53 protein-coding genes and 3 pseudogenes (2 of these 56 running past the window's edge) are annotated in these 55,658 nt (G+C 73.1%); 33 read left to right on the top strand and 23 right to left on the bottom strand.

Features of this window, described 5'->3' with window-relative positions; translation table 11 throughout:
• The 8 genes from alc to OG286_RS19300 form a co-directional block, all read left to right on the top strand.
• Positions 1–503, top strand: the final stretch of a protein-coding gene (alc, locus tag OG286_RS19335; protein WP_396322813.1) for an allantoicase. Its footprint begins 586 nt before the window's first position; only the last 503 of its 1,089 coding nucleotides appear in the window; its start codon lies off the left edge, out of view; it ends in the stop codon at positions 501–503.
• Between the two features lie 165 nt (positions 504–668).
• Positions 669–899, top strand: coding sequence for a hypothetical protein (locus OG286_RS19330; RefSeq protein ID WP_396322812.1), 231 nt, complete (start codon positions 669–671; stop codon positions 897–899).
• A 38-nt stretch (positions 900–937) separates the two neighbouring features.
• The gene (locus OG286_RS19325; protein ID WP_405365608.1) at positions 938–2,257 is read left to right on the top strand and encodes an amidase; all 1,320 of its coding nucleotides are present in this window, start codon (positions 938–940) and stop codon (positions 2,255–2,257) included.
• A gap of 168 nt (positions 2,258–2,425) precedes the next feature.
• Complete coding sequence (locus OG286_RS19320) at positions 2,426–4,957, top strand: ABC transporter permease (protein ID WP_405365607.1); 2,532 nt, start codon at positions 2,426–2,428, stop codon at positions 4,955–4,957.
• A gap of 242 nt (positions 4,958–5,199) precedes the next feature.
• Positions 5,200–5,784: a TetR/AcrR family transcriptional regulator gene (locus tag OG286_RS19315; RefSeq protein WP_396322995.1), complete on the top strand. Its 585-nt coding sequence runs from the start codon at positions 5,200–5,202 to the stop codon at positions 5,782–5,784.
• 226 nt (positions 5,785–6,010) lie between these two features.
• Positions 6,011–6,961, top strand: a complete 951-nt coding sequence (locus OG286_RS19310) for an alpha/beta hydrolase (RefSeq protein WP_405365606.1) — start codon at positions 6,011–6,013, stop codon at positions 6,959–6,961.
• The gene (locus tag OG286_RS19305) at positions 6,958–7,680 is read left to right on the top strand and encodes a TIGR03086 family metal-binding protein (RefSeq protein WP_405365605.1); all 723 of its coding nucleotides are present in this window, start codon (positions 6,958–6,960) and stop codon (positions 7,678–7,680) included. The genes OG286_RS19310 and OG286_RS19305 overlap by 4 nt, the downstream gene beginning before the upstream one ends.
• Positions 7,681–7,912: 232 nt before the next feature.
• Entirely contained in the window at positions 7,913–8,734 is an 822-nt protein-coding gene (locus OG286_RS19300) for an integrase (RefSeq protein ID WP_396322807.1), read from the top strand.
• Positions 8,735–8,878: 144 nt separating this feature from the next.
• On the opposite strand, the gene OG286_RS19295 is transcribed toward OG286_RS19300, so the two are convergent.
• Complete coding sequence (locus OG286_RS19295; protein ID WP_396322806.1) at positions 8,879–9,910, bottom strand: LuxR C-terminal-related transcriptional regulator; 1,032 nt, start codon at positions 9,908–9,910, stop codon at positions 8,879–8,881.
• A gap of 199 nt (positions 9,911–10,109) precedes the next feature.
• Between OG286_RS19295 and OG286_RS19290 the strand changes: the two genes are divergently transcribed.
• From OG286_RS19290 to OG286_RS19220, 15 genes are all read left to right on the top strand, one after another.
• Positions 10,110–10,505: a hypothetical protein gene (locus tag OG286_RS19290; protein ID WP_405365604.1), complete on the top strand. Its 396-nt coding sequence runs from the start codon at positions 10,110–10,112 to the stop codon at positions 10,503–10,505.
• Positions 10,506–10,652: 147 nt separating this feature from the next.
• The gene (locus OG286_RS19285) at positions 10,653–12,437 is read left to right on the top strand and encodes a hypothetical protein (RefSeq protein WP_396322804.1); all 1,785 of its coding nucleotides are present in this window, start codon (positions 10,653–10,655) and stop codon (positions 12,435–12,437) included.
• On the top strand, positions 12,425–14,308 hold the full coding sequence (locus tag OG286_RS19280) for a YcaO-like family protein (protein ID WP_405365603.1): 1,884 nt from the start codon (positions 12,425–12,427) through the stop codon (positions 14,306–14,308). Before OG286_RS19285 ends, OG286_RS19280 begins: the two co-directional genes overlap by 13 nt.
• 11 nt (positions 14,309–14,319) lie before the next feature.
• A complete protein-coding gene (locus OG286_RS19275; RefSeq protein WP_396322802.1) occupies positions 14,320–15,903 on the top strand; it encodes a hypothetical protein in 1,584 nt (527 codons plus the stop codon).
• Positions 15,900–16,883 carry a thiopeptide-type bacteriocin biosynthesis protein gene (locus OG286_RS19270; RefSeq protein ID WP_396322801.1) on the top strand — a complete coding sequence of 328 codons (984 nt, stop codon included), beginning with the start codon at positions 15,900–15,902 and terminating at the stop codon, positions 16,881–16,883. The genes OG286_RS19275 and OG286_RS19270 overlap by 4 nt, the downstream gene beginning before the upstream one ends.
• Positions 16,880–17,353 (top strand): hypothetical protein, encoded by a 474-nt coding sequence (locus OG286_RS19265; protein WP_396322800.1) that lies wholly within the window; start codon positions 16,880–16,882, stop codon positions 17,351–17,353. The genes OG286_RS19270 and OG286_RS19265 overlap by 4 nt, the downstream gene beginning before the upstream one ends.
• Positions 17,354–17,612: 259 nt before the next feature.
• On the top strand, positions 17,613–17,786 hold the full coding sequence (locus tag OG286_RS19260) for a thiazolylpeptide-type bacteriocin (RefSeq protein ID WP_396322799.1): 174 nt from the start codon (positions 17,613–17,615) through the stop codon (positions 17,784–17,786).
• Between the two features lie 39 nt (positions 17,787–17,825).
• A complete protein-coding gene (locus tag OG286_RS19255) occupies positions 17,826–17,999 on the top strand; it encodes a thiazolylpeptide-type bacteriocin (protein WP_396322799.1) in 174 nt (57 codons plus the stop codon).
• A gap of 39 nt (positions 18,000–18,038) precedes the next feature.
• Positions 18,039–18,212 (top strand): thiazolylpeptide-type bacteriocin, encoded by a 174-nt coding sequence (locus OG286_RS19250; protein ID WP_405365602.1) that lies wholly within the window; start codon positions 18,039–18,041, stop codon positions 18,210–18,212.
• Between the two features lie 187 nt (positions 18,213–18,399).
• Positions 18,400–18,579, top strand: coding sequence for a thiazolylpeptide-type bacteriocin (locus OG286_RS19245; RefSeq protein WP_148643629.1), 180 nt, complete (start codon positions 18,400–18,402; stop codon positions 18,577–18,579).
• Positions 18,580–18,628: 49 nt separating this feature from the next.
• Positions 18,629–19,714 carry a hypothetical protein gene (locus OG286_RS19240; RefSeq protein WP_396324744.1) on the top strand — a complete coding sequence of 362 codons (1,086 nt, stop codon included), beginning with the start codon at positions 18,629–18,631 and terminating at the stop codon, positions 19,712–19,714.
• A gap of 5 nt (positions 19,715–19,719) precedes the next feature.
• Positions 19,720–20,784 (top strand): LLM class flavin-dependent oxidoreductase, encoded by a 1,065-nt coding sequence (locus tag OG286_RS19235; protein ID WP_396324742.1) that lies wholly within the window; start codon positions 19,720–19,722, stop codon positions 20,782–20,784.
• Between the two features lie 124 nt (positions 20,785–20,908).
• Positions 20,909–21,760 carry an ABC transporter ATP-binding protein gene (locus tag OG286_RS19230; RefSeq protein WP_396324740.1) on the top strand — a complete coding sequence of 284 codons (852 nt, stop codon included), beginning with the start codon at positions 20,909–20,911 and terminating at the stop codon, positions 21,758–21,760.
• Positions 21,757–22,662 carry an ABC transporter permease gene (locus tag OG286_RS19225; protein ID WP_405365601.1) on the top strand — a complete coding sequence of 302 codons (906 nt, stop codon included), beginning with the start codon at positions 21,757–21,759 and terminating at the stop codon, positions 22,660–22,662. Before OG286_RS19230 ends, OG286_RS19225 begins: the two co-directional genes overlap by 4 nt.
• Positions 22,663–22,727: 65 nt before the next feature.
• Positions 22,728–25,319: a lantibiotic dehydratase gene (locus OG286_RS19220; protein WP_396324737.1), complete on the top strand. Its 2,592-nt coding sequence runs from the start codon at positions 22,728–22,730 to the stop codon at positions 25,317–25,319.
• 138 nt (positions 25,320–25,457) lie between these two features.
• On the opposite strand, the gene OG286_RS19215 is transcribed toward OG286_RS19220, so the two are convergent.
• Together OG286_RS19215 and OG286_RS19210 are read right to left on the bottom strand one after the other, a co-directional pair.
• A complete protein-coding gene (locus OG286_RS19215) occupies positions 25,458–26,408 on the bottom strand; it encodes a pirin family protein (protein WP_396324736.1) in 951 nt (316 codons plus the stop codon).
• Positions 26,409–26,598: 190 nt separating this feature from the next.
• Positions 26,599–27,102: an SseB family protein gene (locus OG286_RS19210; RefSeq protein ID WP_374106062.1), complete on the bottom strand. Its 504-nt coding sequence runs from the start codon at positions 27,100–27,102 to the stop codon at positions 26,599–26,601.
• A gap of 215 nt (positions 27,103–27,317) precedes the next feature.
• On the opposite strand from OG286_RS19210, the gene OG286_RS19205 reads away from it, so the two are divergent.
• Positions 27,318–29,147: an acyl-CoA dehydrogenase gene (locus tag OG286_RS19205; protein ID WP_396324734.1), complete on the top strand. Its 1,830-nt coding sequence runs from the start codon at positions 27,318–27,320 to the stop codon at positions 29,145–29,147.
• A 369-nt stretch (positions 29,148–29,516) separates the two neighbouring features.
• Entirely contained in the window at positions 29,517–30,830 is a 1,314-nt protein-coding gene (locus OG286_RS19200; protein WP_396324733.1) for a M18 family aminopeptidase, read from the top strand.
• Between the two features lie 62 nt (positions 30,831–30,892).
• Here the strand turns inward: OG286_RS19200 and OG286_RS19195 are convergent, their stop codons facing one another.
• On the bottom strand, positions 30,893–32,722 hold the full coding sequence (locus tag OG286_RS19195; protein ID WP_405360807.1) for an NHL domain-containing thioredoxin family protein: 1,830 nt from the start codon (positions 32,720–32,722) through the stop codon (positions 30,893–30,895).
• Positions 32,723–32,872: 150 nt separating this feature from the next.
• Positions 32,873–34,060 (bottom strand): methyltransferase domain-containing protein, encoded by a 1,188-nt coding sequence (locus OG286_RS19190; RefSeq protein ID WP_405360809.1) that lies wholly within the window; start codon positions 34,058–34,060, stop codon positions 32,873–32,875.
• A 945-nt stretch (positions 34,061–35,005) separates the two neighbouring features.
• Between OG286_RS19190 and OG286_RS19185 the strand changes: the two genes are divergently transcribed.
• Complete coding sequence (locus OG286_RS19185) at positions 35,006–35,749, top strand: XRE family transcriptional regulator (RefSeq protein ID WP_405360811.1); 744 nt, start codon at positions 35,006–35,008, stop codon at positions 35,747–35,749.
• A 3-nt stretch (positions 35,750–35,752) separates the two neighbouring features.
• Positions 35,753–36,223: an NUDIX domain-containing protein gene (locus OG286_RS19180; RefSeq protein ID WP_405365600.1), complete on the top strand. Its 471-nt coding sequence runs from the start codon at positions 35,753–35,755 to the stop codon at positions 36,221–36,223.
• Positions 36,224–36,386: 163 nt separating this feature from the next.
• On the opposite strand, the gene OG286_RS19175 is transcribed toward OG286_RS19180, so the two are convergent.
• The 3 genes and pseudogenes from OG286_RS19175 to OG286_RS19165 form a co-directional block, all read right to left on the bottom strand.
• Positions 36,387–38,312, bottom strand: coding sequence for a protein kinase domain-containing protein (locus tag OG286_RS19175; RefSeq protein WP_405360815.1), 1,926 nt, complete (start codon positions 38,310–38,312; stop codon positions 36,387–36,389).
• A gap of 120 nt (positions 38,313–38,432) precedes the next feature.
• Positions 38,433–39,089: pseudogene (locus OG286_RS19170) on the bottom strand (glutathionylspermidine synthase family protein); the annotation flags it as partial.
• Positions 39,090–39,092: 3 nt separating this feature from the next.
• Entirely contained in the window at positions 39,093–39,335 is a 243-nt protein-coding gene (locus OG286_RS19165; protein ID WP_405360817.1) for a hypothetical protein, read from the bottom strand.
• Between the two features lie 155 nt (positions 39,336–39,490).
• On the opposite strand from OG286_RS19165, the gene OG286_RS19160 reads away from it, so the two are divergent.
• A complete protein-coding gene (locus OG286_RS19160) occupies positions 39,491–39,913 on the top strand; it encodes a DUF350 domain-containing protein (protein WP_405360819.1) in 423 nt (140 codons plus the stop codon).
• Between the two features lie 91 nt (positions 39,914–40,004).
• Here the strand turns inward: OG286_RS19160 and OG286_RS19155 are convergent, their stop codons facing one another.
• Complete coding sequence (locus OG286_RS19155) at positions 40,005–40,370, bottom strand: winged helix-turn-helix transcriptional regulator (protein ID WP_396324725.1); 366 nt, start codon at positions 40,368–40,370, stop codon at positions 40,005–40,007.
• Positions 40,371–40,476: 106 nt separating this feature from the next.
• On the opposite strand from OG286_RS19155, the gene OG286_RS19150 reads away from it, so the two are divergent.
• On the top strand, positions 40,477–41,367 hold the full coding sequence (locus OG286_RS19150) for an NAD(P)-dependent oxidoreductase (protein ID WP_405365599.1): 891 nt from the start codon (positions 40,477–40,479) through the stop codon (positions 41,365–41,367).
• Positions 41,368–41,382: 15 nt separating this feature from the next.
• Here OG286_RS19150 and OG286_RS19145 read toward each other — a convergent pair whose 3' ends face one another.
• The gene (locus OG286_RS19145; RefSeq protein ID WP_396324722.1) at positions 41,383–42,438 is read right to left on the bottom strand and encodes an aldo/keto reductase; all 1,056 of its coding nucleotides are present in this window, start codon (positions 42,436–42,438) and stop codon (positions 41,383–41,385) included.
• Positions 42,439–42,816: 378 nt separating this feature from the next.
• Between OG286_RS19145 and OG286_RS19140 the strand changes: the two genes are divergently transcribed.
• Together OG286_RS19140 and OG286_RS19135 are read left to right on the top strand one after the other, a co-directional pair.
• On the top strand, positions 42,817–43,734 hold the full coding sequence (locus OG286_RS19140; protein WP_396324720.1) for a hypothetical protein: 918 nt from the start codon (positions 42,817–42,819) through the stop codon (positions 43,732–43,734).
• A gap of 254 nt (positions 43,735–43,988) precedes the next feature.
• A complete protein-coding gene (locus OG286_RS19135; RefSeq protein WP_396324719.1) occupies positions 43,989–44,903 on the top strand; it encodes a class I SAM-dependent methyltransferase in 915 nt (304 codons plus the stop codon).
• A gap of 55 nt (positions 44,904–44,958) precedes the next feature.
• Here OG286_RS19135 and OG286_RS19130 read toward each other — a convergent pair.
• From OG286_RS19130 to OG286_RS19120, 3 genes and pseudogenes are all read right to left on the bottom strand, one after another.
• Positions 44,959–45,168: pseudogene (locus OG286_RS19130) on the bottom strand (DUF6087 family protein); the annotation flags it as partial.
• Between the two features lie 198 nt (positions 45,169–45,366).
• Positions 45,367–45,687, bottom strand: coding sequence for a DMT family transporter (locus tag OG286_RS19125; RefSeq protein WP_405360825.1), 321 nt, complete (start codon positions 45,685–45,687; stop codon positions 45,367–45,369).
• 44 nt (positions 45,688–45,731) lie between these two features.
• A complete protein-coding gene (locus OG286_RS19120; RefSeq protein WP_405365598.1) occupies positions 45,732–46,079 on the bottom strand; it encodes a DMT family transporter in 348 nt (115 codons plus the stop codon).
• A gap of 126 nt (positions 46,080–46,205) precedes the next feature.
• Here OG286_RS19120 and OG286_RS19115 point away from each other — a divergent pair, with 126 nt between their 5' ends.
• Together OG286_RS19115 and cutA are read left to right on the top strand one after the other, a co-directional pair.
• The gene (locus OG286_RS19115) at positions 46,206–46,688 is read left to right on the top strand and encodes a MarR family winged helix-turn-helix transcriptional regulator (protein WP_405365597.1); all 483 of its coding nucleotides are present in this window, start codon (positions 46,206–46,208) and stop codon (positions 46,686–46,688) included.
• Between the two features lie 178 nt (positions 46,689–46,866).
• The gene (cutA, locus tag OG286_RS19110) at positions 46,867–47,196 is read left to right on the top strand and encodes a divalent-cation tolerance protein CutA (RefSeq protein ID WP_405360829.1); all 330 of its coding nucleotides are present in this window, start codon (positions 46,867–46,869) and stop codon (positions 47,194–47,196) included.
• A gap of 107 nt (positions 47,197–47,303) precedes the next feature.
• On the opposite strand, the gene metG is transcribed toward cutA, so the two are convergent.
• The 10 genes and pseudogenes from metG to OG286_RS19060 all read right to left on the bottom strand — a co-directional run.
• Positions 47,304–49,031 carry a methionine--tRNA ligase gene (gene metG / locus OG286_RS19105; protein WP_396324712.1) on the bottom strand — a complete coding sequence of 576 codons (1,728 nt, stop codon included), beginning with the start codon at positions 49,029–49,031 and terminating at the stop codon, positions 47,304–47,306.
• A gap of 181 nt (positions 49,032–49,212) precedes the next feature.
• Positions 49,213–50,319, bottom strand: coding sequence for a damage-control phosphatase ARMT1 family protein (locus tag OG286_RS19100; RefSeq protein ID WP_405360831.1), 1,107 nt, complete (start codon positions 50,317–50,319; stop codon positions 49,213–49,215).
• A gap of 152 nt (positions 50,320–50,471) precedes the next feature.
• Positions 50,472–51,578 (bottom strand): methyltransferase domain-containing protein, encoded by a 1,107-nt coding sequence (locus tag OG286_RS19095; RefSeq protein ID WP_405365596.1) that lies wholly within the window; start codon positions 51,576–51,578, stop codon positions 50,472–50,474.
• Positions 51,575–52,543, bottom strand: a complete 969-nt coding sequence (gene tgmB / locus OG286_RS19090; protein WP_405365595.1) for an ATP-grasp ribosomal peptide maturase — start codon at positions 52,541–52,543, stop codon at positions 51,575–51,577. Before tgmB ends, OG286_RS19095 begins: the two co-directional genes overlap by 4 nt.
• Position 52,544: 1 nt before the next feature.
• Positions 52,545–52,886: a hypothetical protein gene (locus tag OG286_RS19085; protein ID WP_405360837.1), complete on the bottom strand. Its 342-nt coding sequence runs from the start codon at positions 52,884–52,886 to the stop codon at positions 52,545–52,547.
• Between the two features lie 46 nt (positions 52,887–52,932).
• Positions 52,933–53,139: a hypothetical protein gene (locus OG286_RS19080; RefSeq protein WP_405360839.1), complete on the bottom strand. Its 207-nt coding sequence runs from the start codon at positions 53,137–53,139 to the stop codon at positions 52,933–52,935.
• Positions 53,140–53,524: 385 nt separating this feature from the next.
• Entirely contained in the window at positions 53,525–54,343 is an 819-nt protein-coding gene (locus OG286_RS19075; protein ID WP_405360841.1) for a helix-turn-helix domain-containing protein, read from the bottom strand.
• Positions 54,340–54,867, bottom strand: coding sequence for a DUF6879 family protein (locus OG286_RS19070; protein WP_405360843.1), 528 nt, complete (start codon positions 54,865–54,867; stop codon positions 54,340–54,342). Before OG286_RS19070 ends, OG286_RS19075 begins: the two co-directional genes overlap by 4 nt.
• Entirely contained in the window at positions 54,827–55,042 is a 216-nt protein-coding gene (locus OG286_RS19065) for a hypothetical protein (protein WP_405360845.1), read from the bottom strand. Before OG286_RS19065 ends, OG286_RS19070 begins: the two co-directional genes overlap by 41 nt.
• 407 nt (positions 55,043–55,449) lie before the next feature.
• A pseudogene (locus tag OG286_RS19060) lies at positions 55,450–55,658 on the bottom strand (NUDIX hydrolase); its annotated part runs 325 nt beyond the window's last position; the annotation flags it as partial.

Genomic DNA, 55,658 nt, shown 5'->3' with positions numbered 1-55,658 from the left:
GCGGCATCGCCCGGCTGCGGGTGCACGGCGAGGCCCGGCCGGACGCCGCCTGGCTGGCCGCGCTCGGCACCTTCGACCTGGCCGCGATCGAGCACGGCGGCACCGTCGAGGACGCCTCGGACCGCTTCTTCTCGCCCCCGTCCAACCTCGCGCTGCCCGGCAGGTCCCGTGCGATGGGCGACGGTTGGGAGAACCGCCGGCGCCGGGACGACGGCCACGACTGGGTCCGGCTCCGGCTGGCCGGGCGCGGCGCGATCCGCGCGGTGGAGATCGACACCGGCTGCTACGTCGGCAACGCGGCCGGCTGGGCCGCGCTGTACGGGCGGGACGAGCAGGCCGCGGACCCACAGGAGTGGTTCGGGCTGGTGCCGCGGACCAGGCTCCAGCCGGACTCCGTCCACCGCTTGGTGCTGGACGCGCCCCGGCCCGCCACCCACGTCCGGCTCGACGTCTTCCCCGACGGCGGCATCGCCCGGCTGCGGCTGCACGGCAGCCTGGTCTGACCCCGTCCCGCGCGCGGCCGGCCTCGTCCGCCGCCACCCGGTCCGGTCCCGCTGCCACCCGGTCCGGTCCCGCCGCTGCCGGGGGTCGGCCTCGTCCGCGGACACCCGGTCCGGCCGGCGGACTCCCCGGTTGCCGGTGCCGGACCGCCGCCGGACGATGGGGAGATGATGCACCAGATGCGCGCCGAGTACGGCGACGGCGGCCCGGCCGCCGGGGTGAGGCTGTGGCACATGGTCCGCGGCTCCGACACCGTGGCCATGTGCGGCCGGGAACTGGACCAGGACGCGCCGTTGCGGGAGCCGGTGGAGTGGGGGAGGACGCCCGAACTCTGCTGCCACACCTGCGGCGCGTACTACCTGCGTGAGACGCCGTACCTGGCGCCGGAGCACCAGTAGCGACCCTGGGGCCGTCAGGCTGGTCTACCGTGGTCGGTATGGAGGAATCCCTGGTCCGGCCGCGGTCGTTGGTACGCGAGGCCGCCGAGCTGCGGGCCGGCCGCCCCGGCCTGGCCGTCCATGTCGACCGGCTCTGCGGCCGGATCGAGCAGGTGGACCCGCTGATCCACGCCTTCGTGCCCGAGCCCGGCCGTCCCGAGCGGCTGCACGCCGAGGCCCGCGCGCTGGCCGCGCGGTACCCCGACCCGGCCGCCGCGCCGCCGCTGTACGGGGTGGCGGTCGGGATCAAGGACATCGTGCACGTCGACGGTCTGCCGACGCACGCCGGATCCGCCCTGCCGCCGGGTGTGCTGGCCGGGCCGCAGGCCGTCGTGGTGGACCGGCTGCGGGCCGCGGGCGCGCTGGTCGCGGGCAAGACGGTGACCGCCGAGTTCGCGGGAACCGCCCCCGGCCCGACCCGGAACCCGCACCACTCCGGGCACACCCCGGGCGGCTCCAGCAGCGGCTCGGCGGCCGCCGTCGCGGCCGGGCTGGTACCGCTGGCGATCGGCACCCAGACCGTCGGCTCGGTGATCCGGCCCGCCGCCTACTGCGCCGTGGTGGGGTTCCGGCCGACCTACGGGCGGATCCCGGTGGACGGGGTGATCCCGAACGCGCCGAGCTTCGACACCCTGGGCCTGTTCACCGCCGACCTGGCGGGCGCGGCGCTGGCGGCGCCCCTGCTCTGCGACGACTGGCGCGCCGAGGAGGCCCGCCCGGCCGGACGGCCGACCGTCCTCGGGGTGCCGGCCGGCCCCTATCTGGAGCGGGCCCTGCCGGAGGCGCGGAAGGCCTTCGACGAGCAGCTGGAGCTGCTGGCGGAAGCGGGCCTGACGGTGCGTCGGATCGATCTGCTGCCCGACTTCACCGACCTGGTAAGGCAGTTGCAGACGATCAATCGGTTCGAGCAGGCCCGTACCCACGCCGACTGGTTCGCCCGCTTCGGCGGCCTCTACCGGCCGGAGACGGTGGCCGGCATCCGGCACGGCCAGGCCGTCCAGCCGGAGGACTACGCGGCCGCGCTGCACGCCCGCGCACACCTCCGCGGCCGGCTCGCCGAGGCCTGGGCGGCCTCGGGGGCCGACCTCGTGGTGGCGCCCGCCGCGACCGGTCCGGCCCCGTCCGGGCTGGGCAGCACCGGTGAGGCGGTGATGTCGCTGCCGTGGAGCTACGCCGGGCTCCCCGCGCTCAGCCTGCCGGCCGGTACGACGGCGGACGGACTGCCGCTGGGCCTCCAGGTGGTCGGCCCGGCCGGCGCCGACGAACGGCTGCTGGCACAGGCGGCCGTGCTGGAACGGGTGTTGGGGGCCTGCGGGTAGCGCGGACAGGGGGTTAACCCCCGCCCGGATCCGCCGGACCGCCGCACTGCGCCGGCACCCGGGTGCGCGGGAGGGTGAGTCCATGCCGAAGCCGCCCCGTCACCCCAGCCCGCAGCGCCGTTCCCGCCGGGCCGTCCTCGCCCCGACCCGCCCGGGAGCGTGGGTCTGATGCTGTTCTCCTACGCACTCCAGAGCCTGAATGCCCGCCGGTCCAGCTTCGTGGGCGCCTTCTGCGCGCTGCTCTTCGCCGCCCTGACCGTCACCGCCTGCGGCACCCTGCTGGAGACTGGCCTGCGCGGCGAGATCCGCACCGAGCGGTACGCGGGCGCTCCCCTGGTGGTGGCCGGCGACCAGCAGGTGCACCAGACGACCGTCAAGGACAAGGGCAACGGGAAGACCAAGACCAAGGAGAAGGCCAAGCCGCTCGCCGAACGGGCCTGGCTGCCCGCCGGGCTGGCCGACCGGATCGCCGCCGTGCCGGGTGTCCGCGCCGCCGTACCCGAACTCACCTTCCCCGCCCAGCCGGTGGCCTCCGACCGGCTCCCCGGCTACGGCCACTCCTGGGCCTCCGCCGAGCTGACCCCGTTCACCCTCACCGAGGGCCGGGCGCCGTACGCGGCGGACGAGTTGGTGGTCGACGCGGGCCTCGCCTCGCGGGCCCGGCTGCACGTCGGCGACCGGCTGACCGTCCGCTCCACACAGACGCCCGTCGCCTACCGGATCTCCGGCATCGCCGCCGCCCGGGTCGTCGAACTCACCGAGCAGAGCGCGCTGTTCTTCAGCCCGGCCGAGGCCGAGCGGCTGGCCGGCCGGCCCGGCCAGGTCGCCGCGGTCGCCGTCCTGCCCGCGCCCGGCACCGATCCGGCGAAGCTCGCCCGTGACCTCGCCCCGGCGCTGGCCGGCAGCAACGCCGTCGTCCACCGCGGCGCCGACCGCGGACAGGCCGAGTTCCCGGACGCCGCCGGTGCCCGGGTGAAGCTGGTCAGCATGGGCGCGGCGATCGGCGGCACCGCGCTGCTGGTGGCCGTCCTGGTGGTCAGCGGGACCTTCGCCCTGATGATCCAGCAGCGCGGCCGGGAGATCGCCCTGCTGCGCGCGGTGGCGGCCACGCCCGGCCAGGTGCGGAGGATGATCGGCGGCGAGGCGCTGCTGCTGGGCCTGGCCGCCGGCGCGCTGGGCTCGCTGGCAGGGCTGCCCGCCGGCGGGTGGCTGTACGACGGCTTCGTCGACCTCGGTGCCGTGCCGGACACCCTGCACCACACGCTGAGCGTCTTCCCGATGTTCGCCGCGGTGGTCGCGACCCTGCTGGCCGGCTGGGCCGCCGCCCGGATCTCGGCCCGCCGGACGTCCCGGATCCGCCCCGGCCAGGCCCTGTCCGAGGCCGCGGTCGAGGTGCCGGGCGCCGGCTGGGCGCGGGCGCTGGCGGGGGCTCTGGTGCTGGTCGGCGGCATCGTCCTGGTCGCCGTCCTCGCCGTGCTGGACACCGAGAAGGCGGCCACCCCGGTGACCTTCGCCGCCGTGGTGGTGCTGGCCATCGCGGTCTCGCTGCTCGGCCCGGTGCTGGCCCGGGTCGCGTCCGCCGCCATCGGCGGGGCCCTGCGGGTCTTCCCGGTCAGCGGCCACCTGGCCGCCGCCAACCTGCGGGCCGAGTCCCGCCGGCTCGGCGCCGCCGCCGCGCCGCTGGCCCTGCTGACCGCGATGGTCTGCACGGTGCTGTTCACGCAGTCCACCCTCGGAGGCGCGGCCGCCCGGCAGGCCGAGGACGGCGTCCGCGCCCCGTGGACGCTGGCCGCGAGCGCGCCGGGCGTGCCCGGCCAGGCGGCGCAGGCGGTGCGGGCGCTGCCCGGCGTCACCGCGGTCACCGAGGTGCTCCGCAGCTCGGCCCGGATCGACCTGGAGAAGTACACCGTGCAGGGCGTGACCACCGAGGGCCTGGCGGCGAGCTGGGACCCGGAGGTGACGGCGGGCACGCTGGCCGGATTCGGCGACGGCGACCTCGCGGTCAGCGCGACGGCGGCCGGCAGCCTCGGGGTCGGCCCCGGTTCCACCGTGCGGCTGGTCCTCGGCGACGGCGCCCCCGCCACCCTGACCGTCCGGGCCGTCTACGCCCGCGGTCTCGGCTTCGGCGACCTCACGCTCTCGCACGCCCTGCTGGCCCGGCACGTCGACAATCCGCTCGCCTCCGCCGTCCTGGTGGCCGCCGACGGCCAGGTCACCCGGGAGCGGCTGGGCGCGGCGGTGGCGGGATTCCCCGGGGTCCGGGTCCTCGACCGGGCGCAGAGCGGCGAGATCGCGGCCGAGGCCCGGCAGAGCGGCGCCGAGGCCAACTACCTCGGGATGGCCCTGGTGCTCGGCTTCACCGCGATCTCGGTGGTGAACACCCTGGCCATGGCCACCGCCGACCGCCGCCGGGAGTTCGCCCTGCTCCGGCTGACGGGCACGACCCGGCGCCAGATCCTCGGGATGCTGCGGCTGGAGTCGGTCGCCGTGGTGGTCACCGGTGTCACCGTCGGCTCGGCGATCGCCTTCGCGGTGCTCACCGCCTTCAGCCTCGGCATGACCGGCACGGCCGACGTGGCCTGGGGCTGGACCGGCTACGCCGGGGTGCTGGCGCTGGCCGCGGTGCTGGCCCTGGCCGCCACCACCCTCCCGGCCCGGCCGGCCCTGCGGGCGCCGGCCCTGGGAGTCCCGGCCAAGTGAACGGGGGCGTCCACCGCTATACCCTGGCGGGACGCAGGCGCACCGGGCGGCTCACGACTGTGGGCCGCCCGGCGGCGCTCCCGCTATGACGGGTCTCCCGTCCCGACGGACAGCAGAGGTGGACTGTGAGCGGCTCTGTCACGGACCGGCACACGGACCCGCGAACCGACGGACGCGCGGCCGTCCGTGCCGACGGGCGGGCCGACGGACGGGTCCAGCGCGGTGAGGAGACCCGCCGGGCGGTGCTGCGTCGTGCGGTCGAGATCGCCTCCGTCGAGGGGCTGGACGCGCTGTCGATCGGCCGGCTGGCCACCGACCTCGGGCTGAGCAAGAGCGGGGTGTTCGCGGGCTTCGGCTCCAAGGAGGAGCTGCAACTGGCCACCGTCCGGGCCGCCCGGCGGATCTTCGCGGACGCGGTGGTCACCCCCGTCCAGGACACCGCCCCCGGCCTCGGCCGGGCCCGGCGGCTCTGCGAGAGCTGGCTGGCGTACTCGCGGGCCAGGGTCTTCCCCGGCGGCTGCTTCTTCTACGAGGTGAGCGCCGAGTTCGACGCCCGCCCCGGCCCGCTGCGCGACGCGCTGGCCGGCTGCGCCCGGGAGTGGCGCGACCTGCTGCTCGACACGCTGGCGCAGGCCCGGGCGACGGGCGGGCTGCGAGCCGACGCCGACCTGGAGGACCTGGCGTTCGCGCTGATCGCGGTGCTGGAGACGGCCAATTCGCAGGCCCTGCTCTTCGGCGAGGACACCCCGTACGACCGGGCGGGGCGTGTGGCGCTGCGGCTGCTGCGGGCGGAGGCGGCCGACCCGCGGGCGCCCGAGCTGGCCTGATCCCGCGCGCCTGATTCGGCGCCTGATCCCGCGCCTGATCCCCCTGCCCGGCCCCCTGTCTGATCCCGCGTGCGTGATTCCCGCGCGCCTGATCCCGCGCCTGATTCCCACGTGGTCCCGGTGGCCGGCTCTCGGCCATAAAACTGCACGAACGGTCGTGCTAATATCTTCCGCAGTTCGGCCCCCGCACCCAGGCAGACCCGTCAACACCGACAGGGAGTCCCCGATGGACCCGGCCGTCGCACTGATCCGCACCACCCTCAACGCCACCTCGCTGATCGCCCCCGGCCTGGCCGGCCGGGCCGCGTTCCGGCTCTTCCGCCACCCCCTGCGGCGCGGCCGGGTACGCACCCTCGAACGCGAGGTCCACGCACAGGCCGTCACCGAACGGCTCTCCGTCCGCGGCGAGCCCGTGGTGGTCTACCGCTGGGGCGACGGCAGCCGGCCCGTCCTGCTGCTGCACGGGTGGCAGTCCCGCGCCTCGCGGTTCGCCGCCTTCGTGCCCCGGCTGAGGGCGCTCGGCCTGAGCCCGGTCGCCTTCGACGCCCCCGGTCACGGCGACTCCGGCGGCCGCACCAGCACCGTGCTCGACCTCCGCGAGCTGGCCGGCCGGCTCCAGGAGCGGTACGGCGACTTCGAGGCGGTGGTGGCGCACTCGCTCGGCGTCAACGCCGCCTTCCTGGCCCTGCGGGGCGGCCTGCGGGCCGGGCGGCTGGTCGCGATAGCCGGGGTCAGTGAGGTCTCCTTCATGCCGGCCGCCTTCTGTGCCCAGGCCGGGCTGAACGGCGTGGTCGAGCGGCGGCTGCGGCGGCTGATGGAGCGCGAGATGTTCCCCGGCGTCGGCAACGTCGCCGAGTACTTCGACGCCGCCCGCCGCCCCGAGGAGATCGGCCTGCCGATCCTGGTGCTGCACGACGAGGGCGACGACGTGGTCGCGGTCGGCCACGCCCGCCGGCTCAAGGCCGCGTACGGCGGCCGGCTCGACCTGGTAGTCACCCGGGGCCTCGGCCACCGCCGGATCCTCACCGAACCCGCCGTCATCGACAACGCCGTCGGCTTCCTGGCGGCCGGCCGTCCTGGCGGCCCGGACCTCGTGCGGGACGTCGCGCGGGACGTCGCGCGGGACGTCGCGCGGGAGGTCGCGCGGGACGTCGCGCGGGAGGTCGGCGCCGCATGAGCCTGCTCGAACTGCACACCCGGTCCCTGGCGTTGGCCGCCGAGGTGATCACCACGGTCCAGCCCGAACAGCTGGTGCTGGCGACGCCCTGTGCCGGCTGGACGCTCCGCCGCCTGCTGGAGCACGTGGTCGGCCAGCACCGGGGGTTCGCCGCGGCCGCCCGGGGTGCCGGGTCCGACCGGGCACTCTGGCGGGACGTCCCGGTCGACGGCGATCCGGCGGGCGCGTTCCGGCGCTCGGCCGAGGAGCTGACGGCGGCCTTCACCGAGGCGCACGCCACGGCCGGACGTGAACTCTGGCTGCCCGAGATCCGCGACGGCGGCCCCTTCCCGTTGCGCCAGGCCGTCGGCTTCCACCTGCTGGACACCCTGGTGCACGCCTGGGACGTCGCGGCGGCGCTGGGCGTGCCGAAGGGGATCGCCGAGGTGGTGGACGGCGAGGAGCGGCTCGCGGCCGCCCTGCTGTCGGTGGCCGGGCTGGTGCCGGCCGCGCCCGCGGACCGGGCGCCGGGGCGGGCGTTCCGGGAGCGCCGTCAGCAGGCCGACGGCGCCGGGCCGTTCGACCGCGCGCTGGCGCTGCTCGGCCGCGACCCGGCGTGGACGCCGCCCGCCGGCCCGGGGCCGGGCTCAGCGCCCGTCGCGCTGCTCGTCGGGGAAGCGCGGTCCGCCGATCAGGAAGAGCAGCGCGGCGATCGGAAAGCCGATCGAGGCGGCCAGTAGCACGAAGAACTGCCAGACCATTTCTCGCTCCTCGCCAGTCCTGGGGAGGCCTGTCAGCGCCGGAAGGCCGGGCCCCCCGAAGGAGATCCCAAACCCCGCAGGCCCTGATTGGCCGAATTGTCCACTCGATATCCGACGGTATGGCCGAATTACTCCCGTTGCCACCGGGACGAACCCGTGCGCCGCGTGCACGGGTCTGGGCCTGCGCGCCGTCGGCGGCCACACTGTCGGGATGCAGGTACAGCTCGCAGGGGAAGCACGGCGGCCGGACCGCGAGAGCGAGGATTTCGCGGCGGCCTCGCCGGAGGCGCTCGTACTGCTCGACGGTTCGAGCTCGCCGACCGGCCTGGAGTCCGGGTGCCGCCACGGCACCCCCTGGTACGTAAGGCGGTTGGGGGTGCATCTGCTGGCCCGGCTCACCGACCGCGCGGACCGCTCGATCGGGGAGTGCCTGGCCGACGCCATCGCGGAGACGGCCGCGCTGCACGGCGGCCGCTGCGACCTCGGCCACCCCAACACGCCGGCGGCCATGGTGGTCGCCGCCCGTCGGCACGGCGCCGCGCTGGAGTACCTGGTGCTCGGAGACTCGCTGCTGGTGCTCCAGTTCAAGGACGGCCCGCCCAAGGTGATCGGCGACAACCAGCGCTTCCCCGGCGGCGAGGAGCTGCGCCGGCAGGTCTGGTCGACGGTGCCCGGCTCGGCCGAGCGCGCCGCGCTGCACCTGGAGTACGCGCTGGCCGTGCGCGCCGCCCGGAACACCGGCAACGGCCCGTGGATCGCCGCCGCCAGCCCGAAGGCGGCCCAGCACGCCGAGACCGGCTTCGTCGGCGTGGACCGGCTGCACGCGGTGGCCGCGCTGACGGACGGCGCCTCGCGCTACACCGAGCGCTTCGGTCTGGGCAGCTGGGCCGACGCGCTGCGGCTGCTCGCCGAGTCGGGGCCGGGTGAGCTGATCGCCCAGGTGCGGGCTGTCGAGCGGGCGGACGCCGCCTGCGAGCGCTGGCCGCGCGGCAAGGCGCACGACGACGCCTCGGCCCTCTACGCGTTGCTGTGACGGTGGCCGTGGCTCTGCTCACGGCCGGGAGCCCCGGTCGTCCGGGCGGGCCCGTCGCACCCGCCGGAGCGGTGCGGCGGTCCGGGAGTCCGGGGCGGTCCCGGAAGCCGGGGCGGCGGTCCCGTTCGGCGGGCGGCGGTCCGCTCAGGCGGCCGCGGCGGTGACGACGCCCGCCCGTTCGGCGAGGACGCCGGCCTGGAAGCGGCTGTCCGCGCCCAGGCTGTCCATGAGCTCGGCGATGTGCCGGCGGCAGGTGCGGACGGACATGCCCAGGCGCCGGGCGGCCTGCTCGTCGGTGCTGCCCTCGGCGAGCATCCGGGCGATGGAGCTCTTGATCGCCGCGCCGGCCTCGCCGTAGCCCGCGACCACGCTGCGGGTCTCCTCCTGGCCGAACGGCAGGGCCCGGCCCCAGCACTGTTCCAGCGAACGGTAGAGGTAGTCGACGAGGGCGGGCTCGCGCACCATGACGGCGCCGCTGGGTGCGCCGATCCCCGTCCGGGGAATGAAAGCGACCTCGCGGTCCACGATGACGACGCGGTCGACGATCTCGTTGTCGGTGCGCAACTCGCAGCCGGAGGCGGTCAGTTGGCTGGCGTAGTGCTGCATGGCCGGGTTGACGCGGACGGTGTGCTGGTACAGCGCCCGCATCCGTACGCCGCGGTCGAGCAGTTCGAGGTTGCGCTCGAGCGCGTCCGCCATGCCCTCGGCCGAGCCGATGCCCGGGTGTGCGCTGAACACCTCCGTACGGCAGTTCCCGGCCAGCTCCTGGAACATGGCGCGGACGTCGTCGGGGTTCTCCATCACGTCGATCGCCTCGGAGCTGCTGCGCTCGCGCCTCATCTCGTAGTAGAAGGGCACCAGTCCGAGCAGCTCGGTCCGCACCTGGGCGGCCTGCTGCTGGCGCGCCTGCAGCGCGGCGTTGATGGGGCCGATCAGTTCGGCCGCGGCGAGCTCGGGGTTGGTGGCGATCAGCGCCGACGAACCGTCGGGGGCGGGGCGCAGCAGGCGGAGCTCGGAGAGGGCGCCGGTCGCCTGCTCCAGCTGGCCGGAGGTCAGGCCGAGCTCGTCAGCCGCCCGTTCATCCAGCCGGCCGTGTCTGACGGCCCAGGTGAACACCCTCGCGGCCGTCTCGTCGAGGCGGCCTGAAAGTGACGGAAGGATGTCCGGACTGACCATGATTGCCCCCGTTTGATCATAGAGATTTCGCTGCGCTGCAACTTTATGACAGGGGCGTGCGGTGGAGATCCCCCCAACCGGCGGGCCACTGTGGAGCTGCACCGGAAAGCAGGTGCGGCTCCCGGCCGGAAACGGTGGAGGAGTCCGAGGGAACGTACGACGCCGTGATCCGGCGATCGACACAACGGGGGAAAACACCATGGGCAAGCGCCTTGCTTCCTGCTTCGTTCTGACCGCTCTCGCCACCGCGGTCATGGCCGGCCCGGCGTCCGCCGCGACCGCCGGCACCGCCACCGCCGCGACCGCCACCGCCGCCAGCACCGCCGGCACCGCCGGCACCGCCGGCACCGCCGGCACCGCCGGCACCGCCGGCACCGCCGGCACCGCCGGCACCGCCGGCACCGCCGGCACCGCCGGCACCGCCGGCACCGCCGGCACCGCCGGCACCGCCGCCACCGCCAGCACCGCCGCCACCGCCGGCACCGCCACCGCGTCGGCGGCGGGGCCGGACGCCGACCCGCTGCACCTCGTCCCGAAGCCGGTCGGGCACAAGCCGGGCAAGGACGGCGGCCACGGAGACCTCCGCTGGGAGTGACCGCGGGAGCCCCGCCGGAGCCCGACCCGGCCGCGCCCACCCGACCTGATCCGACCTGACCCGAACTGACCCGACCTGATCTGCGCTGATCCGACCCGCGATCGAGGACCCATGTCTGCCGCACCTTCTCCGCTGCCGCTCCGCGGCGTGCGATCCCGCCCCGGCGTGCACTACGCACCGGTCAGCAAGGGCGTGTACGTCTCCGCCGCCAAGGGGGCGTTCCTGCTGGCCGGCCCGGCGAGCCTGTTCCAGCTGGTCGACCGGCTGACCCCGCTGCTGGACCGCGGCGCCACCGAGGACGAACTGGTCGCGGCGGCCGGCGCCGAGAAGACCCGCGGTGTCGTGCGCTGGGTGGCCGGACAGCTCCTCCTGCGCGAGCTGCTGTTCGACCTCGACCGGCTGGACACCCCGGAGCCCGGGCCGGACGAGCGCGCCGCGTACGGCGACACGCTCGCCTACCTGGAGACCCGCAGCGACGACCCGTACACCGCCTTCCGCCGGGTGCGCGAGGGGCGGGCGGCCGTCCTCGGCCGGGGGCCCGCCGCCGAGTCGGCGGCCCGCGGCCTGGCCGCGGCCGGCTTCGGCAGCGTCGTCCTGGCCGGTACGGACGGGAGCGCCCCGGACCCGTCCGGGCTGCTGCTGCTCGACCCGGAGCTCGACCGCGTCGTGCTGCCCGCGTCCGCCGCCGAGGCCGCCGGACTGCTGTCCGGTGCCTGCGTGGCGGTGGTCGTGGACGCCGCGCCGTCGGTCGACGCGACCGCCGAACTCGCGCCCGGTGCCGCGATCGTCCCGGTCACCACCTCCGACGCGACGCGGGCCGGTGGCCCCCAGGTCGTCGGCCCGCTGCGGACGGCGGGCGAGGCGCCCGGTCTGCACGGCAGGCTGGTCGAGCGTGCGGTGATCCGGCAGGGTGACCAGGCGCGGACCGTACCTTCGCCCACCGGCGCCATCATGGCCGGCGCGCTCGCCGCCCACCGGGCCTTCCAGCACATCGGCCTCGGCACGCCGGAGAGCTCCGTCTCGGTGGTGCACGGTCCCGCGCTGGAGTCCGACGAGGCCGTGCTGGCCGGGTCGGGTCAGGCCGAGTGGAGCGGCATCCGCAGCCTCGGCGACGCCGACCCGTCGGGGCTCGCGCCGGTCGTGACCGAGGAGGTGCTCACCGACTCGCTGCCGCTGTTCGCGCCCTGGACCGGCCCGTTCCGGTGGATCGCCCCCGACGACCTGCCGCAGCTCCCGTCCGCCTTGGCCGTCCTCGAAGGCCTCACCCCCGACTTCGGCAGGCCCCTCGTCCGCCGCGGCATCGACCACGGCTCCGCCGCCGTCCAGGCGATCCTCGCCGGGCTGCGCGTCCTGGCCGCCGTGCCGTACCCGCCCGGGATCCGTGTCCTGGAGCGTTCGGTGTCGGCCGCCGGAACCACCGAGGCGCGCTGGCTGCTGGACGGTGTCCTGCGGATCCTGGCACGCTCCGCCGCGACGCCGGCCACCGTCCTGGGCTGGGACGACATCACCGACCACGACACCCTGCGGTTCTGGCGCACCCTGGAGGAGTACGAGGACCAGCCGGTCGCGCTCACGCTCGGCCGCCCCGCCGGACTCGCCGGCCCCTGGTGCACCGTCACCGTGGCCGACGCCCGTACCGGCGCGGTGCTGGGCTCCGCCTGGGGCGACAGCACCGACCGGGCCGCCGGCCTGGCGCTGGCCGCGGCCCACGGCGCCCGTCGGGCCGGACAGGCCGGTCACCCCGGCACCGTCGACCCGGCGCCCGGAACCGAACTGATCGACCTGATGACCGAGCCGGAGCTGAACGCGCTGGCCGGGGACATCGAGGCGTACTGCCACGCCCACGGGGTGCGTCCGCTCGGGGTCCGCGTCGTCGCCGACCCGCTGGCCGGGGAGCAGAAGCTGTGCTGGGGGCCGGTATGGCTGTCCTGACGATCACCGAACCGTCCACCCCCTGGGCGGAGTTCGCCGAGCTGCACGGTGCCCGCCTCAGCATGAGCGAGGGCTGGGACACCGAGGTGGAGCGCGCCGCCTGGACGGCGGCCCGCGAGGCCGGGGTGCCGCTGCTCTCCGTGCGGGTCCTCCCGGACGAGGTGCAGATCGGCCCGCTGTGGGACGCGGCCGCGCCCGCGCCCTCCTGCGCGGGCTGCGCCGAGGCGCGGGAGCGGCTCGCCGCCCCGATCGCCGGCGGCCACCCGATCGCCCGCGAGTGGGGTGCCCGGCGCTCCGGCACCGGCGCGTCGCCGCTGCTCCCGCTGCTGGCCCGGGCCGCGCTGGCCGCCGGAACCCCCCTGGCCCCGGGCGAGCTGCTGTCCGTCCGCCCGGGCGGACTGCGCCGGCACCGGATCGCCCGGTACCACGCCTGCCCGGTCTGCGGGGACGCGGGCATGCCCCACGACCGCACCGCCGCGCCGCCCGTCCGGACGCCGGAGCCCCTGGTGCTCGCCGACCGCCCGTCGCCGCAGCGACTGCCGCTGCGCGAGCGCCCCGGCCTGCCGATGCCCGCCGACGAGCTGCACCGGCGGACGGTCGACGCCCGCTTCGGCCCGTTCGTCGGGGTGCAGCGGGAGACCCAGGCCCCGTTCGCGATGAGCAACGCCGTGATGCCCGGCGGACCGGTCGGCGCGGGGCACGGCCGCGGCGCCACCTACCGGGAGAGCGATCCCGTCGCCATCCTGGAGATGTACGAGCGGATCGGCGGGTTCCCGTACGGCACGGGACGGGTCGTCAGGAACCTCGCCCACCAGGGCATCGACCTGCCCGCGCTGGATCCGGCCACGCTGGGCGGGCACACCGCGCGACAGCTCGCCCACCCCTACTGCCGGGTGCTGCCGTACGCGCCGGACACCCCGACCGACTGGGTCTGGGGCCACCGCATCCCCACCGGGGAGCCGGTGCTGGTGCCGGCCGAAGTCGGCTTCTACCAGTACAAGCTGCAGCGGGAAGGCGACCGGAAGATCCACTTCCTGGAGTCCTCCAGCGGCTGTGCGCTCGGCGCGAGCCTGGAGGAGGCGGCGCTGCACGCCCTCTTCGAGGTCACCGAGCGCGACGCGTTCCTGCTCGCCTGGCACCGGCGGCGCCCGCTGCCGGCCGTCGACCCCGCGTCGGTGCGCCGGGAGCGCAGCCGGGAGCTGATCGGCCTGATCCGCTCGCGCGGCTACGACGTGCACCTGCTGGCGGCGAGCCAGGACATCCCGCTGCCCTCGGTGTGGGTGCTGGCCGTCCACCGGGACGGGCTGTTCCCCGCCAGCTACTCCGCGGCCGGCACCCACCCGGACCCGGAGGCCGCGGTCGAGGCCGGCCTGTGGGAACTGGCACAACTGGTCCACGAGCGGGTGCCGTTCGACCCGGCGGCGGTGGAGCGGATGATCGCCGACCCGTTCGAGGTGCGCGTGCTCGACGACCACTACCAGCTCTACAAGCGGCCCGAGCTGCTGCCCCGCGTCACCGAGGTGCTGGGCGGTCCGGTCGTGCGGCTGGACGAGGCCTTCCCCGGCTGGCCCGACGCCCTGCGCCCGGCGGCCGGCGCGCGTCCCGACGTACGGGCCTCGCTGGAGACCGTGCTCGGCCTGTACGCCGACGCCGGAATGGACACCGCCGTCGTCGTCGACCAGTCCACCCGGGACCACCGTGACCTGGGACTGGCCGCCGCCAAGGTGATCGTCCCCGGCACGCTGCCGATGACCTTCGGCCACGCCAACCAGCGGCTGCTCGGCCTCACCAGGCTGACCGACGGCCTCCTGGTCGACGGCCGCCCGGTCACCGCCGACGACCTTCCGCTCGACCCCCACCCGTTCCCGTGAGAGGAGGACCGATGAGCCAGACACTCGAACGCGGCGCTCTGCCCGGCACCGCCGAACCGCGGCGCACCGCCGAACCGCAGGGCACCGCCGAACGGCGGCGCACCGACGCCCCGAACGGCACCGACGCCCCGAACGACACCGACGACCTGCGGGAACTGCGCCGCTTCGCCTTCGAACAGGGCGCCGGCAAGGCCTTCGTCGCTCCGGGCCCGCAGATCGACCCCTCGATCGGCACCACCAGCGGGCAGCTCCCCGCAGCGGTCCGCCCCGACGCCGGCCGCCCGCTCGCCCTCGGCACCTCCCGGCTGCTGCGCCGCACCCCCTTCCCCGCCGGCCTCCGGCCGGAGGACGGGCCGGCGGCCGGTGAGGAGACACTGGACCACCTGCTGGTCACCGCGTTCGGCCTGCAGCGAAGGGAGCCGTCGAACTCCTTCAACGACCACCGCGTCGTGCCGTCGGTCCGCAGCAAGTTCCCGGTCCGTCCCTACCTGCTGCAGGACGGCGCCACCCGCTACCTGGACGTCCAGCGCCACGCGCTCCTGGACGTCGAGGGCACCCCCGCCGCCCCCGGCGAGCACGGCACCACCGTGGTGCTGGCCGGGCGGCACACCGACCTGCCGCCGCAGTACGCGCTGCTGCGCGGCCCGTTGGTGGACCTCGAAATCGGTCACAACCTGCGCAGCCTGTACCTCGCGGCCCAGCTGTTCGGGGTGCGGGCGGAGCTGGAACTGCCGACCCCCGACCCCGAGGGCCTGGCCGAGCGGATCGGCATCCGGCCCGCCGAGGGCTGGGCCTACCCGGTCGCGGTCCGGCTGGACGGCGCGACCCCGCGCTGGCGTCCCGGCAGCGACCGGCCGGCGCCCACCGGAGACCAGGCACTGGACCGGGTGCTGCGGATCGACCGGATGACCCGGCCGTCCGGCGCGCCCGCCCCGGCGGCCGAGGCCACCGGCACCGGCCCGTACCCGGTCGAGGGCAACGGCCTGAGCTGGGCCGAGGTGCTCTGGAACCGTACGGCCGGGCGCACCCCCGAGGGGATCGGAGGCTTCTCCGGCGTCCGGGCGCCCCAGCCGTACGCGGCCGTCGCCGACAGCCTGGCGCTGGCCTGCGCGCCGCCGCCGTCCCCGCTGCTCGCCGCCGTCGCCGGACACGTCCGGCTCACCCTCTGCGCCCAGGACGTCGAGGGGCTGCCGGACGGCATCCACCGCGTCGAGGACAACCGGCTCACCGGGCACCTCGCCCGGCCCGGCGTGCACGCCGCGCTGGACTCCCAGTTCGGGTACCCGCTGAGCGGCGGCAACGACTGCTCGGTGCGGCACGCCACCTTCGTCTGGACCTTCACCGCCGACCTGCGCGCGCTGTTCGCCGAGTTCGGGCCCAGCGCGTGGAAGCTGCTGCAGTACGCGTGCGGCTGGTCGGCACAGGGCCTGGTGCTCGGCGCCGCGGCGTACGGCATGTACGCCCGGCCGGCCCGCGCCTTCGACGAGGTGCGGATCGCCCGCACGCTGGAGCTGGACCGCGACCAGACCGCCGTCTTCCAGGTGGTCTGCGGCACCGGCCGGTTCCGCGAGCCGATGCTGGACCTGCGGTCATGACCGGCACCCTGGACGGCAGACCCCGCTGGAGCTGCTGGCACCTCCACCTCGACTCCGCCGCACCGGCGCTGGTGGACACCGTCCTGCTGGACGTGGTCGAACCTGTGGTGCGCGAGCTGCGGGCCGACGGCGCGATCACCGGCTGGTTCTTCATCCGGTACTGGCAGCACGGGCCGCACCTGCGGCTGCGGCTCGCCGGTCTGGACGAGTCGGCCGAGCCCGGCGTCACGGCGGCGCTCGCCGAACGGCTTGCCCCGGTCAACGCGGGCGTCCCGGACGGCGAACGGATGAGCACCGAGCAGTACCACCGGAGCACCGGCCCGATCGCCAAGGCCGGCGAGGGCGGCGCGGACGGCTTCGCCGCGTTGCCGCTGGCCGAGCTGCGACCGGGCGGGGTGCACCGCGAGCCGTACGCCCCGGAGACCGACCGCTACGGCGGGCCGGCCCTGCTGGGGCTCAGCGAGTCGCTGTTCGGCGACAGCAGCGAGCTGGTGACGGCCGTTCTGCGGGCCCGTCCGACCTGGAACGGCCGGGTGACCTTCGCCCTGCTCACGATCGCGGCGGCGGTCCGCGCGGCCGACCCGGACCACGTTTCCCAGGAGCGGTTCCTGCGCGGACTGCGCACCTCCTGGCTGACCTGGGCCGGGCGCGCCGAGCACCCGGGCATGAACCCGCTCGCCGCCCGCGAGGCGTCGCTGCGCTCCGCGGAACTGCTCGCCGAGCGCTTCCCGGGCGGGCCGGGCGCCCTGCCCGGTGCCGGCCGGGCCGCCGACCGGTGGGCGGAGCGGCTGGGCGCCGCCATGGACGTCTGGCGGGACGCCGCCCTGGCCGGGGCGCTGAGCTCCGGCCCGCCGGAGATCCTCGCCTCGCACCTGCACATGACGCTCAACCGGCTGGGCTTCGGCCCCGAGCAGGAGGTCTTCCTGCTCAGCGTGCTGATCGAGCTCTGGGCGGGCCACCGTACGGCGGCCGCGGCGTGACCGTCACCGGGACGACGGCCGGGACGACGGCCGTCCCGGCCGGCGGGTACGAGCGCGCCTGCGCCACCCTGCTGCCGGAGCTCGCCGAGCGGGTCGGGCCGCCGCCGGCCGAGGGCCGCTGGTTCGCGCTGGAGCGGGCGGCGGGCCGGTACGGCCGGGTCCTCCTCCCGCTCGGCGACCGGGTGTACCACGGTCACGCCTTCGCCGAGGCCTTCGCGGCCGCCCTCGGCACGCCGGCCGGACAGCCGGACGGATCCTTCTGGTGCGTGCTCGCCGGCGAGCCGCGGACCGACCCGGCGGTGTTGGACGGCCTGCGCTGCGGTCTGGCGCGCGCCGCGGCCGCCCACGGCTTCGCGGTGCGCTGGCCGCGGGTGCACGACCAGGAACTGCTCGACATGGCCGCGCAGTTGGACGGCCTGGACACCGGCGTCCTGCTGGTCGCCGAACTGTCCGACCAGGCGCCCGCGTAGCCGACCGGGTACCCGCGCCGCAGGCCGGGGCGCCCGCGTGGCCGACCAGGCGCCCGCGCCGCAGGCCGAACGACCGGCCGACCGCGCGGCCCTTTCCCCGGGATCGGCTGATCCCCCCACAGACCTCCCCCGTCAGGGGTGAGCGCCGGCCCTCCCGGGCCGGCCCCGCCGCGCCGGCATCCGCCGCGCGGAGCCCGGAATGCGGCCCGAACGGGCCCGCTCCCGGAGCGAACCGATGAGATCCCATGGAGATCCACAGATGAGCGAGTCCGTGAACACCCCGCAGGCCGAGCAGGCGGCCGAGGTCCCGACGGTCGACGTCGAGGAGCTGTCGGTGCTGGAGGTCGGCGATGCCGCCGCCCTGCCGGAGATGGGTGCCTCCAGCGGCGGCACCATGTGCTGCTCCTCCTCCTCGTCCACCTGCTGCTGCTGATCCAGCGTCAACAAGCCAACTGAGAAACGGAGTTCCATCATGAGCGAGTCCGTGAACACCCCGCAGGCCGAGCAGGCGGCCGAGGTCCCGACGGTCGACGTCGAGGAGCTGTCGGTGCTGGAGGTCGGCGATGCCGCCGCCCTGCCGGAGATGGGTGCCTCCAGCGGCGGCACCATGTGCTGCTCCTCCTCCTCGTCCACCTGCTGCTGCTGATCCAGCGTCAACAAGCCAACTGAGAAACGGAGTTCCATCATGAGCGAGTCCGTGAACACCCCGCAGGCCGAGCAGGTGGCCGAGGTCCCGACGGTCGACGTCGAGGAGCTGTCGGTGCTGGAGGTCGGCGATGCCGCCGCCCTGCCGGAGATGGGTGCCTCCAGCGGCGGCACCATGTGCTGCTCCTCCTCCTCGTCCACCTGCTGCTGCTGACCGAGCGGCACGCACACCGGCGCGCGGCCGCGACCGCGGAGCGGCGCGCCAGGCACTGTCCCGCGGGTGTTCCGGACCACCGGGCACCCGCGGGGCCCCGCACCACCCCGCACCACCCCGAGCGGCCCCGAGCCGGCCTCGGACCCCACCCCCACACCCCCCAGTCGCCGAACCTTCGCGAGGAGCCATGACCGAGCACCACCGGGCCGGACGTACCGAATCGCCGGCCGATCCCACCGAGCTGGAGATCGAGGAGCTGTCCGTGCTGGAACTGGGCGACGCGATCGCCCTGCCCGAGATGGGCGCCTCCAACTGGGGCGGCTGGTTCTGCTGCTCCTCGTCCTCCTCCGCCACCTGCTGCTGCTGACACCGGACCATCCGCCGTGCCGAACCCGACGCCCGCCAAGGAGATCCGCATGACCGCCGCCACCGACCCGCTGGTGATCCGGATCCACGGCCGCCCCGAGCAACCCCGTGCCTACGTCGCCGACGTCCTGGGCCCGCTCGCCACCGGACTGCGCCGCGACCACCGGCTGCGCGCCGTCCACCTGCGCCGCGGCTGGCGTGGCGGGCCCCACTACGAGGTCGTCGTGCGGCCCGAGAACGGCCGCCCGCTGGACGTCTCCGGATGGTCCGCCCGGGCCGACTCCGCCCTGGCCGGCACCGCGCTCGACGGCCCCACCGAGGCGGACTACCTCAGCCAGGCCCGCCGGATGGAGCAGTGGGAGCAGACCGGCCGCTCCGCGCCGCCGCTCCGTTCCCCCGGCACCGTGCTGATCGCCTCCGACGAGGCCGGCGCCGACTGGCTGCCCGACCTGCGCGAGGCCCGCACCGCCGTCCAGGCCGCCCTGCTCGACCCGCTGCTCGCCGCCCTGCGCGAGCACCGCGACGAGGACGCGCTGCTCACCCACCTCGCCGACGTGATGGCGACCCTGGCCGGCACCCACCCCGGCCGGCTGCCCTTCGGCACCATGTCCTTCCGCTCGCACGCCGAGGCCTTCCTCGCCTCGCCGCTCGCCGGGCAGGACCACCGCCCCGACTTCCGGCGCCGCTTCGAGCGGGACGCCGACCGCCTCACCGCCCTGGTGCGCCGCCACCTCGCCGACGGGCCGGGCCCGGAGACCGCCGGCTGGCACGCCGCCTTCCGCTACGGCTGGGGCTACCTGGACTCGCTGGTCCGCTCCGGCCGGCTCGGCAACACCTACCTGGACGGCTTCGCGCCCGCCGCCCCCGACGGCAGCACCCGGCCGCCGACCCGCTTCCACGCGCTGACCGAGCAGTACGGGATCACCACCGACCCCGACGACTCCTTCGCCTCCTACCGCAGCCTCCTGAACTTCTTCTACGAGCTGCTGCCGCTGCTGGACGTCACCCCGCTGCACCGCTACTACCTCTGCTTCGCCCTCGCCGAGGCCACCGACCTGGCCCTGGGCGAGACCTGGGAGGAGCGCATCCGCCGCGCCGCACCCGCCCCGACCACCGCCACCACGACCACGGAGTGAAAACCATGGACTTCGGAATCTCGCTGCTCCCCGACGCCGGCCCGGACACCAAGTCGCCGACCGCCTACTTCGACGACGTCCTCGCGCTGGCCCGGATCGCCGACGAGGCCGGGATGAGCCACGTCAAGATGACGGAGCACTACCTGCACCCGTACGGCGGTTACTGTCCCAGCCCGCTCGGCTTCCTGGCCGCCGTCGCCGCGCAGACCACCAACATCCGGCTGATGACCGGCTGCGTCCTGCCGGCCTTCCACCACCCGGTCAAGCTGGCCTCGTACGCCGCGATGGTGGACGCGATCAGCCACGGCCGGCTCGACATCGGCTTCGCCCGCGCCTACCTGCCGTACGAGTTCGAGACCTTCGGCGTCGACATGGACAGCAGCCGGGAGCGCTTCGAGGCGACCATCAAGGCCGTCCTCCGCCTGTGGACCGAGGAGAACGTCACCGAGGACACCCCGTTCTTCTCCTACCGGGACGCCACCATCCTGCCCCGGCCCACCCAGACCCCGCACCCGCCCGTCTGGGCCGCCGCGGTGCGTTCGGCGGAGAGCTTCACCCGGATCGGCGAGCTCGGCCTCGGGCTGCTGATCACCCCGTCGCTGACACCGCTGGAGGCCGTCCGCGAGCAGGTCGCGCTCTACCGCGACGCGTTCGAGCGCACCCACGGCGAGAGCGGGCAGCAGCCCCGGGTGGCCGCCAGCCTGCCGGTGTTCACCGCCGAGACCGACGCGGAGGCGCAGCGCCTCGGCGACCCGCTGCTCGCCGAGTACCTGCGGGTCTGGGGCGGGGCCACCTCGTCCTGGAACAGCGCCACCTCCAAGGCGTACCCCGGCTACGACCAGGTCGGGAAGTACGTCGGGATGATCACGCCGGAGCGGCTGCGCACCGAGGGCGGCGCGGTCGTCGGTTCCGCGGCGACCGTCGCGGAGAAGCTCGCCGCGTTCCAGGACGTCGTGCAGGCGGACCACATCCTGCTCCAGGCCGACTTCGGTGCGATGCCCGGCGACGTCGCGGAGCGCAGCCTGCAGCTGTTCCTGGAGGACGTCCGGCCCAAGTTCCCGGCGGCCTGACCGGCCGCCACCCCGGCGGCGGCCCGAGCGGCCGCCACCCCCGGCCTCATCGGCCGCCCACCGGCGGACAGCACCGCCGCACCACACCGCCCGGTCGCCCGGAGCGGGAACACGAGGAGATGAGATGAGCCACGACGCACCCGCGATCGTGCTGAGGGGCCTTCAGGTCAGCTACGGCTCCCACCGGGCCGTCGACGGCGTCGACCTGGAGATCCCGCGCGGCGAGGTGTTCGCCCTGCTCGGCCCGAACGGCGCCGGAAAGACCACCACCGTCGAGGTCCTGGAGGGCCTGCGCCCCCGCTCCGGCGGCGAGGTGCTGGTGCTGGGGCAGGACCCGGCCCGCGCCGACCGCCGCTGGCGGTCCCGGATCGGCGTCGTCCTGCAGACCGCGCAGGACCAGCCGGACGCCCGGGTGCGGGAGATGCTCGCCCAGTTCGCGTCGTACTACCCGGACCCCCGCGACGTCGACGAGGTGCTGGCGGTCGTCGGCCTCACCGAGAAGAAGGACGCGGCCCTGCGCGACCTCTCCGGCGGCCAGCGCCGCCGGATGGACGTCGCCCTGGGCATCGTCGGCCGTCCCGAACTGCTCTTCCTGGACGAGCCGACCACCGGCTTCGACCCGGAGGCACGCCGCCAGTTCTGGCAGCTGATCCGCGACCTCGCCGCCGACGGCACCACGATCCTGCTGACCACCCACTACCTGGACGAGGCCGAGCAGCTCGCCGACCGCATCGGCGTGCTGGCCGGCGGCCGGCTGGTGGAGGTCGACACCCCGGAACGGTTCGGCGGCCGCGCCGAGGCCGGCACCGTCGTCACCTGGAAGGGCCCGAACGGCCGCGAGCGCCGCGAGACCACCAACCCCGCGCAGCTGATCGAGGAGCTGTCGCGGGAGTTCGCCGGCGCCGTACCCGACCTGCAGGTGCACCGCCCGAGCCTCGAGGAGACCTACCTCGCCATGATCGGAGAAGCCCGATGACCATCGCCGCCCCCGCCGCCCCCGCCGCCCCTGCCCCCGCCGCCCCCGCCGCCCCTGCCCCCGCCGCCCCTCGCGCGGCGGCGGCCGCGGCCGCCGGGCCGGCGCCGCTCCCGTCCCCGATCCGCCTGGGTCTGGCCCGCGGCCTGTTCGAGGTGCGGCTGCTGATCCGCAACCGCGAGGCCATGGTCTTCAGCATCCTGATGCCGATCATGCTGCTGGTCATCTTCGGCAGCCTCTTCGACCAGGTCGTGCCCGGGACCGGCATCAAGATGCGCGAGGTCACCGTGGCGGGCATGATCGGCTCGACCATCATGTCCTCCGCCCTCGGCACCATGGGCATCGGCATCGCGGTGGACCGCCACGAGGGCACCCTGCGCCGGCTCGCCGGTACGCCCTTCCCGCTGGTGTCGTACTTCATCGGCAAGGTCGTGCTGATCCTGGCCCAGGCCCTCGTCCAGGTCGGCGTCATCCTGGCCCTGGGCGTCGCCGTGTTCGGCTTCCAGCTGCCCAAGGACGCCGCGCACTGGTTCACCTTCCTGTGGGTCTTCCTGCTCGGCACCGTCTCCACCGCGCTGATCGGCATCACCATCGGCTCCCTGGCCCGGTCCGCCCGCAACGCGCCCGCGCTCGTCAACTTCCCCTACATCGGCCTGCAGTTCATCTCCGGAGTGTTCTGGGTGATCACCGCTCTGCCCAAGCCGGTCCAGATCGTCGCCTCGCTCTTCCCGCTCAAGTGGATGACCCAGGGAATCCGCTCCGCCTTCCTGCCCGAGTCCTTCGCCGCCGCCGAACCGGCCGGGGCCTGGGAGCACGGGCGGATCGCGCTGGTCCTCACCGCCTGGCTGATCGGCGGCCTGGCCCTGTGCTGGGTCACCTTCCGCCGCAACGCCCGCCGCTTCTAGCGGCGGCGGCCTCCGGGCCGCGCCCGGCGTACCGGCCCCACCACTGGTCCCCAGAGAGGATGGCCATGAACCACCCTGACCACCCCGCCGATCCGCCCCGCGTGGACGGCGGCATCGCCGACACCGTCCAGCTCCGGGTCAACCCGCTGCCCGCCCACCGCCTCTCCACCGAGGACCTGCGCAGGTCGCTCGCCCACCTCGCGCTGATCAAGCAGCAGCGGGACTCCTGGCAGCCGCTGGCCTGCGACGAGCTCTACGCCCTCGCCGGCACCGTCGAGGACCCGGAGCGCCGGCGCGGGGTGGTCGCGCTGCGCCGGGCGATCTTCAACGGCCGCGACCCGGGCGCGGCGGCGGCGGACGGACTCCCGGAGGCGACCAGCGCCTGGCTCGCCCTCCACCGGGAGCACACCGCCGTCGCCGACCGGATCCGCGAACGCTACAGCGAGGCCATCGAGCTGGAACGGCGCAACCTGGCCGGCCTGCTCGACAGCCCCACCTTCGGCAAGGCCGTGTCGCTGCTCGCCCCGACCGTGCACGACACGGCCGTCCGGTACGGCGCCGCCGGCGGCGCCACCGACCGCAAGCTGCGCAAGTCCGAGCGCGGACTGATCCAGTACGTCACGCGGGCGCTGCTGCGGACGAGCCCGCTCTCCCAGTTCACCGCCGTCGGCCTGGCCCACTGGGACGAGGACGGCCCGCAGCTCGACGAGGTCGAGTTCGACGGCGACACGGCACGGGCCTTCGCCGAGATCGACCGCTCCGTGCTCAACCACGTGCTCGGCGGCCTGCCGGTCGTCGGCGGCCCGGCCGGCTGGGTCACCGTCTCGCCGACCCTCCGGGCCGAGGCCGACAGGGTCTACTTCCCGCGCGTGGACGGCGACCGGGTGCGGATGCTCTCCGCCCCGCTCACCCGTCACCTGCGGCTGCTGCTCGCCATGGCCGGGATGGGCCCGTACCACGTCGACCACCTGGCCGAGGACCTCGCTGCCAGGACCGGCGGCAGTCGGCAGGCCGGCGCCGACTACGTCGCCAAGGTCGTCTCCGCCGGCATGCTCACCGCCGTGCCCGGCCCGGACGAGCAGGACCGCACCGGCCTGCGCGCCCTCGGCCGCCGCCTGTTGGACGACCACCCGGCGGCGGGCCTGCTGCTCGAAGAACTGGCCGACGTGGTCGAAGGCATCGAGACCGCACCCGCCGGCCAGCGCCCCGCCCTGGTCGGCCGGCTGCCGCACCTGGAGGAGCGGCTCCTGGAGGTCAGCGGACGTCCGGCCCGGCTGCACGTCAACGAGGACCTCGTCTTCCCGCCCACCGCCCCGAGCCCGGCCGGCCACACCGAGGCCCTCGGTGACCTCGCCCACGTCCTGGAGTTCCAGTCCGCCTACGACCGCTTCCACGAGGTCCGGGCCATGCTCACCGCCGCCTTCGTCGAGCGCTTCGGCGCCGGCGCATCGGCGGGGCTGATCGAGCACGCCGAGGAGCTGGTGAACGAGGTCTACCGGCGTGAGGACCTGCTGCGCACCGCCGGCCCCGACGGTCTCGGCCCCGACGACGGCAGCCTCGGGCAGCTCCACGCCCTGCGCCGCCGCGCCGTCGGGGCCCTGGCCCGGGAGGTGCACGCCGGCCGGCACCGCGACGAGGTGATCTGGGACGCCGGCTACCTCGCCGAGCTCACCTCCGGGCTGCCCGACCGCTTCCGGGCCGTTCCGCTCTCGTACGGGGTGCTCATCCAGCCCGCAGGCGACCTGCTCGTCGTCAACGACGCCTACGCGGGCCACGCCTCGCTGAACTCCCGCTTCCTGCACGCTGCGAGCAGCACCGGCGGCCCCGCCGTCGACCGGCTCGCCGAGCGCCTGCTCGGCCTGTACGGCGCCGACGGCGCCCGGGTGCTCGAGGACCGCGGTCTGTACCGCACCAACATCAACCTCCACCCTCAGGTGCTCCCCGAGACCGTCACCCCGCGCGAGTGGGCCACCCTGACGCTCCGCCACGACCCGTCGGCGGACCGCCTGGAGCTGCTCGACCGCGACGGCCGGCCGGTCCGGGTGCTCCCGCTCGGCTCGCAGTACAGCGAGATGTACCCCTTCCCGCTGCGGCTCGCCTACTGGTTGGTCGGTTCCGGCCGTCTGGTGCTCGACCTGCAGGAGAAGGCCCGCGAACGGCTGGCCGAGCGCGACCGCGGCGGCGTCCTCGGCCTGCCCCGGCTGCGGGCCGGCCGGGTGCTGCTCCACCGCCGCCGCTGGTTCCTGGCCGAGGGGGAACTTCCGCAGCCCGAGGCGGCCGAGGAGGAGGTCTCCTACCTGCTCCGCCTCACCGACTGGCGGGCCGGGCACCGGGTCTCCGACGAGGTCTTCGTCAAGACCTCGCTCTTCCAGCAGGACCCGTCCGACTACGTCGGCAGCGCCTCGGAGTGGCGTTCCTTCATCGACCAGCGCCGGCGCGGAAAGCCGCAGTACGTCGACTTCTCCAGCGCCCTGATGGCCCGTGTCCTGCCCAAGCTCCTGGAACGCCGCGGCGGTGGATACCTGGAGGAGGCCCTGCCGAGGCTGGGGGAGAGCCCCAACACCTTCGAGTGGATCGTGGAGTTCGACCGCCCTTCCGGCGGCCGCTTCAGCGCCCTCCGCAGGGACGTGACCCGCGCCGGCCTGGTCGGCGTCTGACCCGTCCGCCGCTCGGGCCCGGCCAGGGGCCGGCCCGGCCGGCGACAGGAGTCCGTCCGGTGGGCGGCGACCGACGACGGACGGGCGGCCGGTGCGGGCAGGACCCTGCCGCACCGGCCGCCCGTGCCGGTCACCGCCTCAGGAGGTGGGGATGGTCCCCAGGCGGCCGGCCTGGAAGTCCTCCATCGCCTGCTGGAGCTCGCGGTGGCTGTTCATCACGAACGGGCCGTAGTGGGCGACCGGCTCCCGGATCGGCTGACCGCCGAGGAGGACGACCTCGAAGTTGGCGCTGCGGGTGTCCTGGGTGTCGTCCGCCCGGATGGTGAGGGAGTCGCCCTCGCCGAAGACGACCGCCTGTCCCATGTGGAACGGGCGCCGCTCGGTGCCGGCCGAGCCGCTGCCGGCGAGGCCGTACGCCAGGCCGTTGAAGTCGGCCCGCCAGGGCAGGGTGACCTGGGCGCCGGGGTTCACGGACACGTGGATCATGGTGATGGGCGTGTGCGTGGCGCCGGGGCCCTGGTGGCCCGCGATGTCACCGGCGATCAGCCGGACGAGCGCGCCGCCGTCCTGCGAGGCGAGCAGCTTCACGTTGCCGCCCCGGATGTCCTGGTACTTCGGCGCGATCATCTTGTCCGCGGCGGGCAGGTTCACCCACAGCTGCAGGCCGTGGAACAGACCGCCGGACATGACCAGCGACTCCGGCGGAGTCTCGATGTGCAGCAGGCCGGAGCCGGCCGTCATCCACTGGGTGTCGCCGTCGGTGATGACGCCACCGCCACCGTGCGAGTCCTGGTGCACGAAGGTGCCGTCGATGATGTAGGTGACCGTCTCGAAGCCCCGGTGCGGGTGCCACGGGGTCCCCTTGGGCTCCCCGGCCGCGTAGTCCACCTCGCCCATCTGGTCCATCATGATGAACGGGTCCAGGTACTTCTGGTTGATCTTGGCGAAGGCGCGGCGGACCGGGAAGCCCTCGCCCTCGAAGCCTTCCGGGGCGGTCGCGACGGCCAGCACCGGGCGCGGCCGGGCGCCTTCGGCCGGAGCCGCGACACGCGGCAGAACGAGCGGGTTTTCGACGGTCACGGCGGGCATGTCGGCCTCCTTCGGGGGTTCCTCTGGCCTACGTCCACGAGGTTAGTTCAATTCTCAACAAGAAGCAAGTTGAATTTTGAACCATATGGTGACGACTCGGCCGTGCGGCCCCCTCCAGGATGGATCGGACCCGAAGTGCCCGCCAGTCGTCGGCCGTGCGCGAAGCGGGCGGGCGGTCGCGGAGCGGCTGCTAGCCGTACATGCGGCGCATGGTGAAGTCGACCATCTGCTCGACCGCCTTCGCGTCGAACACCATCCGGTGCTCGCCCTCCATGTCCAGGGCGAAGCCGTATCCGGTCGGCAGCAGGTCGAGGACCTCGGCGCCGGTGACGGTGAAGTGCTTGGAGTCCTTGCCGGCGTACCGGCGCAGCTCCTTCAGTGAGCTGAACATCGGGATCACCGGCGTCGGCGTGTTGTGCAGTGCCAGGAATCCGGGGCGGTCGCCGCGCGGGCAGTGCACCTTGGAGGTGATGAAGATGGCCTGGAAGTCCTCCACCGCCATCGACCCGGTGGTGAAGGCCCGGACGGCGTCCGCCAGCGAGGGCGGCGACGGCTCGGGGTAGAGCGACTGCTGCGACGCCTGCGGCTGCTCGCCGTACGGGCCGGGGCCGGGCATGCCGTTCATTCCCGGCTGCGGTCCCGCCTGCTGCTGGTAGGGGTCGCCCGGGTATGCGTTCTGGTCATAGCCGTACACACGGACAGGCTATCGGGAGCGCGGCCGCTCGTGCGGGCGTCGATCCTGACAAGGAGTGGGCGTCCCGGCTTGTGGGACGTGACCACGTTCATAGCGGATTCGCCTCCAGGGGCTTGAAACAAGTTACCGCTGGGTAGCATCATGATGCCTACTGGTGGGTACGGGGCGCCCGAACGCGGCGGTCTCCCGGAAGCGACGAACCGGAGAAAACGGCCATGGGTCACTACAAGTCCAACCTGCGGGACGTGGAGTTCAACCTCTTCGAGGTGTTCGGCCGCGACCAGGTGTACGGCACCGGACCGTTCGCGGACATGGACGTCGAGACCGCGAAGAGCATCCTGAGCGAGATCGCTCGCCTCGCCGAGAACGACCTCGCCGAGTCCTTCGCCGACACCGACCGCAACCCGCCGGTCTTCGACCCGGAGACCAACACCGCCCCGATCCCGGCCTCGTTCAAGAAGAGCTACCAGGCCTTCATGGACGCCGAGTGGTGGCGCCTGGGCATCCCGGAGTCCATCGGCGGCCAGGTCACCCCGTCCTCGCTGATCTGGGGCTTCGCCGAGCAGATCCTCGGCTCGAACCCGGCCATCTGGATGTACTCCTCGGGCCCGGCCTTCGCCGGTGTCATCGCCGACGAGGGCACCCCGGAGCAGCTGGAGGTCGCCAAGCGGATGACCGACCGCCTCTGGGGCTCCACCATGGTGCTGACCGAGCCCGACGCCGGTTCGGACGTCGGCGCCGGCCGCACCAAGGCGATCAAGCAGGAGGACGGCTCCTGGCACATCGAGGGTGTGAAGCGCTTCATCACCTCGGGCGAGCACGACATGTCCGAGAACATCATCCACATGGTGCTGGCCCGCCCCGAGGGCGGTAAGCCGGGCACCAAGGGCCTCGGCCTCTACATCGTGCCGAAGTACGACTTCGACTGGGAGACCGGCGAGCTCGGCGAGCGCAACGGCGTCTACGCCACCAACGTCGAGCACAAGATGGGCCTCAAGGCCTCCAACACCTGCGAGATGACCTTCGGCGCCAAGCACCCGGCCAAGGGCTGGCTGCTGGGCGAGAAGGTCGACGGCATCCGCCAGATGTTCAAGATCATCGAGTTCGCCCGCATGATGGTCGGCACGAAGGCCATCGCCACCCTCTCCACCGGCTACCTCAACGCGCTGGAGTACGCCAAGGAGCGCGTGCAGGGCGCGGACATCTCGCAGTTCCTGGACAAGACCGCCCCGCGCGTCACCATCACGCACCACCCGGACGTGCGCCGCTCGCTGCTCACCCAGAAGGCGTACGCCGAGGGCATGCGCGCCCTCGTCCTGCTCACCGCCTCCACCCAGGACGACGTGCTGGCCGCCCGCCTGCGCGGCGAGACCGACGAGGCCGCCGAGCGCCTGAACGACCTGCTGCTGCCGATCGTCAAGGGCTACGGCTCCGAGAAGTCCTACGAGCAGCTCGCCCAGTCCCTGCAGACCTTCGGTGGCTCCGGCTACCTGCAGGAGTACCCGATCGAGCAGTACATCCGGGACGCCAAGATCGACACCCTCTACGAGGGCACCACCGCGATCCAGGGCCAGGACTTCTTCTTCCGCAAGATCGTCAAGGACGGCGGCCAGGCGCTCACCGCGCTGTCCGAGCAGATCCAGAAGTTCCTCGGCTCGGCCGCGGGCGGCGACGCCCTGGCCGCCGAGCGCGAGCTGCTCGCCAAGGCCGCCGGCGACCTGGAGGCCATCGTCGGCAAGCTGCTGGCCGACCTCTCCTCGGTCGAGCAGGACGTCAAGAACATGTACAAGGTGGGCCTCAACACCACCCGCCTGCTGATGGTCTGCGGCGACGTCGTGGTCGGCTGGCTGCTGCTGCGCCAGGCCGCGGTGGCCCTGGCCAAGCTGGAGGCCGGCGCCTCCGAGAAGGACGTCCCCTTCTACCAGGGCAAGGTCGCGGCGGCCCGCTTCTTCGCCAAGAACATCCTGCCGACCGTCGCCTCGCAGCGCCTGATCGCCGAGGGCATCGACAACGAGATCATGGAGCTGGCGGAGGAGGCGTTCTAGCCTCCGCCCCACCCGTCGCCCGCCGTCACCCCTCGTGGGCCCGGCTGCGCGTGACACCTCTCTGACCGCCTGACCCAACCCTCACACCGAAGGGCCCGGTTCCGACCGGGCCCTTCGGTGTTTGACCGTCAGGGGGCCGCCGCCCGTGGCCCGGTCCCTTCCCGACGGCCTCCCGACGGCCCGCCATGACCGTGCGCGACCGGGTGCAACCGCAAGGTCGCGGCACCCGCCGCGGCGTCAGTTCACGGTTCCGTCTGCGTTGTGCATCCGTTGGGAGGATCCGAGTGTCATGTCCGTGTACGGGCATATGCTCAAGGTGCGAAGCCGACCCCCCATCCGGCTTCGGCCCTCCCTCGACTCAGGAGCAGCATGTCGACCGCCGCCCGCCAGGCCTTCTTCGACCGGACGCACACCGATGATCTGATCGCCTTTCTCGGTACCTCACCGTCGCCGTACCACGCTGTCGCCAGCGCCGCGGAGCGGCTGGAGAAGGCGGGCTTCCGGCAGGTCTCCGAGACGGACTCCTGGGACGCGGTGGCCGGCGGCCGGTACCTGGTCCGGGGCGGCGCGCTGATCGCCTGGTACGTGCCGGAGGGCGCGGGGCCCCAGACGCCGTTCCGGGTGGTCGGCACCCACACCGACTCGCCGAACCTGCGCGTCAAGCCGCTGCCGGACACCGGCTCGGCGGGCTGGCGGCAGGTCGCCGTCGAGATCTACGGCGGCGTGCCGCTGAACACCTGGCTCGACCGGGACCTCGGCCTCTCCGGGCGGCTCGCGCTGCGCGACGGCAGCTCGCGGCTGGTGCAGCTGGACGAGCCGCTGCTGCGCGTGCCGCAGCTGGCGATCCACCTGGACCGCCAGGTCAACGAAGGCATGAAGCTCGACAAGCAGCGCCACCTCACCCCGATCTGGGGGCTCGGCCCGGTCGACGAGGGCTCGCTGATCGCGTACGTCGCGCAGCGGGCCGGTGTCGAGGCCGCCGACGTGGCCGGCTGGGACCTCATGACGCACGACGTCCAGCCCGCCTCCTACCTGGGCCGGGACCGCGAGCTGCTGGCCGGCCCGCGGCTGGACAACCTGCTCTCGGTGCACGCCGCCGCCGCCGCGCTGGCCGCCGTGGCCACCGCGGCCGCCACGGACGGCGCCGAGCTGCCGTACATCCCGGTGCTGGCCGCCTTCGACCACGAGGAGACCGGCAGCGAGTCGGACACCGGCGCGCAGAGCCCGCTGCTCGGCAACGTGCTGGAGCGCACCGTCTACGCGCGCGGCGGCAGCCCCGAGGACCGCGCCCGGGCACTGGCCGGCACCATCTGCCTCTCCTCCGACATGGGCCACGCCGTCCACCCGAACTACAGCGAGCGGCACGAGCCCGGGCACCACCCGATGCCGAACGGCGGGCCGATCCTCAAGGTCAACGTCAACAACCGGTACGCCACCGACGGCGTCGGCCGGGCGGTGTTCGCGGCGGCCTGCGAGAAGGCCGGTGTGCCGTGGCAGACCTTCGTCTCCAACAACGCCATGCCCTGCGGGACGACGATCGGCCCGATCACCGCGGCCCGCCTCGGCATCCAGACGGTGGACTGCGGCATCGCCGCGCTCTCCATGCACTCGGCGCGCGAGCTGTGCGGGGCGGACGACCCGTACCTGCTGGCGAGCGCGATCAAGGCCTTCCTGGAGGGCTGACCAGCGGCATGGCGAAGGGCCCGGCGCACGCGCCGGGCCCTTCGCCGTATACCGGGCGTCGCCTACTCCATGCCCGCCAGCACCAGCGGCAGCCGGCGTGCGCCGTCCGCGGCCAGCTTCACCGGGACGCCCCAGTCCTGCTGGTGGACGTGGCAGGCCGGGAACTCGATCTCCGGGTCGTCGTCGCAGGACGCGGCGATCGCCGAGACGTGCAGCACGCCCTCGGTCACCTCGTCGGAGAGCACCAACTCGCGGGAGAGCGCGGAGTCCGCGCCCGCGCCGGAGACCAGCAGCTCCGGCGGGGTGGAGCTGACCAGCAGCCGGGTGGACGGGCCGTAGCGCTCGTCCAGCTTCTGGCCGGTCGGCGCCGAGAAGACGACGTCCAGCCGGAACGCGCCCGGCGCGACCTCGGTGGCGGCCCGCTGGGTGCGGTGCGCGACCGACTCGACCCGGACGGCCTCCTCGGGCAGCCGCAGCCTGGTCAGCCGGTGACGGGCCGACTCGACCACCACGATGTCGCCGTCGACCAGCACCGCGCCCGAGGGCTCGCGCAGGTCGGTGGCCAGCGTGGTGACCTCGCCGGTCGCCGGGTCGAAGCGGCGCAGCGCGTGGTTGTAGGTGTCGCTGACGGCCACCGAGCCGTCGGGCAGCACGGTGACGCCGAGCGGGTGCTGGAGCAACGCCTGGTCGGCCGCGCCGTCGCGGTGGCCGAAGTCGAACAGGCCCGTGCCGACGGCGGTGTGGACCGTCGTGGTTTCACGTGCCCCCTCTGACCGACTGAGCCAGCGCAGCGCCGAGGTCTCCGAGTCGGCGACCCAGAGCTTCCCGCCGTCCGCCGAGACGGCCAGGCCGGACGGCTGGGCGAACCACGCCTCGGCGGCCGGTCCGTCGACCAGGCCCTCGTTGGTGGTGCCCGCCGCGACGCCGACGGTGCCGGCCGCCGGGTCGTACGCCCACAGCTGGTGGACGCCGGCCATCGCGATCCACACCTTGCCGTCGAACCAGGCGACGTCCCACGGCGAGGAGAGGTCCACCTCGCGGGCCGGGCCCTCGGTGGCGGAGCCCTGCCACCACTGACGGCCGGTGCCGGCCAGCGTGGTGACGCTGCCGTCGGCCAGCCGGACGCCGCGCAGCGCGTGGTTGACGGTGTCGGCGACGATCACGTCGTAGGCGCCCCCCTCCGGCAGCAGTGCCACGCCCTGCGGCTCGCTGAACCGGGGCTCGGTGCCGTCCACCAGGCCGCGCACGCCGTCGCCGATCCTGCGGACCAGCGTCTCGCCGTCCTCGGCCAGCTCGACCAGCGAGTGGTGCCCGGAGTCGGCGACCAGGAAGTGGCCGTTCGGCAGCCGGACGGCCTTCCCCGGGAACCTGAGGTCCCCCGCGGTGGGCTCCGGCGCCACGTACGGGCCGTCGCCGCGGCGCAGCGTGCCCTTGGCGGTGTGCTCCGCCTCCAGCTCCTCGACCAGGCGGGCGATGGCGTGCGCGTGTCCCTCGCCGGCGTGCTGGGCGACCACGTACCCCTCCGGGTCGATCACCACCAGCGTCGGCCACGCGCGCACCGCGTACTGCTTCCACGTCGCGAGCGCCGGGTCGTCCAGCACCGGGTGGTGCACCTCGTACCGCGCCACGGCGTCCACCACGGCCTGGTGGTCGGCCTCGTGCACGAACTTCGGAGAGTGCACGCCGACGATCACCACCGTGTCGCGGTGCTTCTCCTCCAGCTCGCGCAGCTCGTCCAGGACGTGCAGGCAGTTGATGCAGCAGAAAGTCCAGAAGTCTAGTACCAAAATGCGACCTCGGAGGTCGGCAAGGGTGAGGTCCTTGCCGCCGGTGTTGAGCCATCCACCGGCGCCGACCAGTTCAGGGGCGCGGACACGTGCACGAGAAGCCATGCCCCAATCAAACCCCACCTCGGGTGTCCGCATTCCGGGCGTCTGGCCGTTGTGGCAGGGGGCAGTGGGGGATTGCCGCCGGATGTGCGGCACAAGCGGAGCCCCGTCCATGCGCCACGGGCGCGACGCACGGACGGGGGCCGGTCCAGGTCAGCCTCGGACGGGCACCGGGTTCTCCGGACTGTCCAGCCATGGCACGGTGCCGACCGGGCCGACCGTGAGGCCGAACCGGGTCAGCTCGGGTTTGCCCTGGTCGTGCCACCAGTTGAGCGCCCGCTCTACGGCCTGCCAGAGCCTCCGGGGGCCCGCCTGATAGACGGTGGTCTCGGGCTGGTCCTTGCGCCAGACTACGGTGGCCCAGGATCGGTCAGACAGGCTGTAGAACCACGCCACGGTGGTGTCGTCGTCCTGGTGGTGGACCAGGTGCGTCACGTCCGGCACCGCAAGCCCGGTGACGAATCGCTGCACCGCCCAGCGCTCGCCGAGGTCGTCCGCCGTGAGCGTCGTTCGGTACTTCGTATCGGCGCTGCCGGGGAACTCCGGGACGTACGCGGCGTGCTCGGGGAAGGTGAGTCGCTGGTTCCGCGACTTCATGAACTCCACCATTTCGGTGAAGTGGCCGGACGCTGAGTCGTCGGGCCGCACGTGGAGCTTGACCACGGCGTCCAGCGGGCTGAAGTCGGTGCCCCAGGGGGCCAGGATGACGCCGCCGGTCTGGGACTGTCTGATCCACGCTTGGGGGATCTTGCGGACGCCGTACGTCGCAATGATCCGGTCGTACGGGCCGCCCTTGGGCCAGCCGAGTTGGCCATCTCCGGTGATCAGTTCGGGGGTCAGACCGGCGCGCGCCATGTTCTCGGCGGCGACGGCCGACACATCCTGGTCGTACTCGATGCTGACGACCTGCCGTGAGCCGAGACGGTGCGCGAGCAGTCCAGCGTTCCACCCGTGGCCGGTGCCTGCGTCGAGCACGCGCATGCCCGGCTTCACGTCGAGGTCGCGGAGCATCGACATGACCACGCTCGGCATGCTGAGACTGCTGGTCGGCACGATGCCCGGTTCGGGCCCGTCGGACTCGCCGTCGTCCCACTGTGTTACCAGCGGGACGTTGGCTTCCGTGGCGGCCTGCCAGGCGGCCGGGTCCGTGTCCCGGTCCACCAGCACGCTGCGGCCGGTGGCCATGTCGTGCGACCAGACGCGCGGGGGCGTGAACAGCGAGCGGGGCACGGCGTTGAACGTGTCGACCCAGTCCGGGGACATGTGGCCGGTGGAGAGCAGGAACCGCCCCAGCTCGGAGCCGGGGCGGTCCGTACCCTCCTCGCGGAGGGTGTCAGTCACTTGCGGTGGCCCCCGTCCCCGGGCGGGGAGCTGCCATCGGGGGACGGCGGGGGCGGGGGCGGCGGGGGCTGGATCGGCGCGGGGTTGCCCCCGTGCCCGCCATCGGCGTTGAGCATGAGAGTGGCCTCTCTGCATCGGCGGAACCGGCGGCCGGATGGTCACCGGATCGTGCGACCCACCCCTTTGCGGGGGCGGGAATCTGAGGGGCTCAAGGGGGCCGGTTGTGCGCCCACCAGGGCACCGGGGCCGGTAGGCCGTCGCGCGCCCGGCGCTGGCCCGCCCACAGGCCGCCAATGCCGAATACGGGAGCGGCGTATGGGTCAGGCATTGGTGCCGCAGGTGGTTGGCCTTGCGCGCCGGGCCCGCTGGTCGAGCTTCCGGCGGAGCTTCGTTCGCCGGGCCAGATGCCTGCGATATGGGCTGAACATCGTTATGGGCCAAGTGAATTGGACGTAGGCACCCCACATCCATGCGGCCGTGTTGCGGGGCTCCGTCATCAGCGCACGAAGAACACGCCCCATGGTGACGAGACGCGGGGTCCTCACGGCTCGATCCGCTCCGGAGCACGGCGCGGCGCACTCGGCTGCATCACAGGGATCAACTCCCGCTTACCCGGCAGGGCTTCGATCTCGCTCGGGAAGGTCTCCCCACTCCTGGCCGCCACCTCGGGGGCGGAGGTAGACCTTGCCCCCCCAGGGTGCCCATGTAGGTGCCCTCTGCGCCCTGGTGGGCTCGATCCCGGACCACCTCGCCGACCTTGGGTCGGTAGATCTCCTGCCGGTTCGCTCTGCGCACCCATCGACCCCGCTCCTCGCCGCCCGGTCGTCACCAAGATCTGGCAGTCACCCAGGACGGTGGAGCCTCGCGCAAAGGACACTTCAGAACGTCCCTCGTGCGGTAGAACGTCCCTACCAAAGGTCCGTGATGTGCGGGGAGACAAGCGAGATGCCGAACGAGAGACTGAAAGACGTTATGGCGTCCGGTGGTTGGACGTGCGCCGCCCTCGCAAAGATGGCCGGCGTGGACACCAAGTCGGTTGAGCGGTGGGCCAATCAGAACCGGACGCCCAGGTTAGGAACAGCCCGCGTGGCTGCCGAAGCCCTCGGAGAAGACATGTTCGCACTGTGGCCGAGTCTGCGACAGCCACGCGCCGCACGGGCGGTGAGTCCGGAACTTGTGGCCCTGTACGAACAGCGCGCCGACCTGCCGGTTTCCGTGTTCATCGACCTGCTCGGGAAGGCTGGCAAGCACATCGACGTGCTCGTGTACGCCGCCGTCTTCCTCCATGAGGCGTACCCCCGGCTGAACGATCTCCTCCGAGAGCGCGCCGCTGAGGGCTGCACCGTTCGAATCGCACTCGGCGACCCCGATAGCGAGAACGTAAGACAGCGCGGCGCAGAGGAGAGGTTCGGCCACGGCATCGAGTCCCGGTGCAGGCTCGCGCTGATGCACTACCGCCCACTCATCGGAACCCCCGGCATCGAGATTCGCACTCACGGAACCACCCTCTATAACAGCCTGTACCGGGCCGATGATCAGCTACTCGTGAACGCCCACGTCTGGGGTGTGAATGCCTTCGGCGCTCCGGTCTGGCATCTCCGCCGGACAGGTGCGGGCACGATGTTCGACACCTACGCTTCGAGCTTCGATGCGGTGTGGAGCGCAGCACGACCAGCCGAGGAGAGCTGAGACATGGCACGGACCGAGTATTACGACGACCCCAGCGCACCCAAGCCAAACCGGCTGGTGGTCGCGGCTTCCGCCGCCGTCACGGACGAGGCCGGGCGCATCCTTCTCCAGCGACGCACCGACAACGGTCTGTACGCCCTGCCCGGCGGGACGATGGACTTTGGCGAGTCGCTGCCGGGGACGGCCGTGCGGGAGGTCTACGAGGAGACCGGCCTTGAGGTCGAGATCACCGGTTTGGTTGGCACCTACACCGACCCCCGCCACGTCATCGCCTACTCGGATGGCGAGGTGCGGCAACAGTTCAACGTTTGTTTCACGGCGGGAGTCAAAGGCGGGGAGCTTCGCATCTCCGCCGAGTCCACCGACCTTCAGTTCGTCGATCCCGACAAGCTGGGCGACCTCCCGATGCACCACACGCAGCGTCTCCGCCTACAGCACTTCCTAGAGCACAGGGCAACGCCCTATCTCGGGTAGATCGGCCCCGAAGCGCCATAAGGCGCAGTCACGCGGCGGTGTCGGCGGTGCCGGGATCCGTGGGGGCATTCAGCGCCGGGGCCGACGGTGCTTCGCGCCGGGCCACGGATCGGGTCGAACGGCGGGCGGGGGCACGTTCGCACAAAGCCTGGCCCTTCGCGCGTCAGCGGCTCACTGCCGCGGACTTCACCGTGCCGGCGGGGAGCTTTGAGGCGTCAGCCATGATCAGCGTGCACATCACGTAGCGGAACCCTTGATTCCATTCGTTTTCGTCGCTCGTCGTCCAGGCGTTGAGATCGTGGCCGCCGTTCTTGTAGGCGCCGTATTGCTGCGTGCAGAGTTTGGGCGCGTCCGTCTCGCTCACCGACTTGTAGGTCACGCCGGCGGGTGGCAAGACGAAGCCCAGCACCTGTTCCTGGTGCGGCACGTTGCAGTCCGCGAGGGTGATCGGAATTGTGTTGTTCTGCTCCTTCTGCGTGTCGATGCAGTCGCCGACCGACGTGTCGGCCAGGTAGAGCTCCAGGCCGATCGGGCGGAACGCGCCCACCGGCCCCACGATTCCGATGGACTTGCCGAAGACCAGGCAGGGCATGGCGCGCACGCCGCTGTCCCAGCCCTGTTTGCTCGGCGGAACGGCATACGACTGCGCGTCCGCCAGCGACTGGACGGTGGTCCGAAGCCGTGCATCGCAGATGGCATTGCCGTTTTGCGTCGCATCGTCCAGGGAGTTCACGTCGGCCATATCGACCACCTGACCGTCCGGGGTCTCCTTGATGCAGTCCAGGACGCCGAGCTTGGGCAGCCCTTGGAACTTCGCGCCGTTCCACACGGCGGTGACGCAGTCGCCCCGCTTCAGTTCCTGCTGCAGACCCACGGCGTCCCCGTAGGGCGTTACCGGGCCGGTAGAAGCCGGGGGCGAGGATACGCCCGGGCTGATGGCCGGGGCCGAGGACGTGCCCGAGCCGCCGAGCAGGGTCGCCCCTGCCCACACGGCGCCGCCCAGGACCAGTGCCGCGGCCACGACGATGGCCACGGTACGGCCGGCCGGGATCTTACGACGGGGTTTGGGCCCCGGTGTGCCCGGTGTACCCGGCAGGGGAGGCCGCTGCTGGACCGTCGGAGGTGGCGGCGGTGGCGTAGGCGGGCCCGTGGGGGTCACGATCGTCGGGGCGGGCTCGGGCGTCGGGGCGGGTTCGGGCGTCGGGGCGGGTTCGGGCGCAGCAGAGGCCCCGGCGAGCTTCTCGGCCGCCTCCTCACCCGTCATCCGCTCCGCCGGGTCCTTGGCCAACAGGCCCTTGATGACAGGCACCAGGGGCCCCGTGACGTGGGCCGGCAGCGCGGGTTCCCCGAACAGGAGCGCGGTCAGGGAGGCGGCGTCGCTGTCCGCGTCGAAGGGGCCTCTGCCCGCGACCGCGAAATACAGCGTGGCGCCGAGGGAGAACAGGTCGGACTCCGGGCTCGGCTCCCCGCCGCGCGCCCGTTCCGGGGCCAGGTAGCCGGGAGTCCCCACGATCCCGGAAGCCGAGGTGAGCCGGGGCTCACCCGAGGCCGGCTCCAGCGCGATGCCGTAGTCGGCCAGCAGCACCCCTCCGCCTTCCCCGGGGCGCGACGTCCGAGGTGCGGGGCTCGTCAGCAGGATGTTGGCCGGCTTGACGTCCCGGTGCAGGATGCCGAGCCGATGGCCCTCCGTCAGGGCATCGAGGACGGCCAGACCGATGCGCGCGACCTCCGCGGGCGGCAGCGGCCCGTGCTCGTGCACGAGGGCCTCCAGGTCCGTCGCGCCGGGCACGTACTCCATGACGATCCACGGCAGACCGTTCTCCTCGACGATGTCGTGCACCGTGGCGACATGCGGGTGGTTCCGCAGCCTGGCGGCATGCCGCGCCTCACTGCGGGCCCTGGCGATACGGGCGCTCATCTCCTGCTCCGGCAGGCCCGGCGGGACGTCGATCTCCTTCAGCGCGACATCGCAGGCCAACACCTCGTCATGGGCGAGCCAGACCCGGCCCATGCCCCCGGCGCCGAGCCGCCGCACCAGGGTGTAGCGCCCTGCGACCACCCGTCCGGTATCGTCCTCGGCCCCTGTCATGGTCAACAACGTAAGGTGCTCGAAAAATCAGGGCAATTGGCGCATGTCAATCAGGTGATGGCCCTGAGTGCCCGATGAGGGGGCCGATGAGTTCGGAGGCTGTCGGTCAGTGAATCGCAGTCATTGATTCGGGGCCGGCCGGTTCGGCTCCACGATGATGTGCGGCAGGAAGCGGGCGCCCTGGTGGGTGATCGGGCTGTCGTCCGTCTCGCGGATGCCGAGGCCCGCCGCCTCGCCGTCGACCACCCAGGTGCCGAGCACCGGGCGGTTGCCGTCGAAGTCGGGCAGCGGGTGGTACTGCTGGTAGCAGCGGCCCTCGGCGCCGTAGCGGTCCGGGTCGCCGGCCCAGTCGGCGAGCCGGGTCTCGCGGCCGTCCGGCCCGACGATCCGGACGCCGGCGCCCTCGCGGCCGAGCAGCGGCTTGGCCGCGTAGCCGGGGCCGTCCGGGCCGGCGAGCTCGCGCGGGCCGTCCAGGTAGGCGGGCAGCAGGTTGGGGTGGCCGGGGTAGAGCTCCCAGAGCACCGCCAGCAGCGCCTTGTCGGAGAGCAGCATCTTCCAGGCCGGCTCGATCCAGAGGGTGGAGCCGGTGCCGCCGCCGTGGTCGATGACGTCCAGCAGCCGGCCGCCGAACTCGTCCTCGGCCAGCCACTCCCACGGGTAGAGCTTGAACGCGGCCCGGACGAAGCGGTGCTCGAGGTCGACGAAGCGGCCGGAGAGGCCGTCCCAGCCGATGTCCTCCATCGCGATGCCGACCGTCTCCAGGCCGGCCTGCCCGGCGCACTAGTAGTACCAGCGGCCGGCCGTGGCGCCGCCGCTCGTGCAGGAGTGGGTGTCCAGCACCTTGAGCGTGGACGGGTCGACGCAGCGGCTCGGCGGGTTGCTGCCGCCGGAGGAGGAGCAGCCGGACAGGGCCAGCGCCAGGGTGCCGACCATGCCGAGGGTGACGAGGCCCGATCGGCGTCGGGCGTCCCGCCCCGGGGTGCCGGATCCGGTGACTGCGGAGGAGGGCATTGGCGGCGTCATGGCGCCCGATGGTACGCGTGGGGCCGAAGAGTACGGGAGGGCCCCGGATCCCGGGGGGGGGGTGCCGCGGCCCGATGGGATATGTTTTGCCGATCCTTGACCGTTGGAGCCGGCCGGACGGGCCGGCTCAGTGAGTGGACGCGGGGGACAGACCTGTGAACGACATCCTGCACGGCCTCGGTGCGGCTGCCGCCTTCGGCGGCGTCGGCGTGGTGCTGCTGCTCCTCGGCGTCTGCCTGGTGGACGTGCTGACGCCCGGAAGGCTCGGCCACCAGATCTGGGTCGAGCGCAACCGCAACGCCGCCGTGCTGCTCAGCTCGGCGCTGCTCGGCATCGGCGGCATCGTCTTCACCGCGATCCTCTACACGTACGAGGACTTCGGGAAGGGCCTGGTCTCCACGGCCTGCTTCGGCCTGCTCGGCCTGGTGCTGATGGCCGTCGCGTTCTGGGTGGTGGACGTGCTGACGCCGGGCAAGCTCGGCGCGATCCTGGTCGACCCCGAGCCGCACCCGGCGGTGTGGGTCTCGGCCAGCTGCAACCTCGCGGTGGCGGCGATCGTGGCGGCGTCGATCGCCTGAGCCCGTCCCGCCCTCCCGCTCGGGCGGGGCAGACCGGTCAGGCGGGGCAGACCGGTCAGGCAGGGCAGACCGGTCAGGCAGGGCAGACCGGTCAGGCAGGGCTGCTCGGTCGGGCGGGGTGCGCCACCCCGCCGAGGACGTGCTCGCGGCCCCAGGCGCCCAGCGGTGCCAGCGCCGCGTTCAGCCGCGCGCCGACCGGCGTCAGCGCGTACTCCACCCGCGGCGGCACCTCGTCGTACGCCTCGCGGTGCACGATGCCGTCCGCCTCCAGCTCGCGGAGGTGGGCGGCGAGAACCTTCTCGGTGATGCCCGGCACCAGGCGGCGCAGCTCGCCGAACCGGCAGCCCGGGCGCTCGTCCAGCGCCCAGAGGATCAGCACCTTCCACTTGCCGCCGATCACGTCCATCGCGGCGTCGATCCCGCAGACGTACGCGCCCGGCCTCGGCACCGTCGCCATGCCCCACCTCTCACCCCGGCCCGACCTGCTCGCTCACCTCAGGGTAACCACCCACTTCGAAGTGCGTACTTGATCACGCCCGGGGCCTGCGACGAGCCTGATCGGCATGACACAGAACATCGTCGACCCCGCGTCGAAGACCCCCGTCACCCTGCTCGGACTCGGCGCGATGGGCACCGCGCTCGCCCGTGCCTGGCTCGCTGCCGGGCACCCGCTGACCGTCTGGAACCGCACCCCCGCCCGGGCCGAACCGCTCGCCGCCCGGGGCACCGGCGTCGCGGCCACCGCCGCCGAGGCGGTCGCCGCCAACCGGCTGCTGGTCGTCTGCCTGCTGGACGACGCCTCCGTCGACGAGGCACTGGACGGCATCGACCTGGCCGGCAAGGACCTGGTCAACCTGACCACCAGCACCCCCGGCCGGGCCCGCGCCCGGGCCGAGTGGGCCCGCGACCGCGGCGCCCGCTACCTGGACGGCGGGATCATGGCCGTACCGCCGATGATCGGCACCCCGGCGGCGGGCCCGTACGTCTTCTACAGCGGCTCGCGCGAGCTGTTCGAGGAGCACCGGGACACCCTCGCCGTCCCGGCCGGAACCACCTACGTCGGAGCGGACGCCGGCTTCGCCGCACTGCACGACGTGGCGCTGCTGAGCGCGATGTACGGCATGTTCGCCGGGGTCGCGCACGCCTTCGCGCTGGTCCGCAAGGAGTCCGTCGCCCCGGCGGACCTCGCCCCGTTGCTCACCTCCTGGATCGGCGCGATGGCCGGATCGGCGGCCAGGACCGCCGAGCAGCTGGAGAGCGGCGACTACACCCAGGGCGTCGTCTCGAACCTCGCCATGCAGGTCGCCGGGACGTCCACCCTGCTGCGCACCGCCGAGGAGCAGGGCGTGAGCGCCGAACTGCTCACGCCCTACCTGGCCCTGATGGAGCGGCGGCTCGCGGAGGGCGGCGGCGCGGAGGACCTCACCGGGGTGATCGACCTGCTGCGGCGGTAGGCCGGTGCCCGCCCGCTACCCCGCCGGGCGGTCGGTGAGGGGGCGGCGGCGCCGCGCAGCGTCGGTGAGGGCGGAGGGCTGCCAGACGCCGTCGGGGTGGTAGAGGTTGGTGCCGGGCGGGACGATCGCGTCGATGCGGTCGAGGGCGGCGTCGTCCAGGACGAGGTCGGCACCCTTGAGGGCCGCCGCCAGCTGCTCCCCGGTGCGCGGGCCGATGATCACCGAGGTGACGGCCGGGTGCGCCGGCGGGAAGGCGAGGGCCAGCTCGGGCAGGGTGCGGCCGAGGTCGTCGGCGAGCGCGGTCAGCTGCTCGACGGCGTCGAGCTTGGCCGCGGTGACCGGCAGTGCCGGGTCGAAGCGTGCCGGGGTGAGGGCGGCCCGGCCGGTGGTGAGGTCGATCGGGCGGTCTTTGCGGTAGCGGCCGGTGAGGAAGCCGGAGGCGAGCGGGCTCCAGGTCAGCGCGCCCATGCCGAGCCGCTGGACCGTCGGGAGCACGTCCCGCTCGATGCCGCGGGCGAGCAGCGAGTACGGCGGCTGCTCGGTGCGGAAGCGCGGCAGGCCGCGGCGGTCGGCGACGTGGTACGCCTCGACGATCTGTTCGGCGGGGAAGGTCGAGCAGCCGAAGGCACGGATCTTGCCGGCCCGGACGAGGTCGCCGAGCGCGGAGAGGGTCTCCTCGATGTCGGTGGTGTGGTCGGGCCGGTGGACCTGGTAGAGGTCGATCCAGTCGGTCCGCAGCCGCCGCAGGCTCTCCTCCACCTCGCGGACGATCCAGCGGCGGGAGTTGCCGCCCCGGTTGCGGCCCTCGCCCATCGGGAAGTGCACCTTGGTGGCGAGGACGACGTCGTCGCGGTTGCCGCGGCTCTGCAGGGCCTTTCCGACGATCTCCTCCGACTCGCCCGCCGAGTACATGTCGGCGGTGTCGACGAAGTTGACGCCCTGGTCGAGGGCGGTGTGGATGATCCGGGCGCAGTCGTCGTGGTCGGGGTTGCCGACCGCGCCGAACATCATGGTGCCGAGGCAGTAGGCGCTCACCTCGATGCCGGTGCCGCCGAGGACGCGGTAGCGCATGGTTCTGCTCCCCCTGGTGGTGAGTGGGTGGCCGTCCCTGTTCGGGAGCCGTGTTTCCGCTCCCGACGGTAGGGCCTGGAGCGCGCTCCAGGGCAAGGGGCGGAGGGGGCCGCGCTCCGCCGGAATCCGGCCGGGGGTCTCGGACCGCGGCCGGGGGGCTCGGGACTCCGGCCGGGGGTCTCGGGACCGCGGCCCTCCCTCCGGAGGGGGAGGGGGTCCCCTGGGAGGGGGAGGCCGGGGCGGGGCGGCCGGTGGGAGCTTGGGGGCATGACAGCTGCGAGCGGTTGGGCGACGGTGCGGGGGGCGGGCGAGCGGGGCGTGCCCGGGCGGGGTGCGGCTGGGCCGGGTGCGTCCGGGTGGGGCAGGGACGGCCGGGGGGTGGCCGTCTGGGGCGTCGCGTACGCGGGCTTCGGAGCCGGCTGCGCGGCGACCGGGACGGCGCTGTTCGGGGTGACCTGGCTGGGGTGGGCGGTAGCGGCGGTGGGTGGTGCCGCCGCCCTGGCCGGTGCCGCGACGGCGTGGTGCGGACTGCGCCCGGCGCTGCGGGCGGTGCTCGGGACGCTCTGCGTCCTGTCCGGCGTGGCGGCGTTCAGTCTGCTGATGGACGTCATCACGCTGGTCTTCAACCAGAACGTGGACAGTTGGCCGGCTGCGGCCCAGCGTGCGCTGTCGGCGCTCGGCGCCGTCCTGCTGGCGGCCACCGCGCGCACCGGCCGTTCGCCCGCCCGGGCGGGCGGAGCGGACGCACTCCCGGCGCCGTCGGCGGCCTCGGGACAGGTCCAACTGGCGGCCCTGGCCGGGACGGTGGCCTTCGTGCCGTACGTCGTGATGAAGGTGATCTGGGCCCTCGGCGGCACCTTCGCCGGCCTGAGCGGGGCCGCGATGCGGGCCGACGCCGAACGCAACGGCGCCTCCGGGCTCTGGCTCACCCTGGCGTCCTGGGGCGTGGACGCGACGGCGCTGCTGGCGGTGCTCGGTGTGTTCCTGCTCTGGGGTCTGGTCCGCCCGTGGGGCCAGGTGTTCCCGCGCTGGACGCTGCTGCTGCGCGGCCGTCGCGTGCCCCGCTGGCTGCCGCTCACCCCCGCGCTGCTCGGCGCCGCCACCCTCGCGCCGTACGGGATCTTCGGCATCGGGTACGCGGCGCTCGCCACCATGGGTCTGGTGACCGTGCCTCGCGGGGAGTTCCCCACCGAGGCGGACGTGCTGCTGGTCTGCTGGATCGGCCTGGGCGCCTTCGCCGTCTACGGCGTGGCCCTGGCGGCCGCCGCGCGCTCGTACTGGCGCCGCACCGGGTGACGGGCGGGGTGGCGCGCCGGGTGACCGGCGGGGTGACCGGCGTGCGGCGCGCCGGGCGGACCGGGTGACCGGCGGCGCCGTTTGCGGAACCGGCAACAAAGCTTGCCGGAGACGCGGGGCCCGTCGCAGCCTGGCGGTGGAGGTGATCGCCGTGGGCGACAGGCGGAGTGACACGCCGCCGCGCACTGGACCCGCCACCGCCCCCGAATCCGCCGCCGATCCCGAACCGGCCACCGATCCGAACGGAGCAGGTCATGCACCAACCGCACCAGCCCGCCCCCGCCCCCACCCCGGCGCACCACGACCACCACGACCACCACGGTCACCACGCGCCCGCGACCGACACGGACTGGTCGGCGCTGGCCGCCTTCCTGGAGCGCGAGGGCGAACTCAACACCCCGGCGTTCGCCCAGGCCGCCCAGTGGCTGGGCGAGTTGGTGGACGGCGCCTCCGTCGGGCGGGTGCTGGATGTCGGTAGTGGCCCGGGCGTCGTCGCGGGCCTGCTCGCCGACGTGTTCCCGGCCGCCGAGGTGGTCGCCGTCGACCAGTCGGCCGCCCTGCTGGCCCGGGCCGAGGCCCGCTCGTCCGGCCGTGTCGCCACCCAACAGGCAGATCTTCCCGCCGAGTTCGGCCTTCTCGGCGCGGCCGACCTGATCTGGTCGTCCCAGGCGGTCCACCATCTCGGCGACCAGCAGGCGGCGTTGACCGCCCTGGCCGGCTCGCTGCGTCCGGGCGGCCTGCTCGCCGTCGCCGAACGCGGGCTGCCGCTGCGGTTCCTGCCGCGGGACTTCGGCCTCGGCCGCCCCGGGCTCCAGGCCCGGCTGGACGCCGCCCACGAGGACGGCTTCGCTGCGATGCGTGCCCAACTCCCGGGCGTCATCGAGGAGGTGGAGGACTGGCCGGCCATGCTGTCCCGGGCCGGTCTCACCCCCGCCGGCTCGCGCACCTTCCTCGTCGAGTGGCCGGCTCCGCTCGCCGCCCCGGCCCGCGAGCACCTGTACGGCCATCTCGACCGCCGCCGTGCCCAGTTGGAGGAGAGCCTGGACGCCGCGGACCTCGCCACGCTGGACGCCCTGCTCGACCGTGACGCCCCCACCGGCATCCTCGCCCGCCCCGACGCCTTCTACCTCGCCGCCATCACCGTCCACACCGCCCGGGCGGAGGGCTGAGAAAGCCCCGCTGCGGCGGTGATCCGCAGGCCGGGGCCGGAGCGGGCGCCGCCGGTCAGCCGGCCTGGACCGGCTTCCGGTGCCGCCCGGTGCCCTTGCGCAGCAGCGGCGCCGGGGTCTCGGCCTGCGGGAACGCCTCGGCCGGCCCGGTGCGGACGATCTGCGGGTACGCCTCCGCGTAGTTGCCGGCCACGCCGATCGGCTGCCAGGCGAAGCCGTCCCACTCGATGACCAGCCGTGGCACGTCGTGGAGTACGTGGGCGGCGCGGCCCTGCGGCCGGCGTGATCGCGTCCCGCGTGCCGGGGGCGCGGCGCCGGTCGGCCCGTCGCGCGTACCACTCGGCCAGGGGCTCGACCTCGGCGCTCACCGGCACCTCCCTCACGTCGGCCGGAGCCGGTCCTGCCAGTCTGGCCGACGGAGGAGGGCGGGTCGAGTTCACGATCGGGTGAAGGTGACTGATCGTCAGAGGCCGGACGCCAGCTTCAGGGTGACGGCTCCGGCGATGATCGAGGCGAAGGAGAGCAGCTTGGGCAGGGTGATCCGCTCCTTGTAGATCAGAGCGCCGAAGACGACCGTGCCGATCGAGCCGAGCCCGGTCCAGATGGTGTAGCCGACGCTGACGTCCAGCGTCCTGAGTGCGAGGCTGAGGGTGAAGATGCCCCCCGCGGCCGCGACCAGGGTCAGGACGGACGGCCAGAGCTTGGTGAAGCCGTGGGTGGCGTTGGTGCCGAGGGCGAAGACGATCTCGAAGACGACGGCGATCGCGAGGAAGATCCAGGCCATGACGGTGTGCTCCTTGGTCGGTCGGGGTCGGTGGCTGCGCGGGATCAGGCGGTGGCGGACTGCTCGGAGCCGCTGAGCCTGTCGGCGAGCTTGAGGCCGAGCACGCCGCCGATGATCAGGACGAAGGCCGCCGCCTTCCCGGGGTTCATCGACTCGTGGAAGATCACCGAGCCGAGGATGACGGTGCCGATCGAGCCGATCCCGGTCCACACCGTGTAGCCGACGCCGACGTCGAGGGTCTTCAGGGCGAGGCTGAGGAAGAAGATCCCGCCCGCGGCGGCCGCGGCGGCCAGCAGGGACGGGCCCAGCACGGTGAAGCCGTGGGTGGCGTTGGTCGCGAGGGCGAAGACGACCTCGAAGACCGAGGCGATGAGCAGGTAGATCCAGGCCATGGGAACCCCCCGGGTTCGTCGTGACGTTAGTTGTTGCATGTATGTGCAAGTTGATGTCGACTGGGCAAGAGCATGCATGTACAAGTAACCTGTGTCAACCCGCCCCACCTGCGCCAGGAGCAGCCCATGGACTCGGAACCCAGCCCCACCAGCGGTGATTCGGACGCCGGGACGCCCGAGGGCCGGACGTCGGACTCCCGGATGTGGAGCCGGCTCACCGCCCTGCACGCGCACGTCGAGGGCCGCCTCACCACCGCGCTCCAGCGCCGGCACGGCCTCGGCCTCTCCGAGTACCGCGCCCTCGGGTACCTCGCCGAGGCCCCCAGGGGCGAGCTGCGCATGCAGGACCTCGCCGGCAGCCTCGGCCTCAACCAGAGCTCGGTCACCCGCCTGGTCGCCCGGCTGCACGCCGCGGACTTCGCCTACCGGGACCTCTGCCCGGACGACAAGCGCGGCGTCTACACCGTGATCACCGCCACCGGGCGCGCCCGCCACCAGGAGGCCCGGGCCACTTACGAGGAGACCCTCACCAACACCCTGGACGAGGAGGCCGCCGTCACCCCCGACCTCGCCCCGCTCCTCACCACGGCCCGCCGCTCCCTCGGCTGAGCACAGCGCCCCGCTGCTGCCCCGGGCCCTTTGCCTGCCCGGCCCGTTCCCCTGCCCGCGCCTCGCCTCGCCTCGCCTTGCCGCGCCCTCGTCCTCGCCCTTGCCCGCGCACAGGAAGTCGACCCGGCCGACTTCCTGTGCAGCGCGGTGCCCGGCGGCCGGGCGGTACGGTCGCCGCATGGCAGCTTCGAACCCCGATGTCGTCGTGGTGACCACGACCTTCGACGCCGAGTCCAAGGCCCGCACCCTGGCCGCCGCCGTGGTGCGCGAACGCCTGGCCGCGTGCGCGCAGGTCTACCCGGTCCAGTCGGTCTACCGGTGGGCCGACGAAGTGCAGGAGAGCCCCGAGTGGCGCGTCGACTTCAAGACCCGCGCCGACCTCGCCACCCGCCTCACCGGCTTCATCACCGGGCACCACGACTACGACACCCCCGAGGTCGTCGCCGTCCCGGTGGTCACCGGCAGCAGCGCCTACCTCGCCTGGGTGGCCGCGGAAACGACCCCCTGACGCAGGCGGGTGGCCCCCGTCGCGTCGTCGCGACGGGGGCCACCCGACCTACTGCTGTCCCTGCCCGCCCCTCGCCTGTGCGACGACCGGGCTGCTCGCCCGTTCGCCTACTCGCCGCCGAACCGGGCGGACCAGGCCGCCAGGTCCTCGTCGGTGATCTTCGCGAACAGCACCGGCGGCACGGTGAACGCCGTACCCGCCGGCACGAAGTCCAGCGCGCGCGCCTCCTCCGCGCTCACCCACGCCTGCGTACGCGCCGGCGCCTCGGCGGGCAGCGCGAACGCCTCGCGCATCGCCCCGGCCGCCGCCGGGATGAACGGCTCGGACACAACCGCGTAGAGGTGGATCAGGTTCATCGCCGTCCGCAGGGTCAGCGCGGCCGCCTCCGGGTCCGTCTTCACCTGGAGCCACGGAGCCTTCTCGTCCAGGTACGCGTTGCCCGCGCTCCACAGTGTGCGCAGGCTCTGTGCCGCCTTGCGGAAGTTCAGCGCGTCCAGCTGGGCCTCGTACTCGGCCAGCAGCTCGGCGATCTGCGCGCCCAGCCGCTCCTCCGCCTCGCCCGCCGCGTGCCCGGCCGGGACGTCGTCGCCGAACCGCTTGCGGCTGAAGGAGAGCACCCGGTTGACGAAGTTGCCGAGGGTGTCGGCGAGGTCCTTGTTGACCACCGAGGCGAAGAGGTCCCAGGTGAAGCTGGAGTCGTCCGACTCGGGGGCGTGCGCCATCAGGAAGTAGCGCCAGTAGTCGGCCGGCAGCAGCTCCAGCGCGACATCGGTGAAGATGCCCCGCTTCTGGCTGGTCGAGAACTTGCCGCCGTAGTACGTCAGCCAGTTGAAGGCCTTGACGTAGTCGACCTTCTTCCACGGCTGCCGCGAGCCGAGGATGGTCGCGGGGAACATCACCGTGTGGAACGGGACGTTGTCCTTGGCCATGAACTCGGTGTACCGGACGGTCTCGTCGGCCTCGTACCACCAGGACTTCCAGTCCCGGAGCTCGCCGTCCGCCGCCGCGTCCGCCCACTCCTTGGTGGCGCCGATGTACTCGATCGGGGCGTCGAACCAGACGTAGAAGACCTTGCCCTCCGCCGCCAGCTCCGGCCACACGTCGGCCGGCACCGGCACGCCCCACTCCAGGTCACGCGTGATCGCGCGGTCCTGCAGGCCCTCGGTCAGCCACTTGCGGGCGATCGAGGAGGCCAGCACCGGCCACTGGTCGCCGTGCGCGGCCACCCACTCCTCGACCTGGTCGGTCAGCTTCGACTGGAGCAGGAACAGGTGCTTGGTCTCGCGCACCTCCAGGTCGGAGCTGCCGCTGATCGCCGAACGCGGCTCCAGCAGGTCCGTCGGGTCCAGCACCCGGGTGCAGTTCTCGCACTGGTCACCGCGCGCCTTGTCGTAGCCGCAGTGCGGGCAGGTGCCGACGATGTACCGGTCCGGCAGGAACCGCCCGTCCGTCACCGAGTACACCTGGCGGATCGCCCGCTCCTCGATGAACCCGTTCGCGTGCAGCTCGCGCGCGATCTCCTGGGTGATCTCCCGGTTCTGCGGCGACGAGCTGCGCCCGAAGTGGTCGAACGAGAGGCGGAACCCGTCGTAGACCGCCTTCTGCTGGTCGTGCGCCTGTGCGCAGAAGTCGGCGACCGGCAGCCCCGCCTCCTGTGCGGCCAGCTCGGCCGGCGTCCCGTGCTCGTCCGTCGCGCAGATGTAGAGCACCTCGTGCCCGCGCTGCCGCAGATACCGCGAGTAGACGTCCGCCGGGAGCATCGACCCGACCATGTTGCCCAGGTGCTTGATCCCGTTGATGTACGGAAGGGCGCTGGTGATCAGGTGCCGAGCCATCCTCGGATGCTCCAATTTCTCCCGCACGCACCCCTACCCGGAGTGCCGTGACAGGCGCAGGGTCTGGGGGCCGCAACGGAAGCCCGACGCGTTCGCCGGCTCCCGGGCTGCCACACAGAGCGAAGTTCCACTGTGGGCGCCCCAATCCTAGCGAAGCCTGCGGGTCTCCCCCTCTCCCGTTTCACGAGGCGGACGGCCGGTGGACCTGGACGACCGCGTGCCGTCCGTTCGTCCGCCATGCCGTCCCGGTGCCGTTCAACCGCTCGGCGGTCGCTGCGTCGAGTCCGACGATCACCTCCGACTTGAGCGTGCGCAGCGTCGCGACGGGCGAGGGGAAGTGCCGGACGGCCTCCGCGAACGACGTGGTCGGCGGCCAGTGCCGGTCGCCGACCAGACGGCGGTAGTTGAGGTCGCCCTTGAACACGGTGAGGGCCGCGCCGGCGAACTCCGCCCGGAGCTCGGCGGGCAGGTCGTGGAACGGCAGCGGCGCGCAGAAGAACGGGTGGGTGCGGACGGTGAGCGTGCCGTCGTGCATCGCCCGCCGGAGGCGCTCGCCGACGGCCCCGTCCCGCAGGTGGGAGACGCTCGCCAGGACGTCGGCCATGGTCGCGTCCGACACGAAGTACGGGTGGGGCTTCACGTACAGCGCCACCTCGCCCGCGAGTCCGCCGGTCAGCAGGTGGTCGATCAGGGCGAGGTCCGGCAGCAGCTCCCGCCCGGCGTTGTCCGCGACGACGCAGACGCGGCCGCCCGCCGTCCGTTCCAGCTCCGCCCAGAAGTCGGCGCCGTCGTCGACCACCAGTGCGTCGGCGTCGGCCTCGGCCCCCTCGCCCGCCGTGATCCGGAACCCCAGGTCGGCCCGGTTCCCCCACAGCGAGGCCGCGAGCAGCGCCTCCGGCCGCCCGTCGCCGCCGTCCACCGGCGCGCCCGCCAGCTCGGCCGCCTTGAACGGACCGAACGGGTCGATGCCCTGCCACGCGCCGGGGCGGAAGTACCCGGTGGCCTCCAGCAGCCGGCGGTAGAAGTAGCTCTCCGCCCACAGGAACGGCGCCTCCCCCCAGGGCCGCCCCCACAGGCCCGCGCCCCACGCCAGCCATTCGGCGTGGTCGTGCGCGCTCTCGTCCAGCGGCTCCAGCACGCCGCCGGTGCTCTCCGCCAGCAGCCGTTCCACCGCCGCCCGCTCGTCGGGCCCGTAGGGCAGCGCGGCCAGTACCTGCCGGAGAAGCTCAGGGTGCCGCTCGTGGAACACCCTCCAGGCGAAGGACCCGGGTACGTCACTGCGGATCACGGGTGCGTCCGTCGGCACGGGGGAGCTCGATTCTCTGGTCGTCGGTCGGGCCGTCATTCTCCTCGCCCCGTCCGCCGCCACCGAGGGCGATCCGGTCCCGCTGCTCAGGAAGTCGGACTGGCCGACTTCCTGAGCAGCGGGGCTACGGGCTTTCAGCGGGCCCACGACGCCGACGTGGCGTTCGGCGCCGAGTGGCCGATCCTCTGGCCGTCCGCCGTCACCTCGATGGTGAGCCACTCCCGGCGCGGCCGGTGGTGGCGCTGCCATGCGGTGTGGGCGGCTTCGACGATCTGCCAGAGGTCCTGCGGCCCCGCCGTCGTCACCGTGGCCGGGCCGTCGGGATGGTCCTGCACCTGGGCGGCCGAGCCGTCGACCGGGTCGTGAAGCGTGCCCGCCTGCCGGACGACGTTCGGCGGCAGGTGGAGGGAAGCCCAGAAGGAGAAGCCGTAGTCGTCCAGGACGCGGGCGCCGACGGCCGTGGTGCGCTGCTGCCCCTCGACGCTCCCGGGGACGGCGGGCGTGGTGGCCGCCCCCGACCGCAGGGGCATGAACGCGGCGGGTGCGGCCAGGAAGCGGCCCACCGCGCGCCCGTCCGGCAGCTTGGTCAGGCAGGCTACGGCCCCGCCGTCCAGCGCACCGCCGATCGGGGCGACGATGGTCCCACCGGGTGCGCACTGGTCGAGCCAGGCCTGCGGGATGCGCGGGACGGAGCAGGTGGCGATGATCCGGTCGTACGGGGCGCCGCCGGGGTGCCCGGCGGCGCCGTCGGCCGCGAGGACGTCCGGCTCGAAGCCGACCTCGCGAAGGCGGTCCCGGGCAGCGGTGACCAGCGGAGCGGCGCAGTCGAGGGTGGTGACGTTCTCCGCGCCCGCGAGGTGGCAGAGCAGCGCGGCGTTGTAACCGGTACCGGTGCCGATCTCCAGCACCCGGTCGCCCAGGCGGATGTCCAGGGCGTCGAGCATGTCGGCCATCAGACTCGGCAGCGTGGAGGAGGACGTCGCCGTTCCGCCCACGTCGTCCACTTCGGTGACCAGCACCCGGTTCGCATAGACCTCGCGCAGCCACACCTCACCGTCCGCACTCGTGAGGCGGCCCGTGCGGTCGGAGGAGTGGAACACCGGCACGAACGGGTGCCGGGGCACATTCAGGAACGCCTCCACCACCCGCGAGGAGAGGACGGCACTGCAGCGCTCGATGTCGGAGACGAGCCCCACCCGGGCGCGGAGGATCCGGCTCTCGGTCTCCACGGTTTCGGTCATGTGTCGGTTCCTTGCAGGTAGTCGCAGATGGCGGCGGTGATGGGCAGTCCGGTCGCCTGCTCGATGAACCCGTACTGCCCGTTGGGATTCACCTCCAGGAACGTCCAGTCACCCGACGGCGTGACGACGAAGTCGAACGCGCCGTATGGAAGGCCGAGTTGGTCGAGCACGCGGTGAACTCCAGCCGCCACGTGTGCCGGTGGCTCGCAGACGCGGTAGGTCAGGCTGTCGTAGTCGCTGCGCCAGTCCACGCGGGCGGCTGCCGAGCCCGCGTGGATCTGGGCGGCGAACAACCTGCGGCCGACGACAGTCAGTCGGACCTCGTGCGCCTTGGGCACCCACTCCTGGAACAGATGGGCCGTGGTGGCGATGGAGGGGTGCCCGGCATCGTCGGGCCGGAGCAGGCCCGCGTAGACCGCCACCGACTGCCCGTCGACCGTCCCCCGGATCGGGGTGAAGGGCTTGTAGACCACCGGCGTACCGATCCGCTCGGCGAACGCCGCTGCCTCCACCGGACTATTGGTGATCAGCGTTCGAGGAACGCGTAGCCCGCACTCGGCCGCGACGCGGAGTTGGAGCGGCTTGTACTCGGCATCCGCAGCCCGGCCCGGCGGCGGCAGCCACCGGGCCGGAAGCGCCGACAGCAGCCCGCCGAATCCGCGTCGCGCCTCGGCCATCGCCACCGCCCGTGCCTCCCGGGGCATGGACTCCGGAAACTCGCAGGGCGTGGGCCGGCGATAGTAGACCGCACGGACAGTGGCCAGGTCGAGCGTGCGGCGGTCCGTGGCGAGCGTGCCGCGCCAATCGGTCCCGTCGAGGCCGGCCGCCAGGGCCAGCCTCGACGGGAACCAGGCCGTGTCGGCTCGGAAGACGGGCACCACACGCCGGTTCAGCTCCTCGATCACGAGATCTGCGGTCGGATCGAACGCCCCCGTGAGGACGAGGACAGCGCCGGAAGTCGCCATCTCAGTCGTTGCTGCTTCCCGGGTCGTCCGGCGCGTCCATCTGGCCGCTCGGCTGGGTCGGGCCGAAGGTCTTGGGCGGCGCGCTGGTCAGGTAGACGCCGGGCGGCAGGCCTTCGTAGGTGCAGGTCTGCGAGTCCTCGTCGTACGCGAGGTCGGCCGGCAGGACGCCGCCGGCGCCGGTGACCGGGACGAGGAAGCGGAACGCGAACGGGTTCGCGGGCCCGAGCTGGTCGTCCAGCGCGGGCAGCGGCGTGGCTCCGGCCGTGCTCAGCGGCAGCCGCGACTCGGGCCGGTCGAAGGCGTGGCCGCTCTGGGGGTGGCGGTTCAAGGTTGCGATGGACATGAATCTCCCTCTCTCTGCGCGTTGTTGTTCACAAGCCGCGCGACGACTACCCGCGTGCCGCCTGCCAGTCGAAGAAGCCACCGGGCGCGTCGTCCGGTGGAATGAGGTCGGAGGCGCGGACGACCCGTTCCCGCCCACCCCTCAACGGCCGGACGTAGACACTGAACTGGCAGATCTCCATCACCTCGACGGCGGCCCCGGTCCCGCGCTCGTACACCCGCTGCCCGGCCCTGGGCACCCATGCCTCAGCCACGGACGATCCCATCGCTGAGCCGGCGAACGAGTCGATCGGACGGCACCGTCCGTCGCGGCCCAGCCGGCTGGAAGAGCGGGTGCACGACGGCCACCCCGCTGTCCTCGCTGACCAGTTCGACGAGAGCACCAGTCGCCAGGTCCAGCCGGATCGGGCTGTTCTGGATCCTGTGAAGCGTTGCCGCCCAGTCGCGCCGACTGTGCGGCAACGCCGGCTCGGGCTGTGGCGATCTCGTGGCTTCGGCCATGTCGTGGCTCCCCGTGACGGTGGCTCCTCTGGGTGGGAACCAAGGTAGGCCGGAAAACCCGAGGCCTTACATAGATTTCCAGTTCCGGAAAGAATCTTTGTCGGGGCCCTTGGAGAGGGGGCTGCGTGCAGCCGCTTTCTATCCTTGCAAATACTCGTCTCGAATTTGCTCAACCAGCAGCCGCATCAAGTCGCCGGCAGCGGCCATCTCTGCGAATCTGTCAAACTTGTCCAGATAGGAGGAGACATCCCGGGGGTCGGTTACGACGAGTTCGGCATGGACTGTCTCCACCGTCACTACTCGGTCGTCTCGGATCACGAACGAGTGCCCCGGCACGTCCACCTGCTCTGCCGCGAGTGGAACGATCCGGATGTCGACGTTGGGCAGCCGGGACACCGAGATGATTCTGTCGAGCTGCCCGGCCATGATCGCAGGTGGAAGTATGCGCCAGCGAAGAACCGGCTCGGTGATGACGAAGCTCAGAGTCTTGGCGGAGTCATAGATGACTCCTTGCCGCTCGATCCGAGCGCTGATTGTACGGCTGAGAGATTCATCTCCCAGGTTCTTCCTGGTCAGAATGGATCGGACATATTCCGGAGTCTGCAATAGGCCTGGGACCAATGATGGCTGGAACAGCTTCAGTGCGGTCATGGATTGGTCGAGCGCCATGATCTGCTGCTGCTTCCTGTGGTAGCCGAGACGCCGGTACTCGCGCCACGCCACGGCTTCCGTGGCTGCTGCCCGGGCTGCCGCCAGGTACTCCGTCTTGACCTCGTCCGAAACGCCTATGGCGGTGAGGATGCGATCGACGTCCATGACCGTCGGCGCCACCCGCCCGTTCTCGATCTTGCTCAGCTTGCTCGCAGACATGACGGCGCTGCGGGCGATGGCCTTGGCCTCCTTGCCGGATGCCTGCCGCAGTGCCCGCAGCGCCGTTCCCAGGTTGGTTCTGTTCACTCGCTGTGCTTTGCCCACCATTCGGCGAACGGCTCCGCGTGCGCCAGCGCGACGTCCCGGTAGGCGACGAATTCGCGCACGCGCTCGACAGGCAGGAATTCCGCGCCGAGGTACTTTCCGTGATCGTCGTAGTTCATGGCTCCGATGGTCCGGTTGTCGAACATCCAGAAATCCGGTGCATCCGGGATCGGGTTCTCCCGGTCGGTCGTGTCGAGGATGAAGAACTCCTCGCCGGCTTCAACGTTCCGCCGATAGCCCCACCCGAGTTCAAACCGGAGGTACGGTGTGAGCGGGCGGGAGAGGATGTGGACCCGATACATGCGCTTGCCCCCATCGGTGGCGTTGCGCACGGTGTCCAGCCATGCCGCCGACTTGAACGACTCGGGTTGGGGCTCGCCGGCGAGAAAGGCTTGGTAGGCGTCGATTCCACCGGACTGGCTGTAGTCGTCGAGGGTCTCCAGCCTGAACGCCTCCGCCTCGAACTCATCGAACCACTGGGCAAGCGTCCTGGATGAGGTTGTCACGGATGGCCTTTCGGATGAGTTCAGCCGGGATCTCCACGACCGTCTCGTGCCCGGGAAGTTCCAGACCGTGGTTCGCCGGAGTCTCGCCCTGGACGAGAATGGTCCCTCGGTCGGTGGCGTACAACGTCGGACATTCTCCGTCTTCGCACGAGCTGACGAGCTTTCGGACCAGCACGGTGCCCCCTCTGCAAGGTTCCGGTGTCAGCGCCGATCCTCCCGGTCCTTCAGAGTGGGGTGCAAGGGGGCAGAGTTTCCACTACTGGAAACCGGCGGGGAGAGTTGATCGAACGGATAGTCCACGTTCGTGCGGGAGTTCGCATGTCCGGTGGCCCCTTGCGCGGGGCAAGGGACTATCCGATAGGGCCTCAGGCGACGAAGTGGTCGAACTCGCCGGCCTTCACGCCGAGTAGGTACGCGGCCCACTTGCGAGGAGTGGTGCGGACGATGATGTCGCCGGTGTCGGGATCGCCAGGCCGTGAGCAACTTACGGCAGGCGAGACTCCTCGCCAACCGCACTGGCTTCGTCCGCCACCGGGCCCGAATCAACCACGGGCCGTGGAACAGCGTGCGCCGAAGACCGCCCTACCGCTTGCGGAACGCCAGAACGTGCAGGAGTGCGACCAGGGTGCCCGATCCCATCAACTTCCCCTCAGCCATCAGCGAGGGGATCTCGGCGAGCGGGACCCATGCAATGTGGCCCGTCTCCTCGCCCTCTTCAGGCTCGCCGACCAGAGTCGCCCCTGCGCCGACGAAGATCTCGTGCGGTGAGTCCACCATTCCAATCATGGGCT

The organism is Kitasatospora sp. NBC_00039 (assembly GCF_045160625.1).
Classification (GTDB): domain Bacteria; phylum Actinomycetota; class Actinomycetes; order Streptomycetales; family Streptomycetaceae; genus Kitasatospora.
The sequence above is the reverse complement of the archived record's forward strand: the minus strand, read 5'-3'. Positions and strand labels throughout refer to the sequence as shown.

Excerpts from the sequence above, each read along its gene's own strand:
- OG286_RS19330 (WP_396322812.1), top strand. The coding sequence starts at position 669 with ATGATGCACCAGATGCGCGCCGAGTACGGCGACGGCGGCCCGGCCGCC.
- OG286_RS19325 (WP_405365608.1), top strand. The coding sequence starts at position 938 with ATGGAGGAATCCCTGGTCCGGCCGCGGTCGTTGGTACGCGAGGCCGCC.
- OG286_RS19320 (WP_405365607.1), top strand. The coding sequence starts at position 2,426 with ATGCTGTTCTCCTACGCACTCCAGAGCCTGAATGCCCGCCGGTCCAGC.
- OG286_RS19310 (WP_405365606.1), top strand. The coding sequence starts at position 6,011 with ATGGACCCGGCCGTCGCACTGATCCGCACCACCCTCAACGCCACCTCG.
- OG286_RS19305 (WP_405365605.1), top strand. The coding sequence starts at position 6,958 with ATGAGCCTGCTCGAACTGCACACCCGGTCCCTGGCGTTGGCCGCCGAG.
- OG286_RS19300 (WP_396322807.1), top strand. The coding sequence starts at position 7,913 with ATGCAGGTACAGCTCGCAGGGGAAGCACGGCGGCCGGACCGCGAGAGC.
- OG286_RS19295 (WP_396322806.1), bottom strand. The coding sequence starts at position 9,910 with ATGGTCAGTCCGGACATCCTTCCGTCACTTTCAGGCCGCCTCGACGAG.
- OG286_RS19290 (WP_405365604.1), top strand. The coding sequence starts at position 10,110 with ATGGGCAAGCGCCTTGCTTCCTGCTTCGTTCTGACCGCTCTCGCCACC.
- OG286_RS19280 (WP_405365603.1), top strand. The coding sequence starts at position 12,425 with ATGGCTGTCCTGACGATCACCGAACCGTCCACCCCCTGGGCGGAGTTC.
- OG286_RS19275 (WP_396322802.1), top strand. The coding sequence starts at position 14,320 with ATGAGCCAGACACTCGAACGCGGCGCTCTGCCCGGCACCGCCGAACCG.
- OG286_RS19270 (WP_396322801.1), top strand. The coding sequence starts at position 15,900 with ATGACCGGCACCCTGGACGGCAGACCCCGCTGGAGCTGCTGGCACCTC.
- OG286_RS19260 (WP_396322799.1), top strand. The coding sequence starts at position 17,613 with ATGAGCGAGTCCGTGAACACCCCGCAGGCCGAGCAGGCGGCCGAGGTC.
- OG286_RS19255 (WP_396322799.1), top strand. The coding sequence starts at position 17,826 with ATGAGCGAGTCCGTGAACACCCCGCAGGCCGAGCAGGCGGCCGAGGTC.
- OG286_RS19250 (WP_405365602.1), top strand. The coding sequence starts at position 18,039 with ATGAGCGAGTCCGTGAACACCCCGCAGGCCGAGCAGGTGGCCGAGGTC.
- OG286_RS19245 (WP_148643629.1), top strand. The coding sequence starts at position 18,400 with ATGACCGAGCACCACCGGGCCGGACGTACCGAATCGCCGGCCGATCCC.
- OG286_RS19240 (WP_396324744.1), top strand. The coding sequence starts at position 18,629 with ATGACCGCCGCCACCGACCCGCTGGTGATCCGGATCCACGGCCGCCCC.
- OG286_RS19235 (WP_396324742.1), top strand. The coding sequence starts at position 19,720 with ATGGACTTCGGAATCTCGCTGCTCCCCGACGCCGGCCCGGACACCAAG.
- OG286_RS19230 (WP_396324740.1), top strand. The coding sequence starts at position 20,909 with ATGAGCCACGACGCACCCGCGATCGTGCTGAGGGGCCTTCAGGTCAGC.
- OG286_RS19225 (WP_405365601.1), top strand. The coding sequence starts at position 21,757 with ATGACCATCGCCGCCCCCGCCGCCCCCGCCGCCCCTGCCCCCGCCGCC.
- OG286_RS19220 (WP_396324737.1), top strand. The coding sequence starts at position 22,728 with ATGAACCACCCTGACCACCCCGCCGATCCGCCCCGCGTGGACGGCGGC.
- OG286_RS19215 (WP_396324736.1), bottom strand. The coding sequence starts at position 26,408 with ATGCCCGCCGTGACCGTCGAAAACCCGCTCGTTCTGCCGCGTGTCGCG.
- OG286_RS19205 (WP_396324734.1), top strand. The coding sequence starts at position 27,318 with ATGGGTCACTACAAGTCCAACCTGCGGGACGTGGAGTTCAACCTCTTC.
- OG286_RS19200 (WP_396324733.1), top strand. The coding sequence starts at position 29,517 with ATGTCGACCGCCGCCCGCCAGGCCTTCTTCGACCGGACGCACACCGAT.
- OG286_RS19195 (WP_405360807.1), bottom strand. The coding sequence starts at position 32,722 with ATGGCTTCTCGTGCACGTGTCCGCGCCCCTGAACTGGTCGGCGCCGGT.
- OG286_RS19185 (WP_405360811.1), top strand. The coding sequence starts at position 35,006 with ATGCCGAACGAGAGACTGAAAGACGTTATGGCGTCCGGTGGTTGGACG.
- OG286_RS19180 (WP_405365600.1), top strand. The coding sequence starts at position 35,753 with ATGGCACGGACCGAGTATTACGACGACCCCAGCGCACCCAAGCCAAAC.
- OG286_RS19175 (WP_405360815.1), bottom strand. The coding sequence starts at position 38,312 with ATGACAGGGGCCGAGGACGATACCGGACGGGTGGTCGCAGGGCGCTAC.
- OG286_RS19165 (WP_405360817.1), bottom strand. The coding sequence starts at position 39,335 with ATGACGCCGCCAATGCCCTCCTCCGCAGTCACCGGATCCGGCACCCCG.
- OG286_RS19155 (WP_396324725.1), bottom strand. The coding sequence starts at position 40,370 with ATGGCGACGGTGCCGAGGCCGGGCGCGTACGTCTGCGGGATCGACGCC.
- OG286_RS19150 (WP_405365599.1), top strand. The coding sequence starts at position 40,477 with ATGACACAGAACATCGTCGACCCCGCGTCGAAGACCCCCGTCACCCTG.
- OG286_RS19145 (WP_396324722.1), bottom strand. The coding sequence starts at position 42,438 with ATGCGCTACCGCGTCCTCGGCGGCACCGGCATCGAGGTGAGCGCCTAC.
- OG286_RS19135 (WP_396324719.1), top strand. The coding sequence starts at position 43,989 with ATGCACCAACCGCACCAGCCCGCCCCCGCCCCCACCCCGGCGCACCAC.
- OG286_RS19125 (WP_405360825.1), bottom strand. The coding sequence starts at position 45,687 with ATGGCCTGGATCTTCCTCGCGATCGCCGTCGTCTTCGAGATCGTCTTC.
- OG286_RS19120 (WP_405365598.1), bottom strand. The coding sequence starts at position 46,079 with ATGGCCTGGATCTACCTGCTCATCGCCTCGGTCTTCGAGGTCGTCTTC.
- OG286_RS19115 (WP_405365597.1), top strand. The coding sequence starts at position 46,206 with ATGGACTCGGAACCCAGCCCCACCAGCGGTGATTCGGACGCCGGGACG.
- cutA (WP_405360829.1), top strand. The coding sequence starts at position 46,867 with ATGGCAGCTTCGAACCCCGATGTCGTCGTGGTGACCACGACCTTCGAC.
- metG (WP_396324712.1), bottom strand. The coding sequence starts at position 49,031 with ATGGCTCGGCACCTGATCACCAGCGCCCTTCCGTACATCAACGGGATC.
- OG286_RS19095 (WP_405365596.1), bottom strand. The coding sequence starts at position 51,578 with ATGACCGAAACCGTGGAGACCGAGAGCCGGATCCTCCGCGCCCGGGTG.
- tgmB (WP_405365595.1), bottom strand. The coding sequence starts at position 52,543 with ATGGCGACTTCCGGCGCTGTCCTCGTCCTCACGGGGGCGTTCGATCCG.
- OG286_RS19085 (WP_405360837.1), bottom strand. The coding sequence starts at position 52,886 with ATGTCCATCGCAACCTTGAACCGCCACCCCCAGAGCGGCCACGCCTTC.